The organism is Kaistella flava (ex Peng et al. 2021) (assembly GCF_015191005.1).
Taxonomy (GTDB): domain Bacteria; phylum Bacteroidota; class Bacteroidia; order Flavobacteriales; family Weeksellaceae; genus Kaistella; species Kaistella flava.
The window spans coordinates 1383698-1441368 of record NZ_CP040442.1 but is presented as its reverse complement, the minus strand read 5'-3'; the positions used below and the strand labels follow the sequence as shown (position 1 = coordinate 1441368).

Sequence of the window (57671 nt, the reverse complement as noted above, 5' to 3'; positions counted from 1 at the left end):
AAATGGATTAAAATAAGGGTAACTTGGTGGTTTGATAAGCCAGGTTTTCGTAGAAACTATTTCGCCATTTTCAACCACACAGATTCCCATTTCACAAGCGGAATTTCTATCAGATGTTGCAGTTTCAAAATCGATGGCGCAGAAATTAATCATTGGAATTTATCATTATTTTTTAAGACATCAATAGTACAATTTATTTTAGAATTTTTTTGAGTTCCTCTACAAATTCTTTGTAATTAATTAAATCATCGTGATTCGCTCCAGAAATCTCAATAAATTTTTTTTCAATTTTTGGCTGAGCTTTTTCAAACACTTCAAATAATTTCTTACCAGATTTTAGAGGCACAACAGTGTCTTTAGTTCCATGAAAATGATAGAGTGGGACGGTAACTTTAGTAATGTTTTCATTCGATAAAAAATGATAAGTCATGGTTGGTGAAACTCGATCTGTGACTTGTTTAGGCAACCAGCGATTCACAATATCCTGAAGGTTATAGAAAGTAGCTTCTAAAATAACCGCTTTCGGATGATTATCGGCTGCAACTTTTATAGCAAATGCTCCGCCTAAACTTCTTCCATAAACGACCGTTTTATTTTCACCATAATGTTTTTTTGCAAAATCATAGCAAAATTGTGCATCTGAATAAAGAAACTCTTCATTTCGCGGACCTGAGCTTTTTCCATAACCACGATAATCCATAATTAAAACATCATATCCAAATTGGGTATATTCATTGGCAACTTTCCCCCACCGATGAAGGTTAGCCGTATTTCCATGAAAATAAACGATAATACCTTTTGGATTTTTTATTTTAAAATGAAGCGCATTGATCTTTCCTTCAAATGGAGTTTCCCACAAATATTCTTCAAATTCTACCTCGAAGTCAAATTCATGATCTTTTTGTAAAACGATAGGCAAGAAAACTACTTTTTCCTGCAAGTATTGAAGCAATCTACTCATTGAATGTTATGGAAAAGTTAGTGTCTGGAAATCAGTATTTTATCAACTCGCTGTCTGTCCTTGTCGATAATTTCTAACTCTAGATTTTCTATTGTTATTTTGTCTCCAACTTCGGTGGAGCCATTGTGTGCATTAAGAAAAAAACCAACCAACGTGGTATAGTTATCCTTATTTTCAAACTCGTAATCCAAGTCAAAATATTTAATAAACTCCACAATTGGAAACTGTGCGTCTGCGAGCCAGGTATTTTCACTTCGTTGGGTAATTCGGTAGTCAAAATTTTCATTAGTGGCAGTGTTTCCTACCAGTGCGTCTAAAACATCGTGCATGGTGATGATACCAACCGTATTCCCATATTCATCGATGACGATTCCGTAATGATTTTTCTCCTTCTTGAAAATCTCCAAAACTTTATAAGCGTAGTAATTTTCATTAAGAAAAATAGGTTGTCTTAAGTGTTTTTTAAGGTCAAAATTTAAAGGATCATCAATAGGGAAAATATCTTTCAGCATCACAATTCCGATAATATCATCTAAGTTATTTCCAGAGGTAATCGGATAGGCATTATGCTTTTCACTCTTTATTTTCTTTAAAATATTATCTAGGCCTTCATTGATATTAAAAAAGGTAATGGCAGTTCTGTGGGTTAATAGGGTGTTGATTTTTCGGTCTCCTAACTCAAAAACACGTTCTACAATATTGTGTTCAATTTGTTCAATTTGTCCTTCCTGCGCGCTTTCTCTAACCATTGATTTTATTTCATCTTCGGTTATAATGCTGTCTGACTTATTTTTTATTCCTAATAATTTCAGTAATAAATTATTGGATGTAGTAAGTAATAGAACAAATGGTGAAGTAACTTTGGATAGAATATCCATCGGTTTTGCTAGCAATGTAATAATTCGCTCAGGAAAAGTCATGGCAATTCTTTTCGGCAGCAATTCACCCAATAAGATGGAGAGATACGTAATGAAAATAACAATCCCGATCGTTGCCAAAGGTTTGGAATAAGGCTGAATAACCGCAAATTGATCTAGAAAATTTTTGAAATCATTTGTAAGGTTTTCACCAGAATATACTCCAAGCAAAATTCCGATTAGCGTAATTCCGATTTGTACCGTAGATAAAAATTTTGTTGGATTTTCTGAAAGTTCAACTGCTTTCTTCGCGGACATACTTCCTTTTCTGGCAGCGTTTTCTAATTTAAATTTACGGGAAGAAACAAGCGACATTTCCGACATTGCAAAAACTCCGTTAAGGAGTACCAGTAAAATAATGATCAATAATTCCATTAAAAATTTTTAATTATTACAAAGATAATTTTTTTGAGGTTATCATTGTTATTCCTACTTTCGATGAGAATATCCAAGACTTGTTTGATCTGTATCAATGAATACTTTTCGCTCTTCGAAGATTTCCTCCATGACTCGATGGTATTCTTCAAACTGATGAATATTAATATGTCCCGCGCCTAGGATGATATAAAGCCTGGTCAAATTAGGATTTATTTCGGACAAATCCACCGCCGTTTTTATCGGAACCAATCGATCGTCGCTACCATGAATAATCTTAATTGGACAACGGACATTTTTTAAATATTGAAAAGTCGGAATGTTATAACGAAGAAAAGGTTTCGCAGGCATAAAGGGCAGATACCGATGAATCGTTCTCAACAATGAATAGATTGGTGAAGTCAGAATTAATAAATGTGGATTATTTTTAGAAGCCAGTCTCGCTGCAAATCCAGAACCTAGCGAACGACCGTAAACGATAATTTTATCTTCGCTGAATTCTTTTTTAACAATATCATAAATAAATTGCGAATCTCTTTTCATGGCTTCAACCGTTCTTTTACCGGTGCTTTTACCGAAACCACGATAATCCATCATCACAACTTCATAACCAAGTCTTGTAAAATCGATGGCAAATTTCCCCCAGCCTTTAATACTTTTTGTATTTCCTTTTAGATAAATGACGACACCTTTTGGATCGTCAACTTGAAAATGCAGATAACTGATGTGAGCGCCTTTTTCTGTTTCCACAAATTTCTCCTCCGCTTTTAGATTATCGTAAGCAAACTTGAAATCTCCAGGAAGTTTTTCCGGCTGAAAGAAAAATTTATGTTGAAAAAAATAAATAAAAATACCAAGAACGAGAATAACCACCACAATGATGGTAGCGATTAAGTAGATATCTAATTTTATATTCATAACATAAAAGTAGATAAATTTAATTCAAGAATATCGAAATCAACTGAATAAATTATAGAAAGCTTTTAAAAACCAGCCATTTTGCCTGATAGAAATCTTTGATTTGACGTTTCTGACGAAGTTTTACTGTTTGTGGAATCTGAGCGTAAAAGGAAAAGTGTGCTCGGATTACTGCCCAGAAATGCGAGATTCCATTTTTGTAACCAAAGTAAATTCCGGCAAAACCATCTAATACCAGACGAAATGGAATAAGCCAAAGTAAGGTAGAAAGGGGAGTATTCTTTAAAATCATCGAAAAATTATTTCGAATATTAAGAAAAGTTTTCTGCGGACTTTGTTTATTTAATGTTCCGCCACCGACATGATAAACCGTCGATTTGCCGGTATAGTAAATTTTCTTACCGTCATTTTTTAAACGCCAGCATAAATCAATTTCTTCCTGATGCGCAAAGAATCGTGCATCAAAACCATTTTCTGCCCAAAAATCTTTAGACCGAATAAAAAAGCAACATCCGGAAGCCCAAAAAATTTCGACTTCATCATTATATTGTCCATTGTCTTCTTCAATCTTTTCAAAAACTCTGCCTCTGCAATAAGGATAACCGAGATTATCGATTAATCCTCCACCAGCTCCTGCAAACTCAAAAAAATGCCTTCTATTAAAATCGAGTATTTTAGGTTGAATTGCGGCGATAGTTGAATCGCTTTCGAATAGATTTAAAATAGGCGTAATCCAATTATCAGTAACTTCTACATCAGAATTTAAAAGACAATAAAATTCGTGGTTAATCTGTTTTAGACCTTCATTATAACCGCCGGCAAAACCATGGTTTTTTTCGTTCTCAACTACTTTAACATTTGGAAAAGTTTCCTTTAAATAAGAAACAGAGTCATCAGTTGAGGCATTGTCGATGACATAAATAACTGCATTTTCGGAATGTTGAATCACGTTGGGAAGAAATTTTTCTAACCAATTTTTTCCATTCCAGTTGAGTATGACGATTGCTAAATCCAATGTTGTAGTTGCTAAATATTAAAAAAATAAATTTGAAATTTATTCTCCCATCACTTTAATGGCGTGCTGGTATTTCCATCTTCTGTGTGACCAAAGATAATTATCTGGTCTTTTATTAATGGTGTTTTCAAGCAAATGATGGAACTTTTTTACGACTTCATGTTCTACGAATTTTTCTCCGTCAGGATAAATTCTGTAATAGTTGATCTGATAGTAGCCGCGTTTTACTTTTTTCATTTCACAAAAAACAAACGCTAAATCCATTCTCGTAGAAAGTTTATCATAGCCTACAAAAACCGGAGTTCTCTGATTCATGAAATTTAAGCCATAAGTCACTTCTGAAACGTGTGGCGTTTGGTCGGCAACAAACATATAAACTGAATTGCCATCATTTGGATTTCTAAAAATATGACGAATAACTTCTTTCGCTTCCAAAGGTTGATTTCCGAATCGGTTTCGAAGTCCTTTTATTTTTTCTTCCCAAAAACCACTCTGAACTTTTCTATAAACAGGAAAACTATTTTCTTGCGGAATTATTGTTGCCAGGACATTGAACCATTCCCAGTTAAAAATATGGCCAGCCAAAAGAATGACGTTTTTGTTTTCAGATTTTGCTTCATGAAAAACATCTTGGTTAAGATGTTGAACCCGAACGCGTAATTCATTTGATGAAATGGTAAAAGATTTAAAAGTTTCTACGATGTAATCACAGAAATTGACATAGAATTTTTTCTCTATTTTTTTAAGTTCTTCCGGTGATTTGTTAGGAAAAGAATTTTGTAAATTTTCAAGAACTACTTTTCTACGGTAGCCAACGAGGTCGTAGATTACAAAATAGATGAAATCTGAAATTATATAAAAAACCCGTAATGGGAGTTTTGAAAATAGGAGTATAAATTTAAATATAAAGTTCATATATATGTCGCAAATTTAGCAATATAAACTTTACCATTGGCTCTATTTTTGTTAATTTGCAAAGATTAATTTGATAATGAAAATAATGAAAAATACTCAATTAAGAATTTTCGCTTTCTCTTCTTTACTGATAACCAGTTTAGCATGTTCGCAGAAATCAGATGTGAAAATTGCAGAGAAAACGACCGAAAATGCAACGATGACGGTAGAAAGTGACAGCACAGCAGTTTTGGAAGCTAAGAAAAAAGCAGCAGCAGAAGAAAAAGCAAAACTTCCGAAACCTTATAATGATAAGGAAAATGCAGAAGCGAAGATTGCCGAATTGGTAAAACAGGCGCAAAAAGAAAATAAGAATATTATTCTACAAGCTGGTGGAAACTGGTGTATTTGGTGTTTAAGGTTTAATGAGTTTGTGCAAACTACACCAGAATTGAAAAATGTAGTTGATGAAAATTATCTTTATTATCATTTGAACTACTCGCCAGAAAATAAAAATGAAAAGGTTTTTGCAAAATATGATAATCCGGGTGCAAAGTTCGGTTATCCGGTTTTTGTCGTTTTAGATAAAAATGGAAAAATGATTCATACGCAAGACAGTTCGGTTTTAGAAGAAGGAAAAGGGTATAGCAAAGAAAAGGTAAAAGCATTCTTTAGGGAATGGGCGCCGAAATCATAAATTAAAAAGTCTCGTCAAAATAATGACGAGACTTTTTTTATAGAAGTTTCTTAATCCAATTCAGTTTTTTCTCGGTGTATGGCGGATATTTCAAATCTGGTTCGCCCCAGGTTGCACGATCCAAAATTGCTTTCTGATGAGAAAATGCTTCGAAGCCATATTTACCGTGATAATGTCCAATTCCGGAATTTCCAACACCACCAAACGGTAGATAGTCGTTGCTTAAATGCATCACGACATCATTGATACAACCGCCTCCGAAAGATATTTTTGAAATAAAGTTTTCTTTTTCCTCAGAATTGTCAGTAAACAAATAGGCAGAAAGTGGTTTTTCGTATGCTGCGATTTGAAGTAAGGCTTCATTAAAATTTTTGAAAGTCAAAACCGGTAAAATCGGTCCGAAAATTTCTTCCTTCATTACCGCGTCGTTCCAAGTTATATTTTGAAGGATTGTTGGTTCAATATATCTTTTTGAAGGATCAGTTTTTCCGCCGAAGAATACTTTCTCTTCATCAATTAATTTCGTCAATCGGTTGAAATTTCTATCATTAATAATTCTCGTGTAATGTTCAGAATCTGGTTGATAATTAAATTTTTGAATGTATGATTTTAAAGAGTCCATGAAACTGTCTTTAACTTTTTCATCGACTAAAATATAGTCTGGCGCGACGCAGGTTTGTCCGGCATTTACGAATTTCCCCCAAACAATTCTTTTGGCAGCAACTTCAAAATTAGCAGAAGAGGTTACAATCGCTGGGCTTTTTCCTCCTAATTCTAATGTTACAGGAGTTAAATGTTTAGCAGCTGCTTCATAAACTATTTGCCCAACTTTAGGACTTCCCGTAAAAAATATTTTGTCGAATTTTAGTTTTAAAATTTCTGTGATTTCTTCTACACCTCCTTCAGCCACGTATAAATATTCTTTCGGGAAATTTTCATTAATGATTTTTGCCATTGCCTTCATTGAATTCTCAGCGACTTCACTAGGTTTTAAAATACAAGTATTTCCGGCCGCCAAAGCTGCAACCATTGGTGAAAGTGAAAGTTGGTACGGATAATTCCAAGCTCCAATAACCAAAGTACAACCAAGAGGTTCTGGATGAATTTTGCTGGAACCTAATTGATTAGCGAGATTCGTGCGAACTCTTTTTGGCTTTTCTAAAAAATTCATGTTTTTTAAATAATAATCAATGTCTTTAATAACAAATGAAATCTCAGTAGTTAAAGTGTCAAATTTTGATTTTCCGAAATCCAGATAAATAGCCGAATATAATAAGTCCTCATTTTTCAAAAGAACTTCTTTCAGTTTTTCCAAATACATTTTTCGGAATTTCAGATTTTTTGTTTTCTGACTATTAAAGAAAGTTCTTTGTTCGGTTAAAATATCTTGAAAATTCATTACTTTTATTTTTTATAATTGTTGATCTAATATGCATTACATCTAGAAACTTGAGGTTTTTGTGCTGAAGGCATAACAACTTTTAATCCAAACAAATTTACCTTAAAAATAATTTACATCTTTGTAATATGGATTTTAAAAATAAAATAGTACTCATCACAGGAGGTTGTTCCGGAATTGGAAAAATTATGGGGCGTAAATCTCTGGAAAGAGGTTGCTCTAAATTAATAATCTGGGATATCAACGAAGATGGTTTAGCCAAAACCAAAGAAGAATTCTCAAAACTGGATGGCGAAATTTTCACTTATAAAGTTGATGTCTCCAATCTTGATGAGATTAAAATCAATGCGCAACGAGTAAGAAACGAAGTCGGTTCAGTTGATATTCTTATCAATAATGCCGGAATTGTAGTTGGAAAATATTTCCATGAACATACGCATGAGCAGATTGAAAAAAGCATGCTGATCAATTCTAATGCACCAATGCACCTTACATTGGAGTTCTTACCCGCAATGATTGCGAAGAATTCTGGAGCAATTTGTAATATTGCTTCCTCCGCAGGCCTGATTTCCAATCCAAAAATGTCGGTTTATGTAGCATCAAAATGGGCGGCAATCGGTTGGGGTGATAGCGTTCGTTTGGAAATGAAACAGTTAAAGAAAAATATTTCGGTAACCACGATTATGCCGTTCTTTATTAATACAGGAATGTTTGATGGCGTGAAGTCTAAAGTACTTCCGATTTTAGAACCAGAAAGAACTTCAGAGCGAATTATTAAAGCCATTGAAAAGCAAACTAAAATGTTGGCAATGCCTCTTCCTTATTGGTTTATTCGCTTTTCTCAAGGGATTTTACCAATTCCTGCTTTTGATTGGGTGATGGAAAATGTTTTTGGAATTTATGACACGATGAAGGAATTTACAGGACGAAAATAAGTTTTATTGCTGAAATATTTTCCTTAAATTTGTGCAAGTAAAAAGTAAAAGAAAGAATGAATTCCTACAAAAACCCTCTTGAAGAACGCTATTCAAGTGAGGAAATGCTCTATAATTTCTCGCCCAACAATAAGTTTAGAAACTGGCGAAAATTATGGATTGCTCTGGCCGAAATCGAAAAAGATTTAGGGCTTGACATTTCCGACGAGCAAATCGCTCAGCTTAAAGAACACTCCGAAACAATAGATTACGAAAAAGCAGCCGTGTACGAGAAAAAATTCCGTCACGACGTGATGGCGCATGTTCACACGTATGGCGACGCTGCTCCTTTGGCAAAAGGAATTATTCACCTTGGAGCCACTTCGGCTTTTGTTGGTGATAATACTGATTTGATTCAGATGCGCGACGGTCTTTTGTTGATCAGAAAACAATTGGTCAATGTGATGAAAAATCTGGCTGATTTCGCTCTTCAATACAAAGATTTGCCGACTTTAGGTTTTACCCATTATCAACCGGCACAGTTAACAACCGTAGGAAAACGGGCAACTTTATGGTTGCAGTCTTTAGTTTTAGATTTTGAAGAATTAGAATTTTTCATTGAAACTTTACGATTTAGAGGTGTAAAAGGAACGACCGGGACAGCCGCAAGTTTTTTAGAATTGTTTGATGGCGATTATACCAAAGTAAAACATTTAGATAAAGAACTTTCAAAGCGTTTTGGTTTTGATAAAGTATTTGGAGTTTCAGGTCAAACTTATGATCGAAAAATCGATGCGAAAGTTGTTGCTTTACTTTCTAATATTGCGCAATCTGCACATAAATTCACGAACGATTTAAGACTTCTTCAGAATTTAAAAGAAATCGAAGAACCTTTTGAAAAGAATCAAATTGGTTCTTCTGCGATGGCTTACAAACGAAATCCAATGCGTTCGGAAAGAATCGGCGCTTTGGCAAAATTCGTGATGTCACTTTCGACAAGTTCAGCAATGGTCGCTTCTACCCAATGGTTTGAAAGGACTTTGGATGATTCTGCCAACAAGAGATTGACCATTCCACAAGCGTTTCTTTCAATTGATGCGATTCTGATGATTTGGAATAATATTATGAACGGAATCGTGGTTTATGAAAACAGAATTCAGAAACATATCATGGAAGAACTTCCTTTTATGGCAACCGAATATATTATTATGGAAGAAGTGAAAGCCGGCGGTGACCGTCAGGAAATTCACGAAACCATCCGCGTGCATTCCATGGAAGCCTCAAAAAAGGTGAAAGAAGAAGGCAAGGAAAATGACTTACTGGAGAGGATCATGAACGACACCTCCTTAAAACTCGATAAATCGAAATTGATGGAAGTGCTTGACCCGAAAAACTTCATCGGATTCGCGCCGATTCAGACGCAGGAGTTTATTGAAAATGAAGTGAATCCAATTCTGCAAAAGTATGCCGACCTAATCGGGTTAAAAGCCGACCTTAAAGTATAAATAATGAATGCAGTCTTTTTGGCTGCATTTTTTTTATAGTTTTTATCAAGTAAATGAATCTTATAAAGTCCTGAAAGGACGCTTTAACAAAAGATAGGATGAACTCCTATTATAAAAAGTAAAAATGAAAAAAAGAATCTTCGTAGAAAAAAAAGGAATTTTCGATGTTGAAAGTCCTCAGGTTTTTAATGAGATAAAAAATATCGTTCCGACGATTAAAGATGTTAAAGTCTATAATGTGTATGATGTTTTCGGTGTTAATGACAATGAGTTTTCAAAGGTCATCAACAGTACTTTTGTTGATCCGGTGACCGATATTTTGCATGAAGAGAATCCCGCAAAAAACACTCATTTTGCAACCGAATATTTGCCTGGTCAATATGATCAACGCGCAGATTCAGCGCAACAGTGTATTGCATTATTGACTGAAAATGAGAATGGTAAGGTGAGAAGTGGAAAACTAATCGAATTATTCGGAGTTTCTGAATCTGAAGTAGAAGTGATTAAAAATCATTTGATTAACAAAGTGGAATCGCAGGTTAAAGATTTATTGAAGTTGGAAATTCCAGCGGAAGAAACTCCTGATCCGGTTATTGTTCATGAAGGTTTCAATGACTTTTCTGCAGAAGAATTAAAAGCATTTTATGACAATCATGGTTTTGCTTTAGATATTGATGATTTACAATTTATTCAAAATTACTTTAAAGCCGAAAATAGAAATCCAACAGAAACAGAATTGAAAGTTCTCGATACGTATTGGAGTGATCATTGTCGACATACGACTTTCGAAACTGAACTAACTGATATTCAGTTTAATGATTCTTTTAAATCGACTTTAGAAACGATATTTAATGATTATTTAGAGAAGAGAAAATTCTTAGGTAGAGAAGCGAAACCGGTTTCTTTAATGGATTTAGCGACAGTTTGTGCAAGATATTTCCACAAGACAGGTAAATTGGAGAACCTTGTTGTTTCAGATGAAATAAATGCTTGTACGATTGAGATCGAAGCAGAATTTGATGGTAAAAAAGAACCGTGGTATTTGTTATTTAAAAATGAAACGCATAATCACCCAACTGAAATTGAACCTTTTGGTGGTGCATCAACTTGTTTAGGTGGCGCAATTCGTGATCCTTTGTCTGGACGTGCTTTCGTGTATCAAGCGATGAGATTGTCTGGAGCAGCCGATGTTTTAGAGCCTATTTCTGAAACTTTGGCAGGTAAACTTCCGCAACGAACGATTACGAAACAAGCCGCAAATGGTTATTCTTCTTATGGAAATCAAATTGGTTTAGCCACGACTTCAGTCAATGAAATTTACCACGATGGCTACAAAGCAAAACGAATGGAAGTTGGTTTTGTGGTTGGAGCCGTTAAAAAAGATTGGGTTAAAAGAGAGCAACCACAAAATGGTGATCTCGTAATTTTATTAGGTGGCGCAACTGGAAGAGACGGAGTTGGTGGCGCAAGTGGAAGTTCTAAAGTTCAGGATGAAACCTCGATTCATACTTTGTCAACCGAAGTTCAGAAAGGAAATGCAGTTGAAGAACGCAAAATTCAAAGACTCTTTAGAAATCCGGAAGTAACGACTTTAATTAAAAAATCAAACGATTTTGGTGCAGGTGGAGTTTCAGTTGCAATCGGTGAAATTGCTGATTCACTGGAAATTAACCTCGATATATTGCCTTTGAAATATGAAGGTTTAAATGGAACTGAACTTGCGATTTCTGAATCCCAAGAAAGAATGGCAGTTGTTATTGAAGCAAAAGACAAAGAAAAATTCATCAGGTTCTGTGAAAAAGAAAATATAAAAGCCGTAGAAGTTGCTAAAGTAACCGATTCTGGTAGGATGCAAATGTTCTGGCAAGGAAATAAAATCGTTGATTTAAGCCGAGCGTTTTTGGATACCAATGGTTGTGCGAAAACCCAGCATGCTGAAGTGTCACACTTGCAACCTATTGAAAATCAAATTATAAAGTTCAGTGAGGAAGCGTTTTTAAAAATACTTTCCAGTAATAATGTAGCATCTCAAAAAGGTTTGGCGGAAATGTTCGACGCTTCTGTCGGTGGAACTTCAGTAGCGATGCCGTTTGGTGGAAAACATCAGTTAACGGAAATGGAAGGAAGTGTGCAAACGCTGCCTATTTTAAACGCTAAAAATATTGAAACAGTATCTTTGGCAAGTTGGGGATTTGATGCCGATATATCGTCTCAAAACTCTTTAGTTGGCGCTGCGAATGCTGTGGTTGAAAGTATTGCCAAGATTGTTGCGATGGGCGGTGATTATAAAAATATCCGTTTGAGTTTCCAGGAGTATTTTGAGAAGTTAGGAAATCAACCGGAGAAGTGGGGGAAACCGTTGGCTTCTTTGCTTGGAGCGTATGATGCGCAGATGAATTTCGAATTGGCTGCGATTGGCGGTAAAGATTCAATGAGTGGAAGTTTTCAGGATATTCACGTTCCGCCGACGTTGATTTCTTTTGCCTGTGCGAATGGAGAAAAGAAAAATATCATTTCACCTGAGTTCAAAAAGGCCGGAAATAAATTGTACTTATTCAACCATATTTCGCAAGAAAATGGGATGCCGAATTATCAAGATTTGAAACAGATATTTGATTTTATATTTGAGAATATTAAGTCGAAAAAGATTGTTTCAGTGAAGACGATTAAAGAGGGTGGAGTTGCAGTTGCTCTTTCAAAAATGAGTTTTGGTAATCATCTTGGAGCAGAAATTAAAGTAGATGAAGATTTACTTTTAACAAAGAATATTGGAAGTTTAATCATAGAAAGTTCAGAGGATTTAGAAAATGATTTACTTCAAGTTATTGGTGAAGTGTTAAATTCGAATAAATTGAAAATCAGTGGTTTTGAATTCAATATCGAAAAACTACTTGAAATATGGAAAGGAACTTTTGAAGAACTTTTCCCAACCAAAGAAAAAACGAAAATGGTTGTTGAAATTGATTCAAAATTGAATTCTATTCAACCAAGAACGATTCATATTATCAAACATCAATTAGCAAAACCGAAAGTTTTTGCACCGATTTTCCCGGGAACGAATTGTGAATATGAAACTCAAAATGCCTTTAGAAAAGAAGGTGCTGAAGTTTCAGGATTACCCTTAATTAATCTCAATCATCAACTTTTAAATGAAAGTTTGGATGCTTGGATTTCGGAAATTAATCAGTCTCAAATTTTAGTTTTATCGGGTGGTTTTTCTGCCGGAGATGAACCCGACGGTTCTGCAAAATTCATCGTCAATGTTTTAAAAAATGAGAAGATGAAAAATGCAGTTCATCAATTATTGGAACGTGACGGAATGATTCTCGGAATCTGTAATGGATTCCAGGCTTTAGTAAAATCTGGTTTGTTGCCTTATGGTGAGATAAGAGATTTAGATGCAGATTCGCCGACTTTAGCGCATAACGCAATTGGTCGTCATATTTCTCAAATGGTCGATGTGAAAGTCATCAATGACGATTCTCCTTGGTTAAAAGGAATGAAAGATCAGGTCTTCACAATTCCGATTTCGCATGGTGAAGGTCGATTTATGGCTTCTGAAAAGGTGATTCAGGAATTGTATGAAAATGGTCAGATTGCAACTCAGTATATTGATCACGACGGAAAAATTGCGCACGGAATGCCATTCAATCCAAATAACTCACTATTCGGAATTGAAGGAATCACTTCTAAATCCGGTAAAATATTTGGAAGAATGGGGCATCCAGAACGTTTTGCTGAAGGTTTGATGAAAAATATTCCGACTGCGAATTATCATAATATCTTTAAAAACGGAGTTGAGTATTTCAAATAAAGGTCTTAAAATGTAAATTTTTTAACCGCAAAAGAGGCAAAAGATAAATCCAACAAAAAGGATTTTCAAAAGTGTGCAAAAAGTAAGAATAACAATTCATGCACGTTTTGCATTCTTTTGAATGGCTTTTAAAAGAAAACTTTTGTGTCTTTTGCGGTAAATGTTTCGAAAGACTTTAAAATAACTTTAATTATTATTTAAAGGAAATTAGATTTTAATTATAAGTCAATTTGCTTATATTCATCATATATTAGTGAATTGACTTATAATTTGGTTTAAATTTTAACAAAACATTATAAGGTGTTTGCCTTATATTTTTAATTTATAAGGATTATTGCTTATATTTGTAACATGATTGCGATTATCACTGGAGATATTATTAATTCTCAAAAATCAGATGTTGAAACATGGCTTCCAAAATTGAAAGATTTAATGGGAACGTGGTCAACGACGCCCCAAAATTGGGAAGTATACAGAGGCGATGAGTTTCAATTAAAATGCAGTGTAGATCAAGTGTTCCATAGAGCGCTTCTTTTAAAATCGCTCATCAGGAGTTTTGAAAATCTGGATGTTCGTCTTGCGATCGGGATTGGAAATGAAGTATTTCAATCTGAAAAAATTACCGAATCAAACGGCTCTGCTTATGTGAATTCTGGAAGATTATTGACCGACATCAAATCTCAGGGAAGAACATTAGCAATTCAAACTGAAAATGAAAAAGTAAATCGAGATCTGAATATCCTTTTCAAATGGGCTTCCATTGATTTTGATAATTGGACCGTTGCAACTGCCGAAATTATTCATCAGTTATTATGCAATTCAGAATTGACGCAGGACGACCTTGCAAAAGAATTGAATATTACTCAATCTTCAGTTAGTCAAAGGCTTAAACGAGCAAACTTCGACTTGATTCACGAAACTGATCAGTTTTTCAGGAAAAAAATATCAGAATTATAAATGATTTTTATTCCTCTCATATTGGCACATTTATTAGGAGATTTTATTCTTCAGCCTAATTCTTGGGTGGCCGATAAAGAGAAGAAAAAGGGCGGGAGTATCTATTTATACATTCATATTTTGTTGCATACGGTGCTTGCATTCGTGTTTTTATGGAATTTGAAATTGTGGTGGATTGCTGTAATTATCGGACTTACTCATTTTTTAATCGATTGGGCAAAACTGAATTTTCAAACTGCAAAGACCAAAAGAACTTGGTTTTTTATCGATCAAATCGCGCATATTTCAGTGATTGGAGCAGTATCGATTTTCTATTTTCCCTATTTCAGATGGGACGATTTCTTTCATCTTCGAAATTTAGAATTGATCACCGCAATCGTTTTTTTAACGGTTCCATCTTCAATACTAATAAAAACAGTTATTTCAATCTGGACGCCGGTTACCATTGAACACAGTAAAATACAAACAGAATCTCTCGTCAATGCTGGAAAGTATATTGGAATTTTAGAAAGACTTTTAGTCTTCGTTTTTATTTTGGTTGATCATTGGGAAGGAGTAGGATTTATGATTGCCGCAAAATCGGTTTTCAGATTTAGTGATCTAGCAGAAGCAAAACAAAGGAAACTTACAGAGTATGTCTTAATAGGAACTTTGCTAAGTTTTGGCATCGCAGTTCTTACGGGGATTTTAGTGAAAATTTAATTCCATAAGTCACAAAGTGGGATTTAAAAAAGAATAGGATTTTGGCCCTATTATAAAAATTAGAAAGTAAAAATTAAATAAAAAGTAAAAATGACAAAAGGAGCAATGCTTTATGAAGGAAAGGCAAAGCAAGTTTTCGAAACTGATAATCCCAATGAAGTGATTGTCCGTTTTAAAGATGACGCAACCGCTTTCAATGCACAAAAAAAAGGAAATTTCGATTTAAAAGGGGAAATGAATAATGCCATTACCACCTTGATTTTCGAATATTTGAACACTAAAGGAATTCCAACGCACTTCATCAAAAAGTTAGACGAAAGAGAACAATTGGTGAAAAGAGTACACATCATTCCATTGGAAATGGTGGTTCGTAATTACGTTGCTGGTAGTATGGCGCAAAGATTAGGAGTGGAAGAAGGAATTAAATCTCCCGTTACTATTTTTGATCTATGTTATAAAAGAGATGATCTTGGAGATCCGCTAATCAACGATCACCACGCAGTTTTTCTTGGTGCTGCAACTTACGAGGAATTGGATGAAATGTATGAATTGACTTCTGATATCAACGATATTCTAATCGATCTTTTTGATAAAATGAATATTATTTTGGTTGATTTCAAAATTGAATTGGGTAAAGATTCAGAAGGTAAAATTATCTTGGCTGATGAAATATCACCAGATACTTGCAGACTTTGGGATAAAGATACGATGATGAAACTCGACAAAGACCGTTTCAGACGTGATTTAGGTGGAGTGACCGAAGCGTATGTAGAAATTTATGAACGATTGAAAAAAGTTCTTCAAAAATAATTTTTGGGAAAACTAAAAATGAAAGATTTACAACAACACAGAGAAGATTATTTAAACCAGTTTAAGGAAAATACGTACGGTCGAAATCTTCTCAAAACAGATGATCCGTTTGATGCGCCTTCTGAGGAATGTGGGATTTTCGGACTCTATTCTGATAACGATGTCGATACGTTTTCGATGTCGCAATTTGGACTTTTTGCTTTGCAGCATCGTGGTCAGGAAGCCTGTGGGATTTCTGTAATGAAACAGGGTAAAATCTTTAATATTAAAGATGAAGGTTTGGTACTCGATGTTTTCAAAGAAATCCGGGAGCCAGAAACCTTTATGGGAAATTCTGCGATTGGACACACAAGATATACGACGGCTGGCGATAAGAAGAAATATAATTTTCAGCCATTTTTTGCCAAGAATGAATATGATCAAACGATTCTTACAATCGCACACAACGGAAATTTAACCAATGCTGCAGAATTAAAAAGAGAATTGGAAGCAGAAGGAGTAGTTTTTAGAGCAACTTCTGACTCTGAAGTGATTCTGAGATTAATTCAAAAGCATTTGGATTTAGGTTTGCGTGCGGCGATTAAAACCACCATGGAAAAAATTCAAGGTGCTTATTCTGTAGTTGGAATGACCAGAAATAAGTTCTTTGCCTTCCGTGATTTTCATGGGATTCGTCCGTTGGTTTTAGGAGCGATTGATGAGAAGACTTATGTTGTGGCTTCAGAATCTGTAGCGTTGGACGCTGTTGGAGCACAATACGTTCGTGATATTTTACCTGGAGAAATTATTTATACCAATGAAAATGAAACTGGTTTACAAAGTTTCATGGCCAAAGAAAACTGCGAGAAAAGAACTTGCGCTTTCGAATATATTTATTTCGCCAGACCAGATTCCATTATGGAAGGACTTAATGTTCACGAAATTCGGGAGAAATCTGGAATGAAAATTTGGGAGCAAGCGCCTGTAGAAGCAGATATCGTCATCGGAGTTCCTGATTCTGGAGTTCCGGCTGCAATTGGTTTTTCGATTGCTTCTGGTATTCCATTTCGTCCTGTTTTAATTAAGAACAGATATATTGGTAGAAGTTTCATCGTTCCGACTCAGGAAATGCGGGAGCGAATTGTGAATCTTAAATTGAATCCAATTATTTCTGAAATTAAAGGAAAGAGAGTAGTGATCATCGATGATTCTATTGTTCGTGGTACCACTTCTAAACGTTTGGTGAAAATTCTAAAAGATGCAGGAGTTAAGGAAATTCACTTCAGAAGTGTTTCTCCGCCCATTATTGCGCCGTGTTATCTAGGAATTGATACACCAACAAAAGACGATTTGATTTCTGCGAATATGAGTGTTGAAGAACTTAGACAATACTTGGGAGTTGATTCTCTGGAGTTTTTAAGTATGGATAATCTTAAAAATATTCTCGGAAGTTCAAACCATTGCTTTGGTTGCTTTACGGAAGAGTATCCCGTTCCGGCAGGACCAAATCCTGATTTTAAAGATGAATAAAAACAAAAGGTTGGGAATTAATTCCCAACCTTTTTTAATATATATGATTTGTGTTTTAGAATTTGTAAGCCAAACCAACTTGGAATAAGTTGTTTCTTACAGCGTCAGATCCACTTGGTCTGTCCTTTGCGATGTCAGTTAAACCAGCAACATATCTTGCAGTTAAACCTACATTTGGAGTGAAATAATATCCTGCTCCTAAACCTAAACCAAAGTTAAATCCGTTTAAATCGTCTTTGTAATTTGAACTTTCAGAAACGGTATTACCAGTTGATTCATTTTTCAATTTGTTTTTAGCACTTACCAATAGTCCGAATTCTGGACCTGCTTCTAAATAAAATGAAGGTGTAGCGTTATATTGGAACATAACTGGTACGGTAACGTAATCTAGGTTTCTTGCAGAAGAATATTCTGTACCAAGAACTGTTGCAGTACCTTTATCACCCATTTGAGAATACATAATTTCTGGTTGAATACTGAAGTTTGTTGCTAATGGAGCGTTCATAAATAAACCTGCATTGAAACCGATTTTCGATTTTTGGTCGCTTAATGATGCATCACTTGATAAAGAAGATACATTCATTCCTGCTTTGATCCCGAATTGTTGTGCGAATGACAATGAACTTACTGCGATTGCTGCACCTAATACTAACTTTTTCATAATCTTTAAATTTTCTAATTAATTTTTACGTTTTTAATAATTGAATTGTTTTGATTTTAATAATTGAAATTTCTAAATTTCTAAAATCATTCAATCCTCATTATCATTACATTTTTAAATTTGTTTTACGCTTGGAGTACTTTCAAATGGTGTGCCAAAATAATATATTGACATATGAAATTAAACAATGGTTTAAATAGTATTTTATTTATTTAACTATAAATCAGTCAGTTATCAAAAATAGAAAATTCCTACACAATAATTGTATAGGAATGTAGTTCAGCAGTTTAGTTACTTTTTACGGTAAATTTTGATAATATAGCAATGAGTTTTTAATGTTCTCAAGACTAACAGAACAATTAAAAGTTGAACTTCCTATTCCGGTTAATAAAGAGAAATTAATATTCCCCGCAGAGTTCTTTTTGTCGTTCTTCATTAAATTGACGATTTCCTCTAATGAAAACTCGCTAATATTTAATTGAGGGTAAAACTTTCGAATGTTGAAAACAATGTCATTTGCAGTTTCTTCTGAAATTAAATCCTGCAAAAATGAAATTCTCGTTTCGCAAATCATTCCCAACGCAACGGCTTCACCATGCATAATTGGTTTTCCTTTTAATAGAAATAAACTTTCTAAAGCATGACCAATCGTATGACCAAAATTCAAAGTTTTACGAATGTTTTGTTCCGTAAAATCTTGTTCAACGACATTTTGTTTAATCTTCATCGATCTTTCGATGAAAGGGAAAATGTTTTCTGGTGTTAATTCTTTAATGGAAATTAAATCATTCCAATGCTTTTCATCCGTAATTAAACCGTGTTTCAACATTTCGGCAAATCCACTTCTTAATTCCTCAAAAGGTAAAGTATACAAGAATTCAGGAAATACAAAAATCTGTTCCGGATGGGCAAAAGTCCCAATAATGTTCTTTAAAAATTGATGATCAATTCCCGTTTTACCTCCAATAGAAGCATCACACATTCCTAAAAGACTCGTCGGAATATTAGTGAACGAAATTCCTCTTTTGTAAGTCGACGCGATAAATCCGCCCATATCAGTGATGACGCCGCCACCCAAATTAATCATTAAGGCTTTTCGGTCGGTTTCAAATTCGGTTAAGATTTCCCAAAGTTGCGCCGCCGTTTCCAAAGTTTTCAATTCTTCGCCGGCTTCAATTTCGATGATTTCAAAAGGGATCTCGGTTTCTAAATTCCCTAGAAGCGTGGGAAGACAATGTTCGTGAGTGTTTTCATCAACTAAAATTAAAAGTTGAGTTGGGTTTAAATCTTTTATAAAATTGTTGAGTTGCGAGAAGTGCTCATCTAATATTGAAATCATGAATACTGAAATTTATCACAAAATTAAACTTTAATTTAGTCTTATCAATTCATTCAGTATTATTAAATTTGCTCAACTTTAATAATTATCATGAGTATTTTCAATAACACCCAGATTGCCTTTGCAGACAAAACCGATTCGCAACTTAAAAAAGCGTATTGGATGTTCAAAGCCATTGAGCAGCCTTTGATTACTAATGTTGGAATTTCAGCGCTTAACTTTACGGTAAAGAATGATTTTCCCTTTGTAACCAATATCGTGAAGCAAACTTTATTCGAACAGTTTTGTGGTGGTGAAACGCATGAAGAAAGTATGAAAGTCGTGAAGCAAATGTTTAAGCATCACGTCGGGAGTATTTTCGATTACGCAATTGAAGGGAAAGCAGAAGAAAAAGTTTTTGATGATACCTGTACTGAAATCAAGCAGAACATCAAATTTGCTGAAGGAAATCCAGCGATTCCTTTTGTGGTTTTTAAACCAACCGCTTTTGGACGAATTGAAATTTATGAAGAAGTTGGTAAAAAAGTAGAATTAACTACTTCGCAAAAAGAAGAATGGGCGAGAGTTGTAAAAAGATTTGAGGACGTTTGTCAAATGGCTTTTGACCGAAATGTAGTCTTGATGGTTGATGCAGAAGATAGTTGGATGCAAGACGCAACCGATGATCTGGTCAATGTCATGATGGAAAGATTCAATAAAGAAAAAGCCATTATTTGGAATACGATTCAAATGTACAGAACTGGAAGATTGGAATATTTGGCAAAAGATCTAGAAAGAGCCAAAGAGAAAAATTATTTCCTTGGTTACAAATTCGTGCGTGGCGCTTACATGGAAAAAGAAAGAGCGCGTGCTGCAGAAATGAAATATCCAGATCCAATTCAGCCGACCAAACAAGCGTCTGATGATAATTATAACGGTGCCATTGATTTTGTCTTAAATAACTTAGATAAAGTTTCTGCCTTTTTCGGAACACACAATGAGAAATCGACAGAACTTGTGATGGATAAAATGAAAGCGATGGGCTTGCCTCACGATCATCCACAAATTTATTTCGGACAGTTATACGGAATGAGTGACAATATCACTTATTATTTAGGTGCTGAAAAATATAATGTTTGCAAATATCTTCCGTACGGACCAGTGAAAGATGTTGTTCCATATTTGACGAGAAGAGCGCAGGAAAATACTTCTGTAGCCGGACAAACAGGACGTGAACTAGGTTTGATTCAAAAAGAATTAAACAGAAGAAAAGGAAAATAATTTTGAAATAAATTTTTTATTTTGAATTTTCAAAATAATCATTATCAATAGAAACGGGCATTAGCCCGTTTTTTATTTCCAAAAATGCAATTGGCTTTAGCCGAAATTTATTTCTAAATTTGTAAACCATTAATAACAATGGTACATCATCAAATCAACATATTTACGCATTGAGTTTCGCCCAAGTCATTCTTCCCTTAAATTTAAAAGGAACTTTCACCTACAAAGTTCCCGCTGAACTTTCGTCTTCCATTCAAGTTGGAATGAGGGTTTTGGTGGCTTTTGGTGGAAAAAAGATTTATACCGGAATTGTTTTCGATCTTCATGATCAAGAACCAGAAACCTTTGTACCGAAAGATATTATCAATATTTTAGATGATTTTCCGATTTTGCCCAAAGAACAAATTCAATTTTGGAACTGGCTTTCAGATTATTATATCTGTAACTTGGGTGAGATTTATCGTTTTTCATTTCCAGGTTCTTTAAAATTAGAAAGTGAAACGTATCTAAAATTAAGATCAAATATTGTTATTGATTTCGAGAATTTAGATGTCAATGAAATGTATTTGATACAAGCCTTGGAAGTTCGACAACTCATTAATTTAACGGAGATTGAAGCATTTATTCCTAAAAGAGATATTGTAAAAACTATTAAATCATTAATCGATTTACAATACATTGAAATTGATGAGAAAATCGCTGAAAAGTACAAAGCCAAAGAAGTTGCTTATTTAAAGATTAATAATGAAACCGTAAAGAATTCTCATTTACCTGAAATTCTTTTATCATTAAAACGTTCGCCGAAACAACAGGAATTATTTCTTTTATTATTAGAGAAACAAACCGAACATCCTGAAAAATTAATCAAAAAGTCAGATGTTTTTCATGAAGGAAATTACGTTCAAGCGCAATTAAAATCATTAATTGAAAAAGATTTGGTTCAGGAATATTATCTTCAAAAAGACAGATTAGAAAGTTATGAAGGCGAAACTGAAGAATTAGAAAAACTGAGTGATATTCAACTTCAAGCAAAAATTGAAATTGATGAAGCCTTTGAACAAGGAAAAAATGTGTTGCTTCACGGCGTTACTTCTTCCGGGAAAACCCACGTTTATTTAGAAAAGATTGAAGAAACTGTTGCTGATGGAAAAAACGTTTTATTTCTGCTTCCTGAGATTGCGATCACCAAACAGATCGTTCAGCGTTTAGAAAAAAAATACGGCAAACAATTGGGCTTTTATCATCAAAAATTAACTGATTTCGAAAAGGTAGAAGTTTGGAGAAGAATTAAAAATAACGATATCAAAATCCTTATTGGTACCAGGAATGCGTTGTTTTTACCTTATGAGAATTTAGGGTTAATCGTTGTTGATGAAGAACACGATTCCAGTTATAAACCGCGGGAAATTTCTCCGTTTTTTAATGCTAAAGATGCCGCGCAGGTTTTAGCGAAATTCTATAAAGCCAATGTTATTCTGGGTTCTGCGACTCCCTCGGTAGAATCTTATTACGCTGCAAAAAAGGAAAAACTGAAATACGTTTTCTTGGGCGAACGTTTTGGAAATGTAAATATTCCACAGTTTGAATTGATTAATTTTAAAGAAGCACAAGATTCTAAAAAATTGGTTGGTAGTTTTTCTTTGCAGTTAATTGACGAAATTAGAAAAGAACTCGATCAGAAAAAGCAAACCATGATTCTTCATAATCGCCGTGGTTACGCCAATGTTGTGGAATGTGAAACTTGTGGTTATGTAAATTACTGTTCGAATTGTGATGTGGTGATGACGTACCACAAGTATAATAATGAAATGAAATGTCATTATTGTGGGCAAAAAGCAGCAAAACCGAAAGCCTGTCCGAAATGTCATTCTGAAAAATTGAATGTAAGAGGAGTTGGTGTAGAGCAGATTCACGAAGAAGTTTGTAAAATTTTCCCTGAGTCAGAAGTCGACCGAATGGATGTTGATTCCATGCGCAAGAAATTTGCCTACGAGAAATTATATGAGAAAATAGAAGAAGGCGAGACGGATATTATTGTTGGAACTCAAATGATTTCCAAAGGATTAGATTTTGATAATATTGAATTGGTCGCAATTCCAAAAGCGGACTCCTTATTATATGTACAGGATTTTCGTGCTGAAGAAAGAGCGTTTCAATTAATCACTCAAGTTTCGGGTAGAGCCGGTAGAATGTCTGGAAATGGGAAGGTTTTAATTCAAACTTATAATCCGCAACATTCCATTTTTCAAATGCTTAAGGATCATGATACGCCAATGATTTACGAACATTTATTAACGGAGAGAAAGAAATTCCTTTATCCGCCTTTCGTAAAATTGATTATGATTGAATTAAAGCATCGTAGAGAAGATAAAGTAAATCGTGCTTCACAGTTTTTAGGTTCAATTCTTAGAAAATATTTACCCGAAGAATGTATTCTTGGTCCAGAAAAATCTCCAATCGGAAAGTTGAATTTAATGTATCAATACCAACTTTTACTCAAATTACCACGAGGTAAAAAGTATGCAGATTATAAAAATTTAGTTACCAAAAGTTTGACCGAGTTTGATGAGATTACAGCTTACCATTCTATAAAAAAGGTGATTTATGTTGACTTTTAACAAAGTTTAACAGTAATTACCATGGTTTTAGCACCGTTAAAACACTGTGCTTCAACAATATTTTATACTTTTGAGCGTTAAAAAGATGTTTTATATGAGAATCGTATTCTTTTAACAAAGCATTCACTAGATAATCAAATAATAAAATTAAATGATTAACATCAAAAAAATTCTGGTTTCCTCTGCAATAGCAGTTTCTGCATTTGCATTTGGGCAGGGAACCTTCGCTTCTACCAATTATCCTCAATCTTACGACAATCAAAATTCCAATACTTCTAAAGAGTCCGCTGAAAAACTTCTAAGCGCGAAAGAACTCGTAGATATCAAATTGAATTCTATGATGAACGATCCTGTTTTGCGAAATGCAAACTGGGGTTTCGTAGTTTATGATCCGAAAACCAAAAAGGTGATTAGTTCTTATAATGAGAATGCATCGTTGATTCCGGCTTCTACGACGAAGTTATTAACCACAGAAACTGCCATGAACCTTTTGGGAGAACAGTTTAAATGGGTTACTCAGTTAGAGTATTCAGGCACTATTGAAGATGGTGTTCTTAATGGAAATTTGTATATCGTGGGAAGTGGTGATCCTTCACTGGGTACCAATAAAGCAGGCGCAAGTTCTTACAGCAGCATAATTTCCGATTTTAAAGCAGCCATTTCCGAGAAAGGAATTAAAAAAGTAAATGGAGATATTATTATTCAAAACGGTGTTTTTAAATTAAATAAAAGCCAGTTATTACCGGAAAGTATCGTTTGGCTTGAAAATGGAAATTATTATTTACCCGTTGGAACGACTAAAGAAATCAATCCTCAAAATGAAAAACTGATTGCTAAGAAAGCAAATCCGTTTTCTGAGAATAAAAACTATTACTATATCTCGCCTTATATTGGTCAAATGGTATATGCTGATAAATTTGACGGTGGTAATTTAACAACGAAACTTCCGGATGCTCCAGCTTATTTAGCCAATAATTTACGTGCAGCAATGCTTAAAAGCGGTTTACCGGTAGTAGGAAAAGTCGTAGCGAAAATGACCGATCCTAATCCTGAGAAAAGAGAAGTTATCACTTCATACCAGTCTCCAACTTTAGCAGAGATCATTATGTATACCAATCAACACAGCGATAATGCTTTGGCAGAAGCAACGTTGAGAATGGTAGGTTTTCAAAAGTTAGGTGATCAAACTTTAGAAGCAGGAAGAATCGTGGTAAATGATCACTTAAAATCAGTAGGTTTTGAAACTGAAGGTCTAAATTACTTCGACGGAAGTGGACTTTCAAGAGCTAATGTGGTCACTCCAATTTCTCAAGTGAAGTTTTTAGCGCATTTGATGGATGAAAAATATTATACTACTTTTCAGGAAACTTTGCCAATTGGTGGACAAACAGGAACATTAAAAAGAATGTTTAACACGACCGGAAACGGACAGGTTTTCGCAAAAACAGGAACTTTAAATAAAGTGAAAACTTTAGCCGGATATATGAAAACAAATTCTGGTAAAACTTTGGTGTTTTCACTACTCATTAATAATTACGCAGGATCTGTAGATCAAGTTAAAAGCCGAATGGAGCAAATCCTGGAGCCGACTCTGAATCTGTAATTGTTTATTTCATTAAAATATTTACCTTTCAATAATTATTGAAAGGTTTTTTTTATCTTTAACGGTAAATAATTTAATCAATGAAACAATTTTATGTACTTGTAATAATGTTCGCTTTCGTTCAGGTTTTTGGACAAAACGAAGAGGCCGAAAGAAAAAGTATGATCAGAAATGAGGCTCGGCGATATACGAAAATGATTAACTACAACGTGAATCCAAACACTTTGAATTATGATTTGAGATATCAAAGATTGGACTTGAATCTAGATCCAGCACAATATTTTGTGAGTGGAACAGTAACGAGCCATTTCGTTCCGAATCAAAATATTTCCAGTATCTATTTTGACTTTTCTAATGTGCTGACGGTTTCCGAAGTGAAATACCATGGTACGAATTTATCATTCACGCAATTACCAACGAAGGAAATAAAAATCGACTTTCCAACGTCGCTCGCGTCGGCAACTTTAGATTCACTTACGATTAAATATTCTGGTGCACCTGATACTTCTGGTAGTGCGGGAGATGCTTTCACCACTTCAACTCAGGGAGGAAAGCCTGTTCTATTTACCCTTTCAGAACCTTACGGTGCGCAGGAATGGTTTCCGACCAAACAGAGTATGAATGATAAAATTGAAAAACTTGATATTAAGATTACTACTCCAAATCAATATAATGTAGCTTCTAATGGAAAGTTATTTTCTGAAACAATGTTGCCAGGAAATAAAAAATTGACTTTTTGGCAAACCAATTATCCGATTCCCGCTTATTTAGTGGCTTTGGGAATTACGAATTATACGAAGTTTAATGATGTGATGGGAACGCCACCTTTTCCGTTTGTGAATTATGTTTATCCTTCTACAGCAAACAATTCTTCAACGATGGCGAATATCAATTGGACCAAAGATATTATGAATGTTTTCGAAGAAAATTTTGGCCCATATCCTTACCGAAATGAAAAATACGGTCACATGGAATTTGGCTGGGGCGGTGGAATGGAGCATTCAACCATGTCGTCAATGGGCGGCTTTAGTAAAAGTCTTATTGCACATGAACTTGCCCATCAATGGTTTGGCGACAAAGTGACTACTGGAGCATGGAATGACATTTGGCTTAATGAAGGTTTCGCAACTTTCGGAGCGCATCTTGCCAATGAAAAGTTATTAATGACTAACAGTCAGTTTATGTCTTTTCTTTCGGATGAAATGAATTTTGTTACAAGTTCTGCTGGCGGGAGTGTTTACGTTAACGATGCTAATTTAGGAAGCACCAATGCCGTTTTTGACAGCAGATTAACTTATTCGAAAGGTGGTTATGTCGTTCGAATGCTTAAATGGATTTTAGGTGATGCCGTTTTTTATCAAGCTTTAAAAGAGTATCATTCCCGTCCAAATCTTGCCTATAATTATGTGCGAACAGATGATTTAAAGAATTCATTATTACAATCTACAGGAAAAGATTTTACCGAATTTTTCAACGACTGGATTTACGGTCAGGGATATCCGACTTATCAAATAAAATGGAATCAAACTACAGATAAAGTTTTGAGATTTAAAGTGGGTCAAACTCAAAGCCATCCTTCTGTTAGTTTCTTTAAAATGCCTTTACCCATTAAAGTAAACGGAACTGCCGGGCAAGTTGCTTATTTAGTTTTAAACAATAATTCAAATAATCAAAATTTTGCCGAAGCTTTGACTTTCACGGTGGCTTCAGTTCAGTTTAATTATGAAAATCAGATTATTACCAAAGGTTCAACAGTAACGAAAGATACTTCGATTCTCGCGGTAAATGATGCTTCTAAAAATGAAATCAGAATTTATCCAAATCCAGTGAAGGACCAACTTTCTGTAGATGGAATTACTAAAGATGAGTCGTATGAGATTTTCAGTATTGATGGTAAGTTGGTGAAGTCAGGAACGATTTCGTGTAAAAATTCAATCGGTGTAAATACGCTTCCAAAAGGAGTTTATCTGTTAAAAATTGCAGAAAAGAATTTGAAATTTATTAAAGAATAAAAGCGTTGAATTTAACCTTATGTTATTAATAACAAAATTAGAAAAGCACTTGAAAGAGTGCTTTTTTTCGTATTTTAGCGATTCAAAATAATTAAATATGATTTCTAAAAATTATCTGGAAAATTTACAGAACGAACTTCAAAATATTAAAAACGACGGCTTGTTCAAAAACGAGCGAATCATCACTTCACAGCAATCTGCGGTGATTGAAGCCAACGGAAAAACACTTTTAAATTTCTGTGCCAATAACTATTTGGGATTGTCTAATAATAAAGAAGTGATGAAAGCATCGCAAGATATGATCGAAAGCCACGGCTACGGAATGTCTTCGGTACGTTTCATCTGCGGAACTCAGGATATTCATAAAGAACTGGAAGCGAAGATTTCTAATTTCCTCGGTTTAGAAGACACGATTTTATATGCTGCATGTTTTGATGCAAATGGTGGAGTTTTCGAGCCATTGTTTACCGATCAGGATGCAATTATTTCTGATGAATTAAACCACGCTTCAATTATTGATGGTGTTCGTTTGTGTAAAGCTGCGAGATACCGTTTTAAAAATAATAATATGGCAGATTTGGAAGAGCAGTTAATTGAAGCTTCCAAAAAAGACCACCGTTTTAAAATCATCGTTACAGACGGTGTTTTCTCAATGGACGGAATTGTTGCTGATTTGAAAGGACTTTGTGATTTAGCAGATAAATACGACTGTTTGGTAATGGTTGACGATTCTCACGCTACAGGATTCATCGGTAAAACCGGTCGTGGAACTCATGAAGCAAACGATGTAATGGGTAGAGTAGATATCATTACTTCAACCTTAGGAAAAGCATTAGGCGGCGCGCTTGGCGGATTTACTTCCGGTAAAAAAGAAATCATCGATATGTTGAGACAGCGTTCCAGACCTTATTTATTCTCGAATTCTTTGGCTCCTGGAATCGTTGGTGCAGCGATTAAAGTGTTGGACATGATTTCCGACGACACAACTTTGAGAGATCAGGTAATGGAAAACGCAGAATACTTTAGAAAAGAAATGAAAGCCAAAGGTTTTGACATTCCTGACGGTGATGCAGCGATTGTTCCGGTAATGTTGTACGACGCACCTTTAGCCCAAAAAATGGCGGAACATTTAATGGAAGAAGGAATTTACGTTATCGGATTTTTCTTCCCGGTTGTACCAAAAGGAAAAGCGAGAATCAGAGTTCAACTTTCTGCATCTCATACCAGAGAACACTTAGACAAAGCAATTGAAGCTTTCGAAAAAGTAGGAAAGGATTTAGGAGTTATTTAATTCTATGAATCTAAAATGTTTTCTTTTAATTATAATGGTGTCCGTGGTATCTTGTGGTCCTGCGAGAATTAATCAATATGTAAAGGAAGACAAGATTCAAAAAAGAAATGGCAAATGGATAGAAACTAATTCTACCGAGCAGGGAGATTTTGTTTCAAAAGGAAAATATAGAAAGGGTAATAAAGTTGGTGTTTGGTTTACGTCGATTGATAATACGAATTATCAAAAAGACGTTTATAGGAAAGATATCATCAAGACAAGAATTTTTCATCCTAACGGAAAAACGAAGATAAAAGGACAATCGACAACTGAAGTTACCGATGATTTTATCCACTGGTTTTATTCTGGCGATTGGAAACACTATAATGAAAAAGGGAAATTGATTTATATAAAAAAATATAACCGAGGGAAACCTTTAGACAGTATTTCTTATCATTATTAAATCAATTTAAATGAAGTCTGTTTTTATTTAAATTATAGTCCTAGAAATTCGCAATAAGTTAATTGTTGCAAAATATATTTAAAAACCTTCTGTAATGGAAGGTTTTTTTATTTTAACCGCAAAAGAAGCAAAAGGCAATTGAAAAAAAATAGTACAAAAGAATGTAAATAATTAAGAGCGTTATTCCATGTATCTTTTGCAACCTTTTGAATGTCCTGATAAATAAACCTTTTGGATCTTTTGCGGTTAAAAATTTTCAAGAAATATTTTATGAACTTTTCATCAGCATTATTTTAAACTTCAGAAATCAAAAACTTTTGTGACTTTTGTGGTTAAAAAAAAAATTACTCTAACTCAACGATTTTACAATCGAAATAACACTCAAAGTAATTATAAGAATACCAATAACCACAAACATTTTCTTAATCGGAATTCTGCTCGTAAGCATTGCTGCAAAAGGTGCCGTAACGATTCCACCAATCAAAAGTCCGAGAACAATATTCCAATGCTGAATACCAATCGTTATTACAAAAGTGATTGCGCTGGTAATGGTCAAAATAAATTTTGATAGCGTAGAACTCCCAATCACGTATCTTGGCGTTCGTCCGTCTTTTAATAAAGTTCCGGTAACCATCGGTCCCCAACCGCCGCCGGTAAACGAATCGATAAAACCGCCAAACAATCCTAAAATTTTGATGTTTCGTCCGGATTTCTGAATTCGTTTTTCCTTTCTATTATTTTTAAAAGCGTTTCGTAAAATGTTAATTCCGAGATATAAAGTATAACAGGAAATAATTGGTTTTACAATAGGAGCATAATGTTGCCCGAAATAAGTAAGTGATAATGCGCCGATAATCGCACCAATAATTGCTGGAATCGCTAAGGCTTTTACCAACTTCATATTCACATTCTTTAATCGGAAATGGCTGATGCTTCCTGCTGCAGACGTAAATGTTTCTGCCGAGTGAATACTTGCACTAATGATTGGCGGCGCAATATTCAGCATCAAAAGAATCGTGGTACAAATAATTCCATAACCCATTCCCGTACTCCCGACAACCAATTCTGCGACGAAACCAACCGCCAACATTTTATAGAAAATATGATTGTCAGCATTTAGAAATGCATTAATGTCTGGGAATAATTGAAATTCAAAAAGAATATAAGAAAGAACACCAATTAAAACCATGACGCCGATAATACCAAGATAGATATTAGAACGACGGCGAACCGCTTTCGTTATTTTTTCTAAATTTTCGAATTCTGAATTGGCAAGAGGACGTTTTTGTTTCTGATCAAGATAATCAGCCGTAATCGTATCGAGCGATTTCAGTTCATCATCTCGGTTCATTAAAGGGTTTTTGTAGGCGAATTTCAATTTTTCAATAAACTCCTCAAGATCAGATGGAATGCTGTGTTCGATAATTCGGTTGATTCTTTCCTGAACTTCTGGTGAATAATCATTTGAAGAAATTCCCAATTTTATATTTTCCTTTTTAATAACAGAAACCAAAGAGAAATCACTGATTTGTGGTTTCTCGATGACGTTGATGAGGATATTTTTATTTTGAGAAAGTTGAAGAAGGTGTTCTTCGTATTCATGATCTTCAGTAGAAATTATTAATAAGGCAAAATTCTGAAAATCATCTTCTTCCATTTTTCGATGGTAAAGAATGATATTGGATTTGTCCGAAGAAAATTGAATGATTTCTTCTGAAATATTTTCGTCAAAAATTTTGATTTTACAATGGATGGAATTTCGACAGATTTGTTTTACTGCCTTTAAAATCAATTCATCATGTCCAACCAATAATACGGGAATCCTTTCCAAATTAAGGAATATCGGATGCATATTATTAGGTTGAACTTCGGTCATGGATTATAGAATCATTACCGCGCCAACAGTTGAATTGCTGGTTTCATCAACCAAAATGGCACTTCCTGTTCCTTTATTTTTTTCAAAAGAATCGAAAACCAACGGACTCGCGGTTTTTATAGTAACTCGTACAACTTCATTCAGTTTTACGGAGTCAGTTGGAGTTTTCTCTAAAGAATTCACATCTAATTTATAATCGATTTCTTTGATAATGGTTTTAATCAATTTGCTTCTATGTTGGAGAAAGTATTTATTTCCGGGAACTAATTCTTTATGATCCATCCAACAAACCAACGCTTCGAATTCATTAGCCACGTTTGGAATTTGATCTGCATGAACAAAATAATCACCACGCGAAATATCGATATCATCTTCAATATGAATCACGGCAGGTTGTGGCGCAAAAACTTCATCGACTTCTTTTCCGCCAGTTTCAACTTTAGAAATAGTGGTTTCTATATTTTGCGGAAGCACTTTTATGCGATCTCCTTTTTTATAAATTCCACTTACGATTTCTCCTGCGTAACCTCGATAATCATGGAATTCTTCGGTTTGCGGACGAATGACAAACTGTACTTGAAAGCGAGTATCTTCCAGATTAATTTCTTTATTGATTTCAATTTGCTCCAAATATTCTAATAAAGAATTTTCTTTAAACCAAGGCATTTTGGTAGAGCGGTCGACAATATTATCTCCATCTAAAGCAGAAATCGGGAAAAACTGAATATTGCTGAGGTTCAGTTTTTTAGCAATTTCCAGATAATCTGTTTTAATATTTTCAAAAACTTCTTCTGAATAATTAACCAAATCCATTTTATTCACCGCGATGACGACGTGCTTAATTTTCAAAAGAGAAGCGATGATACTGTGTCTTCTGGTTTGCTCAATAACGCCTTGTCGTGCATCGATAAGGATAATCATCAAATCAGAATTCGACGCGCCGGTAATCATGTTACGCGTGTATTGAACGTGACCGGGAGCATCTGCAATAATAAATTTCCGATTCGGTGTCGAGAAATATCGGTACGCCACATCGATGGTGATTCCCTGTTCTCGTTCGGCACGCAAACCGTCGGTAAGAATCGCTAAATCGATTCCGTCTGAATTTTTATTTTTAGACTGTTTTTCCAAGGCTTCCAGTTGATCGACCAGAATACTTTTGCTGTCGTATAAAAGGCGGCCAATTAAGGTGCTTTTACCATCATCAACACTTCCAGCAGTCATTAATCTTAATATATCCATGTTTTCTTATTTATTAGCAATGAGTAATTGGTATTGAGTAATAATTGAGTTCCTTATTACCAATTGCTCATTATTCATTACTGATTGCTCATTAAAAATAGCCTCTTTTTTTTCGGTCTTCCATTGCGGCTTCGGTTACTTTATCATCGATTCTGGTTTCACCTCTTTCCGAAATTCTTGACGCGGTAATTTCCTGAACAACTTCATCTAAAGTCGCTGCATTACTTTCTACCGCTGCCGTACAGGTCATATCACCAACAGTTCTGTATCGAACGGTTTTGGTAGAGATAACATCGTCTTCATCAATTTGAATAAAATCTGAAACGGCAATGAGTTGACCTTCATATTCCAAAACTTCTCTCTCGTGTGAAAAGTAGATTGATGGTAACTGAATCTTTTCTTTTTTAATATAGTTCCAGACATCAAGTTCCGTCCAGTTTGAAATTGGGAAGACCCGAACATTTTCACCTTTGTGAATTCGTCCGTTATAGATTTTCCATAATTCTGGTCTTTGAAGTTTTGGATCCCATTGTCCGAAATCGTCCCGAACAGAGAAAAATCATTCTTTGGCTCTGGCTTTTTCTTCATCACGTCTTGCGCCACCAATACAGGCATCGAATTGAAATTCTTCAATCGTTTCTAATAAAGTATGCGTTTGCAACCAATTTCGGGAAGCGAATTTTCCTTTAGGTTCTGTCAGTTTTTGTTTGTGAATCGTATCTTCAACTTTTCTAACAATTAATTCTGCTCCGATTTCTTTGGCTAAAAAATATCGGTAAGCCAAGGCTTCCGGGAAATTATGACCTGTATCAATATGAACTAATGGAAAAGGAATTTTCATCGGTGCAAAGGCTTTCATCGCCAAATGAACCAACAAAATAGAATCTTTTCCACCGCTGAATAATAACGCTGGTTTTTCAAATTGAGCCGCAACTTCCCGCATGATATAAATGCTTTCCGCTTCTAATTGCTCCAGATCATTTAAATGATATTTTGACATAATCGAGTTTTAGAATTTTTATTTTTCTGAATGAAGACCGCATTCTTTCTGAGATTCTTCCCACCACCATCTTCCAGCGCGTGGATTTTCACCGGGTTCGATTGCTCTAGTACACGGTTTGCAACCAACGCTGATGAAGCCTTTTTTATGAAGAGGTAAATCCATAATTTGATGTTCATCAATATATTTTAAAACCTCATCGTAAGTCCAGTGGAGTAGTGGATTGAATTTATAAAGTTGTCTGGTTTCGTCCAATTCCAGCATTTTTAAAGAATGTCGGTTTTCAGATTGTTCACTTCGTAGTCCGGTAATCCAAATTTTCGCACCTTTCAAAGCACGATTGAGGGGTTTTACTTTTCGGATATAGCAGCATTCTTTTCTGTTTTCTACAGAATGGAAAAAACCGTTAATTCCTTTTTCATTGACAAACTTTTCAACATCATCTGCTTCCGGAAAATAGACTTCTGTTTTGATTTTGTATTTGGAATTGTTGTTGGAAAGAAGCTCGTAATGTTCATAAAATAATCTTCCCGTATCCAATGTAAATACTTTTATGGGTAATTTATTTTTAAAAATAACATCGGTAATGATTTGGTCTTCTTGACCTAAAGAAGTTGAAAAGACAATTCCGTCTGGAATCATCTCGCACAATTTAGAAAGACTTTGCTCGAGGGAAAGGGTTTCTATTTGCTGAATTTCTTCTGTTGAGAACATTATTTCTTTATTTAATGTCAGCAAATTTGCAATAAATTTATTATCCTACCAAATTAGTGGACTAATAAATCAAATAAAAAGATATCGAATTAATCTGCAATATCCAGCAAAGTTTTCTTTTCTAAAATCGCTAAAGAGGCGTCACGAACTTCGATAAGAACATCATGTAAACTGCAATGTTCGTGATTGCAATTCAGACATTGTTCATGAAAATTAAGACTCACACACGGAATCATCGCGATAGGCCCATTCACCAAACGAATAATCGTGGCAAGCGTAACATCAGCCGGATTGGCATTGAAAAAATAACCACCGCCTTTTCCTTTTTTGCTGTCGAGGATTTCGGCTTTTTTCAGTTCAAGCAGAATATTTTCTAAAAACTTTAAAGGGATTTTTTTCTCAGCTGCAATATCTGAAATCAAAACTGGACCTTCATTCTTTTTCCCAACGAGATAGGAAAGGGCTCTGAGTGCGTACTGGGATTTTTTGGATAGCATAAAGCAAAATTAAGTAAAAGATTTTAGAAGACAGAAAAAGTATCAAAGCAAACATATTGAATTTCTTAACCATCCCGAAGTTTCGGGACATGAATTTTTAGTTAGTAAAAATGAGCTGATCCTATTTTTTTTAAAATAGAAAAATCCGTGTAAATCAGTGTGCTCAAAAAAATAATGCGTTAAGACTTCATAAAATATGATATTTTGACTAAGTTCGCACTTCGTAAATTTATTTGAATGTTTAGCAAAGAAGAAGCACAACAAGTTAGAAAAGAATTCTGGATCGCCTTTGGAAAAAGTTTTCCCAGAAAGTGGATTTTATACCATACCAAGGTTAAAGATTTCGCCTTTAAATTTAATGCTGATGCTAAAAAAGCAGAAGTTTCACTAGATATAGAAATTAACGATGAAATTTTTCGCAATGCTTATTTCGAAAAAATGTGGTCGCTTGAATCTATTTTAGAAGAAGAATTAGGCGAAATTCACAAGGATGAATTCTACACTTTAGAAAACGGAAAAGTCATTTCCCGATTTTGGATTACCAAAGAAAATGTTTCCATTTATAATAAAAATACATGGCAAGAAATCTTCGAGTTTTTTGTTGAAAAAATGGACGGATTTGAAAGAGTCTTTTATGAATATGAGGATTTTATAAAAGATGTTTAATTCCATTTCTCTTTCTCATTTTTAACAAAAAAGACCTTCAAGACTGTCCTTGAAGGTCTTTTTAATTACTCAAATTTTCTCTTTCGCCACCAATAAAACAATCCGCCCAATAATCCAATAATTCCTAAAGGAAGCAGTAAATTCAACCATTGCCAATCGGTTTTTTCTTCGTCAATTCTTTGTCGGTCGAGTAATCTTGCTTCGATATTTCTGTTTCTAAGTTCCATTAAATTAGAATCATCTAAAAGAAAATCGAGTGCGTTTCTTAAGAATTGTTCGTTGCCGTAAGATTGTTTGGTTAATAAATCTTCGCCGAGTGGGAGAGGGTTTCCTTTGTAAATTTGATTTCGAGCAACATCACCATCAGCGATAATAATCATTTTGTTCTCCGGACTTTGTGCTTTGAAATTGGGATAGATTTTCCGTTCGCTTCTGGTTGCATAAGCAGAATTAAATTTCCCTTCTAAACTTACTGCATAAATCTTTGGTTGAGTTGGTTTATCAAGTTCACTCAAGGAATCAGTTCGAACGATTTCTGCCAGAGCCACGTAATTAGGAACTTGTTTGATATTCGTTCTTTCGCTCGATTCAAACAAAACTTTGGTCTTAATGTTTTTTCTTCCTAAAGTATCAATTGAAGTAGGAAATTCAAATTTAACAGGATTGATATTTTTCGTAATCGGATTTTTATTTTCAGCAATTCCCAAAGGAAAATAAGGCCACAGAAAACTGCTGTATTGTGGATTGCCAGCAACTTCACCAGATACAATTCTGATGAGCGCAGATTTCTTCATATCCTTTACCAAACCAGCATTTAATCGAATTCCATAATTAAAAAAGAAATCGGTTAAATTAACATCCATCGGATAAGCCATTATTTTTTTAGAATGAAAAAGCGTATCCATTTCAGCATTCACGGCATCGATCATCCACAAGGTTTTTCCACCGTTCATGATATATTGATCCAGAATCACCTTTTCATTTTCAGTAAAAGCCTTTCTCGGTTTTGCGATGACCAAAGCATCCATGTGCTGAAGTTGCGGAACATCTTCGTAAGTTAGTTCCGTTTGGTTTTTTGGAATAATCGGTCCGGCGTTATAATTTTCCAAAGCCATTTCCATAAATCCCCGGAATTCATCTGGACGAAGTTCATCTTGATTAATGAGGATTCCGATATTTTTTTTGCGTTCTGCCGTTATCGATTTAATGCTGGACACAAAATTATACTCCAAATTTTCAATCGATTTGCTCAATTGTTCGGAAGCATTAATTCCACTTAAATTAACGATTAACGGAATCGAAGTTGTATGCAAACCGTATTTAATTGCAGCATACGGAAACATCACGATTTCAGAGATTTTACCTTCTTTCATATCAGGTAAAATCGACGGTTGCATTCCCATCGCGGCTAAGGTATCTTTCGACATTTTCGTCTTAATCGGATCGATGAATTTATAATCGATTTTTGGATTGACTTTTCGGAATTCTTCTAACATGAATTTCGTTTCGTTTTGCAACTGACGGAAACTTGCAGGGAAATCACCTTCAAGATAAACATTGAAAGTCAATGGTTTTTTAACCGATTCCAAAACTTTAATGGTAGAAGCAGAAAGCGTATATCTTTTCTCTTGTGTTAAATCGAAACGTTTCGAGAAAATACCGAAAGTTCCCAGTAATAAAACGAGAGCAAGAATACTATAGATGAGGTTTTTTTTGTTCATTTTTAAAAGCGATAAAAAATTGAATTATTTTTTCTTTTCTACAAAGATTTTGGCCAGGAATAAACAAATTCCAATCACTAAAAGGAAATAGAAGATATCTCGAGTATCGATTAATCCTCTTGTAAATGCTAGAAAATGTTGATAAAACCCAATATTTGAAAGAATATAATCTGCGCCGCCTAATAATTTATAACTTGCCAATTGTTCAATTCCGAAATACAAAAAGAAAGAGATGAATACGCCGAGCAAATAAGCCATGATTTGGTTTTGGGAAAGAGATGAAGCTAGAATTCCGACTGCAGAAAAAGCGGCAATGAGAATGACTAAACCAAAATAACTTCCGAAGGTTGCGCCTAGATCGATATTTCCTTCCGGAACGCCTAAAACATAAATGGTGTATAGATAAACGAGCGAAGGCAACAAACATAAAATTCCAACCAACCAAACTGATAAGAATTTACCAATGATGATTTCTGATATTTTAATAGGTTGCGAAAATAACCAGTTCAATGTTCCTGATTGTTGTTCTTCCGCTAAAGTCTTCATTGAAATTGCTGGAATAATAAACATCAAAAGCCACGGAACAAGCACAAAATAACTCTGCAAAGTTGCCGATCCAATGTCGAAAATATTAGAATCATTTTCAAAGAAAAATAAGAAAAGCGTTCCTATTAAACTAAATGCACCGATGATTAACCAAGCGCTCCAGTTTCCGAAATAAGTCCAAAGTTCTTTTTTAAATATTGCAAACATATATTAGGTTGAGTTTGAGGTTCGAGATGCGAGGTTAAAGGTGTAAAAATGCACCATTCACTATTGACCATTCACAATTACTCATTTCTTATTACCAATTACTTATTCTTCTTCTTATTCACCAACTTCACCGTGGTCATAATCAAAAGTACCAAAACGATAAATCCGACGATTAATTGCCACCAATATTCGATAACCATCGATTTTAATATCACAGTGAAGACCACCAGAAATAAAATAAAAGTCGCTATTTCATTGGCTTGACGAAGTTTGATGTTTTCAATAGGCAGAATATTTCCGTGAAGATTTTTGATCTGTAAAACTTTTTTCCAACACCAGTAATGGTAAATGGCAAGTCCGACCAGGAAGGTTAATTTCAAATGAAACCAAGGAGTTTTCATTAAACCAAAATTAAGGGAAATCATTGTTAAACCAGTAACCAACATAATTACGCCAGCAGGAACGGTAATGATATTCCATAATCTTCTCGCCATAAAAACATATTGTTCTCGAAGAATCATTTTTTTTTGCTCCTCGAATTCATCGGTATCTTTATAGTATACAAAAATCCGCGCGAGGTAAAAAATACCTGCGAAATAACTGACCATGAAAATGATGTGAACGGCTTTGATAATGGTATAAAGCATCTGAAAAATTTAGGTGCAAAGATAATAGATTTATCTCATAATTTGGGATTTTGCTTTTTGTAGCTTTTTAATTATGTTAAATTTTTCATATTTAAAGGTAATCCCGATTTTTTTTGGTTTTTTTGTAAAATATTAAAATAAATAATGAACATTATGAAAAAAGTTTTCCAATTGTGTTTCAGTTTGGCATTCTTTGCTTTTGGGTTTTCACAAGAATTAAAGCCCGTTGCGCAAAAAGTTAAAGACTCCAAACTTGCAAACAAATCATTTGTTAAATATGACTTATTTACGGTCGATCAATCTGCGCAGAAACAAGCTTTATATAAAGCAGCTGCAGAAGATATTACCGTAATGAAATTAAATAAATCTGAAATCAACAGAATTACTTCTGAAAGACCAGAAGCTTTAGAAATGACGTTCCCTTTTGAAGGAAAAACTATTTCTGTAGAATTGGTTAAGAATAATTTCTTAACTCATGATTTTAAAGTTAATACAGATAAAGGATACACAACTTATACGCCTGGTGTTTACTACCACGGAATTGTAAAAGGGGATAATGAATCATTAGTTGCCATCAGTTTCTTTAATAATGATGTGGTAGGTGTGACTTCCATTAAAAATGTAGGAAATGTGGTGATTGGAAAAGCTAGAAATTCTGAAAATTTTGTTTCCTATAATGATGCGAAATTGAAAGGGGCGAATCCTTTTTCATGTTCTACGGATGAATTAGTAGAGAATCAGAAGCTTTCAACTCCCTATGATCCGGCAACAATGACGGCGAAAAAAACGTCGAACTGTGTCAGAATTTATTATGAGGCAGGTTACGGACCTTATACTCAAAATGGTTCTAATGTTACTACGACAACCAATTGGGTTACTGCAATGCATAATAACATTTCAACATTGTATGATAATGACGGAATTACGGTTGCATTAAGTGAAGTATTTGTTTGGACAACTACCGATCCTTATACTGGACAGCCAGATGTAATTTTAGGTAAATTCAGAGCAGGGCGTCCTTCTTTTAATGGCGATGTTGCTCAATTAATTAGAAATCCTGCAACCACAAGTATTGCTTATTTAGATGTATTGTGCTCATCCAATACTTATTCTTATTCAGGAGTAAACTTTAGTTATAATGAAGTTCCTACTTATTCTTGGAATATCGAAGCGATGACTCATGAGATTGGCCATAACTTAGGTTCGCCTCACACGCATGATTGTTCATGGAATGGTAATAGTACAAGAATAGACGGTTGTGGACCAGCTTCGGGAAATGCAGGAAATGGAACTTGTGCAAGTGGACCGTTACCAGGTGATGGCGGAACAATTATGAGTTACTGTCATTTGGTAAGCAGTGTCGGAATTAACTTTGCTAATGGATTTGGAGAACAACCAGGTGCTTTAATCAGAAGCAGAATTAATTCAAAAGGATGTTTAGGAACAGATTGTATCGCTTCTTGTGTCAGTACGATCTCTGGCTTGGCAGTAAGTGAACCGACTAAAAATTCTTTTTCTGCAACGATTACTGATAATACAGGAGCAGGTTGGAAGTATAGACTTTCTAAACCTGATGGAACAATAGTGCAATCAGGAGTTAGCGATAATAAAGTACTTAATTTTACTAATTTAGAAGAAGCCTCTTTCTATCTCATTGCTGTCGGAGCTGACTGTACTGGGCCGGAAGCTTTTGCTAGTGAAAAACTTTTGATGACCGATGCAGACTGGTGTTCTGGTAAAAAATTCACAGATACTGGTGGTGAAAATGATAATTATTTAGACAACCAGCCATTTGTAAAGACCTTTTATCCAACAAATCCTACAGACAAGTTAAAGATTACTTTCAGTAAGTTTGCGACAGATCAAGGTGATAATGTAATTGTTTATGATGGCCCAAATATCGCTTCACCTAGATTCCCGGGAGGAACCAATATCAGTGGTACTGTTATTCCTGGTCCATTTGAATCAACCCATGCTACTGGTGCGATAACGTTTAGATTTATACCAAATGGAAATAATACTACAGCTGCAGGTTGGGTTGCAAGTTTTGAATGTAAATCTTTGGCGACAAGTGAGAATTCACGTGTGAATGCAGTATCTATTTCGCCAACTACTACCAAAGGAATCTTTACTATTACTTCTAAAGATCAAATCCTGTCTTATCAAGTGTTTGATGCCTCAGGTAAATTAGTAAAAACGGTAAGTAGATCTTCTGGACTACAGGAAAAATTAGATCTTTCTACGATGTCTGCCGGAACTTATATGGTGAGTATTGTAACCACAAAAGAAACAGTAATTAAGAAAATAATTAAACCTTAAAAGGAATTTATAGTACAAGCAAAATAGCCGGCGTTTTAAATGCCGGCTATTTTTATTTTTAATTTTTTTTATTGGAATTCGATATAGATACTTTCGCCTACTTGCAAGCCAAAAAGAGTTCTGGCGCCGCTGTCGCAATTCCCTTTATAGATCGTCAGTTCCAATAAGCCTGCGTCGTTAAATACCGCAGCGGCTTTTCCATGAAATTCTTGTTCCTTCGTCCAGTCATGAACCAAATCCGTATACTGATTGTGAATTCTAGTCAATGCTAAATTTCTAAATTTTAAGATGTAATTTTCAAAACCAACATTGCTTTTTTCAAAGTTTTTCCTTGAGATATTTGAAACTACATTTCCAAAATTATCGATATACATAATTTCACCAATCAGCATTTTTTCACTTTCATTAAATACTGCGCGCGGAAAAGAAAGTTGCTTTGGAGTTTTGTACGGTCGGCCAATAACTTCTGGCAAACCACCGTTTTGAAGATGTACCGCAACTGGTGCAAAAATATCGGTAGAGGTAAATGAGACTTCATCGTCAAAACGATTATTAAAGGTAATCTCATATACCGCTTCAGGTTTAATATCATAGAATATCAAACTTAAAACTCCGTTATCCGCAGCGATGAAATAATGATCGTCTGCTTTATAGAGGATGCATTTTCTTTCTTTCGTGTAAAAACTGTCTACGGATATAATATGAACGGTCCCTTTTGGAAAATAAGAATAGGCATTTCTCACAATATAAGCGGTCTGCAAAAGATTGTAGGCTTGTATTTGATGCGTAATATCAACGATGGTAACTTCTTCCTTTAAATTTAAAATAGCACCTTTCACAGCAGCAACTCTGTGATCGACCAATCCGTAATCTGAAGTGAAGGTTATAACTGACATGTTTAATTTTAGGAAAGCACAAATTTAGCTTAAATAAAATATTTTAAGCATCATTGTGGAAAAGTTAGCCTGATATTTGAAATATAATTGATACTTTTAATAAAAATAAAAATTAAAACCACTGCTAAATGTTTGAACTAAAATACGAAATTGAAGGCATCGATGCCAAAACTTTTTATGGTGTCAATAACCAATATTTTAATTTACTAAAATCAAAATTCCCTACGCTGAAAATTACAGGAAGAGATCATTTCGTCTTTGCCTTAGGAACTCAGGAAGCTTTAGATATCTTAAAAAATAAATTGAATGATGTCGTGAGTTTTATTTCAAAATACAATTCAATTACATTAAAAGATTACGAAAGCATTTTAAACCTGAAAGATGAAGCCGAAAAACAAATGGTTTTCGATCAGGATATTATTGTGAAAGGAGTTAATGGTAAAATCATTAAAGCCAAAACTACTAATCTGAAAAAGTTGGTAAAAGCGTGTGATACGAAAGATATGGTATTTGCGGTTGGGCCCGCCGGTACAGGAAAAACTTATACGAGCGTTGCTTTGGCAGTAAGAGCTTTAAGAGATAAAGAAGTGAAGAGAATTATTCTGACAAGACCCGCCGTAGAAGCGGGGGAGAGTTTAGGTTTTCTACCAGGCGATTTAAAAGAAAAATTAGATCCTTATTTACAGCCACTTTATGACGCACTTCGCGATATGATTCCGCATGAAAAACTAGAGGGGTTAATAGAAAAAAATGTGATTGAAGTAGCGCCACTTGCTTTTATGAGAGGACGAACCTTAGATGAAGCTTTCGTTATTTTGGATGAAGCACAGAATACGACACACTCTCAGATGAAAATGTTCCTGACCAGAATGGGGATGAATGCAAAGTTTATTATCACGGGAGATCCAACTCAGGTTGATTTACCGATGCGTCAAAAATCGGGTTTGAAAGAATCGATGCGTATTTTAAAAGACGTAGATGAGATTGGTTTTGTGCATCTTACAGAAGAAGATGTAGTTCGTCATCCTGTCGTTAGAAAAATTATTAATGCCTACGGAAAGGAAGAGAAAAGACAGCGTGAAGAATAATACTTCTTTTTGCTTTTGATTTATGTTTTTAGTGATATGTGATCCGAGCTTTCAATAATTCAGATCGATAGTAATTGAAGCTGATTAATCAATTGTTATTCTTATATTAATGGAATAATGATTCCTTTAAGGTAATGGGTTTTTTATTATAGATGTGAAATTATTTTAATCAAAATATGATTTATAGTATAAAATATTTGCTAATGTATTGTTAATATGAGAAATAGTTTTACATTTACAGTACAATTTTAAACTTATAATCATGAAAAAAGTATTGTTAGTAGGTGCTATTGCACTTTTTGGAGCAGTAAATGCTCAAACAGCAGGAAATTTTAAATTAGGCGCTCATATTGGTTTACCAGTTGGAGATTCCAGTGATTTTAGTGGTTTTCTGGCTGGAGTAGATGTGGCCTATATGTGGCCAATTTCTGCAGACTTTAATTTAGGACTTACCACGGGTTATTCCGCTTGGTTTGGGAAGAGTGGTGCTGAAACAGTGAGCATGATTCCTATTGCAGCTGCCGCAGAATATAAATTTACGCCTCAATTTAGTTTAGGCGTTGATTTAGGATACGGATTGGTTTTTGCAAGTGGAGCAAGTGACGGCGGGTTTTATTATCAACCAAAAGTAGCATACCATTTTGGTCCTGGGGAAGTATATCTAGGGTATTTGGGATTGTCTAATAATGGTGCTAACACAAGTGCAATCACTTTAGGATATGCCTATTCGTTTGGAAAATAATTTATTTTAAATGATAGAATAAGCCACTCTTTTAGGGTGGCTTTTTTGTGATATCAATCATCTTTACTTTAAATTGATAATATTGTACTTTTGGCGGTCAATTTTTAAAAAATAAATTATGAAAAAATTATTGGTAGCAGGTGCTGTAGCACTTTTTGGAGCAGTAAGTGCACAAACTCAAAACCCTGCATTATCAAAAGGAAAATGGTTAGTAGAAGCAAATACTAATTTTGGAGTATTAAGCCCTTCAAATACGTCAATTGGTTTTTACACTAATGACGGAAATTCATTATTCAAAATTGGTGGTGAAGGTGGATATTTCGTTGCAGACAACTTAGCTTTAAAAATAGGTTTGGGAGTAACTTCGTTGACGACTGATTCATATTACGGTGGTGGTTCGATAACTTCTACTGCATTTAATTATAAAATTGGAGCCAAGTATTATATTCTAAGCATGTTCCCAGTGCAGGTTGATTTTAACGGAATTAGCGGTGAAGGAGATTCTGTAAATGCTATTGGTTTTCAAGGTGGTTATGCTTGGTTTGTAGCACCAAACATTTCTATTGAACCAGGATTAAGATATGATCTAGGAACTGCTGCTGGTTCAACTGGTATCTTTTCAGGAAATGTAGGTTTCGCAATTCATTTCTAATAAGAATTTTATCAAACTAAATCCCGATTACAATTTTATGTGGTCGGGATTTTTTTTTTATCATTTAGTTTTTAAGTCTTGCATTTTTCGTTTCGAAATTGAAATGCATAGTAATCAATATTAAACTATTTTAAATTATCAATTTTTACTCGTTACAAAAATTACTTTTGAGATAAGCGGAGCAATAAGGTTTTATGAAATAGTAGAGAAAATAGTTATGTGATTCGTAATAATAGGCTCGGTTTTTGCATAATAATTAACGTAACCATAATTTCTGTTAAGGAAATTGAAATCATTAAAAAAATTATTATGAAAAAATTATTAATCACTGGAGCTTTTGCTCTATTAGGAATCACCGCTTCTGCTCAATTACAACAAGGCAACTGGATGGTTGGTGGTGAATTAGCAGCCGCTAATTTTGGACTTAATAAAGGAGCTGGATATAATTTCGAAGTGACTCCACAAGCTGCTTTTTTTGTACAAGACAATTGGGCTGTAGGTCCATACGTTAGATTAGGGTTTTCTGGAGCAAAATCTTCGCCAACAACGTTCACTTATGGCGTAGGAGCTTTGTCTAGATATTACCTGTCTCCTGGACAAGAAGGTGTTGACAGTTTGTTGAAACATGGCAGATGGTTCGTTGAAGGTAATGCTGGAATTGGAGGTACTACCATTTCTAACGGCGGAGCTTCTGCGAACGGTTTAGATTTAGGGATTGGACCTGGTTATACTTATTTTGTTACCCAAAATATAGGCCTTGACGCTTCTTTAAAATTAAATGGAAATCTAGGTTTTGGAAATAAAGGAACTACCTCTAATATAGGTTTCAGATTAGGGCTAAACATCTTTTTGCCGTCAAGCAAAGCGATGAAAAACATGAAATCTGAATGATAAAATTACTTAAATATAGAGAAAACTGTTTTGCTTTTGTGAAACAGTTTTTTTATTTCAGTAATTTGTGATGTTGGCGACCAATTTACTTTTTAGAAGAATAAATATTTTAGTAACATAATATACAATTAAAACTTTTGGAATAAGTCCAAACTTTTTTAAAATAATTAAATTGGAAAAAACGAATTTAAAAACCTGATTAGGTTGAATCAGTATTTTTCTTTGCCAAATTAAATTATTGCTTATTTCGAAAACCCCCTTTAAAACTAGGAAAATGATAAGGGTGAATTTTTTATCTAGGATTTAAATGATATTTTTGTAAAAAGTTAAAATTTTATGAAAAGAATAGTACTCGCTCTAGCAATTTCGTTTTTTGGAACGGTTAATGCGCAGATTAAGTTTGGTATTAATGGTGGTTTTTCTTCGGCTGTGGTTTCCAGTAAATTCGATAATTTAACGCAAGGTTATTATGCTGGTGTGTTTTCAGAAATAGGAATTCCAGGTTTTGCTACATTGCAGCCCGCTTTAAATTATGTGAAAATTGACAAAGATTCCTATTTTCAGGTTCCGGTAATGATGAAGTTTTATTTTGTTCCGAAGGTGAATGTTCAGGTTGGTCCTCAGTTCGCTTTTCGAATGAATGATAGTGCGTCTAGTAATAAGACTAATTTCGGAGCTGCTTTTGGATTAGGAGCAGATTTGTTTTCTGGCTTACTAATCGAAGCGAGATATGCGTTTCAGTTAAATGAAGCTTTTAAAAGTCCAGCTGGTGAGAAATTACCTTTTAATATATTTAATGTAGGTTTAGGAATAAGATTTTAATTCGATCATATAATTTCAAAAAAAAATCCCGTCTCGTTATAAACGAGACGGGATTTTTACTTTTTATAATAAGGTGATTTTATCTTCCAAATAAGTTACCACCAGGCATTCCTGCTCCTTTAGGCATTCCTTTACTCATCATTTCCATCATCTGTTTTCCTTGTGGTCCTTGCATCATCTTCATCATTTTGCCCATTTGATCGAATTGTTTCATCAAAGCATTTACATCTTCAATTTTTCTTCCGGCACCTTTTGCAATTCTGTTTTTTCTCTGAGTATTAATGATAGAAGGTCTTCTTCTTTCTTCCGGCGTCATCGAATGAATAATCGCTTCGATGTGTTTGAAAGCGTCATCTTGAATATCTACATCTTTAATCGCTTTGCCAACTCCTGGAATCATTCCCATCAAATCTTTCATATTACCCATCTTTTTGATCTGATTGATTTGTTTTAAGAAATCATCAAAACCAAATTCATTTTTGGCAATTTTTTTATGAAGTTTTTTAGCTTCTTCTTCGTCAAATTGCTCCTGCGCTCTTTCTACTAAGGAAACAACATCACCCATTCCAAGAATACGATCCGCCATCCTTTCCGGATAGAAAACATCAAGTGCTTCCATTTTTTCACCGGTAGAAATAAACTTAATTGGTTTTTCTACTACCGAACGAATTGTTAATGCTGCTCCACCTCGCGTATCACCATCTAATTTCGTAAGAACAACTCCGTCGAAATTCAGGGCATCGTTAAAGGCCTTAGCAGTATTCACGGCATCTTGTCCCGTCATTGAATCCACTACGAAAAGCGTTTCTTCTGGTTTGATGAAATAATGAATCGATTTAATCTCGTTCATCATCGCTTCATCAACAGCCAAACGTCCTGCAGTATCCACGATCACAACATCGTGACCATTCTCTTTCGCAAATTTTACTGCATTTTCTGCAATAGATGAAGGATTTAAGGCGCCTTCTTCAGTATAAACAGGAATTCCTGTTTGTGATCCCAATACTTTCAACTGCTCAATTGCAGCTGGTCTGTAAACGTCACACGCCACCAAAAGTGGTTTTTTATTTCTTTTTTGTTTTAAATAGTTCGCTAATTTTCCAGAAAAAGTTGTTTTACCAGAACCTTGTAAACCTGCAATTAAGATTACACTTGGTTTGCCAGAAAGATTAATTCCTTCATGCGTGCTTCCCATTAATTCTACCAATTCGTCGTGGACGATTTTGGTCATTAACTGTCCCGGCGTTAAACTGGTCAATACATTTTGACCGAGTGCTTTGTCCTGAACACGCTTGGTGAGGTCTTTCGCTACTTTGTAATTAACGTCGGCATCAACCAACGCACGGCGAATTTCCTTTACCGTTTCTGCAACGTTGATTTCTGAAATTTTCCCGCGTCCTGAAATATTCTGAAGCGCTTTGTCTAATTTATCCTGTAAGCTATTGAACATAATTTATCTTTAAGATTTGCAAAAATACGGAAATATTTGCGGATTTAAAATTGAAATTTTGGTAAAGAGAAGTAGATAGTTACCAAAATTTCACACAATGCAAATCAATTGGGATTATTGATTGAATTAAAGTGTCATTTTTTGCACAATTCTTACTGTTATTTCGGACGGGTCACTGAAAAAAATCGTCAGAAGATCCTTCCCGGATACTCCATAGTTCCCCCTAGGATACTTCATGGATAGTTCATGAGGAGTTCATGACAATGAAATTACAGAAATCAAGCGAAATACGGATTTTACCCACCGAAAAAAAACGTTTTAAAAATTGTGTTTGTCAACTCTAAATTATTTTTTTCACTCCTCGAAGAATCCTTTTAGAAATCTGAAATTGCACATCATCGCTACTTGTTTTTTATTTTTGAAAATTCATCGGATCTCAAAAATTTCAATTCTTATCGCAAACAGAGATTTTACCAATAAAAAAAGTCCCACCGAAGCAGGACTAAAGATTTTCATCTACGGCATATAGCCTTATTGTGATAAGATTAAAGATTAGAATAAAATTATCTTGAGACAAATATATAAAATATTTTTTGAATGAATTATTAAAATTCAATCTAGATTTTTCTTATTTTTAGAATTATTAAAAAACAAAGTGGTCATGGCAAAAATTTTAGGATTAGATTTAGGAACAAACTCGATTGGTTGGGCGATAGTGGATGATTTGGAGAATGAAATTCTAGATGTAGGAGTAAGGATATTTCCAGAGGGAGTTATTTCGAAAACTATTGGCTATGGAGATAAAGAAGAAAGTAAGAATGCGAAAAGAAGAAATAGCAGACAACTTAGGAAGCAATATTATAGGAAGAGAATAAGAAAAATAAAATTATTAAGAACTCTTATTAATTTCGAAATGTGTCCTTTGGAGCATAATGAGCTTGATGTTTGGAGTAAATGGGATAAGCAAAAAAAGAAAGAAGGCAGAATGGCTCCTGAATTATTTCTTCCTAAAAGTCATTCTTATAATCTATGGTTAAAGCAAGATCCGTATAAGCTACGTAATAGGGCTTTACGTGAGGATTTAACATTGTTGGAATTTGGTAGAGTTTTATATCATTTGATTCAGCGAAGGGGATTTTTAAGTAATAGGAAAGGTAAAGATGATGGTGCAATTTATAAAGGAAAAGAGAACGTAAAAGGAATTGATGCTACTCTTAAAGAGTTGCAGGATTCTACTTTAGGCAATTATTTGTTCCATATTTTACCAAAAGATGGAGAACCTTATAAAATTATTCAAGATGAAGATGGTAATGAGCTAAGAGTTAGATCTAGATATACATTGAGAGATATGTATGTTGCAGAGTTTGAAGCAATTTGGAATCGGCAATCAAAACACCTAGGATTGGAAACAGTTGAATGTCTGAGCGAGAAGACAAGATTTCTTAATGGTAGTATCGAAAATAAAAGGAATGCTAAAAAGATCGAACATCTTCAATTAACAAAAGGAACTGAAAATGTAGAAATTAAATATATAAGTGATGAACTTTCAAAAGATGATAAGAAAAAAATATTATTAAAGGTGACAACTAAATTACCATTAAAAGAATTTTTGGCTGGTAAAATAGAAAAAGATGAAGAAGAAAATCTAAAATTTAAGAGTAATGAGAGTGTTTTGTTTTGGCAAAGACCTTTGAAATCTCAAAAAAAATTATTAGCTAAATGTAGATTCGAGCCAGATTTGAAAGATGAGTTTGGAAAATTTATTCAAAAAGGTAAAACACCTTGCCACTTATCGCATCCATTATTTGAACAATTTAGAGCATATAAGTTTATAAATAATATAGAATATGGTAAAAAACAACGTCTTGAAGAATCTCAAAGGTTAGAAGTTTTAGAGTTGATTAATTCAAAAGATACTAATTTCAAGTTTTCTGAAATTCAAAAAAAATTGAAATTAGAATACGAAACATTTAACTATGACAAAGATTCCTCAGTAAGTGGAAGCTACACAACCAAAAATTTAAATTCAGTATTTCCTAAATCAATACTTGAAAAAGAATTTGTAGTAAAGGTCAATGGAGAAGATGTTATAGAATATGGTATAGATCGTATTTGGCATTTATTTCATTATTGTGAAGACAATGATATTTTAATTAAAATATTGCAAAACGACTACAATTTAGAAGAGGATAAAATAGATAAAATAGCCAAAATTAATTTAAAAGAGGGATATTCAAGTTTTTCATTGAAAGCGATTAAGAATATTTTACCATATTTAAAAGAAGGTAAAAGAGAAAGTGATGCTGTTATTCTTGGAGGTGTACGAAATGCTTTTGGGAAAAGATGGAAATATTTTGCTAATGAGTATGAAGAATTAAAAAATAATATTTTAAAAATTAATTACGATAAAACGAATAAAGAAGGAGACTCAATTGAAAAGATTAAAAGGTATTTGATTGATAAAAAATATGGATTTGTAGAAAGCGATATTTCATTTAAAAAATTGTACCACCACAGTCAAGAAGTTGAAATAAAGAAACAGTTCAACAAAATTGGAGATATTGAAAATTTAAGAAATCCAATTGTGCAGCAAGGCGTGAATGAAGTGAAAAGAATTGTTAATGAATTAATTGTTCAGCATGGTAAATTTGATCAAATAAGAGTTGAGTTAGGTAGAGATTTAAAAAATGGTAAAACAAAACGACAAGAATTAACGAATAGGATTTCTCAAAATACGACAAAGAATGAAAATGCAAAACAATTACTAACGGAATACGGTCTAAGCCACGGAAGAGAAAATATTCAAAAAGTTCTATTGTATCAGGAATTGCAAGAAAAAGGAATTCTCCCAGTTTGTCCTTATACAAATAAAACAATCAATATTTCAGATGTTTTAGGTAGAGGAAATAAAATTCAAATAGAACATATTATTCCCAGAAGTGTCTCATTGGATGATAGTTTTGCAAACAAAACGTTGTGTGATTCAAAATTTAATGGTTTAAAAGGAGAGAGAACACCTTATGAATTTTATCAACTCAACAAAGATGTCAATTTATGGGGCGGAGCAAAAAGTTGGGAAGAAATTGAAAGAAGAGCGTTTAAAGTTTTGCCTTATCAAAAAGCAAAAAGATTTGTTTCTCAGACAAAATTTGATAAAAACACTTTTATCGAAAGACAATTAAATGACACTCGTTATATAAGTAAAAAAACAGCAGGAATATTAAGTCAAGTTTGTGATGATGTTCGAGTTATGCCAGGGAGCTTAACGGCTGAATTGCGAAGATTGTGGGGTTTAAACAATATACTTCAACCTGCTTTTACAATTGATATTCCAAATTTATATATTGATGCAGAAAGACATATTCCACATTATGTTGTTTTTGATAAAGATAAAAATCCAATTAGTTCACAAAGAATTTTTAATGCAAAACCAGATTTATTACAAAATGAAACAACTCTTTTTGGTAATGTAGATAAAGGACTTTTTAAGTCTAAAGAACAATACGTGAAATTTCAGATTGAAACCCCAGATTTACTACATGGAGAGTATTGGACAAAATTGAAATTATCAAATCCTAAAAATATTGTTCGAGTGTTTAAGGAAAAACCCGAAACATCAGAAAAGGAAATAGTCGTTAGAGGGAAAATAGAAAAAGAAAAATTTAAGACTGAAGGGCTTAATATGATAAATGCAGTTGGTAATGAAAATGGAACCTATTGGGCTAAACTCACTATACTTAATAAAACATTTAAGAAACCAACAAAAGAAGACCAACCTAAAAAAAATGGAAAACAAATACTCTTATATGGGGAAGTAAAAGAAAAAGTTTTTTCTTCCTATGTATATCAATGTGACACAAATCAAGAAGATGGAAAATATTGGTTAATAATTGATATTGATGTTGAAAATGTGCTTTTTGACAAAGCCATGAATGAAAAACCATTAGCAAATGACTATCAAATTGTTATTCAAGGAACAACAAACAATGAAAATGTTTTTGTTTCAGATATGGACAGTCAACACCATTTTAATATGGATGAAGGTCAAGGGAAGTATTATGTTTTGTTTGATATTATTTCGAAAGTTGAAGGCTTTTATCCAGTTAAAACACAAGAGCAGAAATTAGAAGATGGACAAACGCTTGTTGAAGGTACGGTTTGGGTTGATAAATACACAGGAGAAATTAAATTTGATCCAAAGAAAAACCGTGAAGATCATCGACATCACGCTATTGACGCTATAGTAATTGCATTGACCAAAGAAAAATATTTTCAAGAACTAAGTAAACACAATGCATCATCTGAAAATAAAAAAAGAGGAAATGAGTATGAAAAAGAACATTTAAACTTTATAGAGCCTTGGACTGGTTTTCATACCGACGCTCAAAAAGTAGTAAACGGTATTCTAATTTCATTTAAGCAAAACAAGAATATTTTAACAGAAGTTAGAAAAAAGATCGTAAAAAATGGAAAGACCTATTTAAGTGTGGGAGATTCCGTCCGCGGTCAATTGCATATGGAGAATGTTTATGGTAAAAGAACACCACCGGAGGGTAAAGAGGGGTTTCATAGAAGAGAGTCTGTTGAAAGTTTAGTTTCTGAAAAACAGATAAATAAGATTGTGGATACTACAATCAGGAAAATAATAATTAATGCAAGAAAAGAAGAAATCCCGATATATAAGGAAATTGAAAGTTTAGCTAAACAATTGAAATCATCTAAATTAAATGATTTTGAAGAGGTTTCTTTAAACGAAAAAATTATAGAGTTGCGTTTGCAAATTAAACAACTTTACACGTTGCCAAATAAAAAAGGAGAACCTGTTCCTATAAAAAAAGTTAGAGTTTCTCAAGAAATTGGAAATGCCCAACAGCTAAAACCTACTATTAAGCAATATGTAAATCCAAGAAAAAATCATCATATTGTTATTTATAAAGATGAAAATGGCGAATTGAAAGATAGTATTACAAATTTTTGGAATGTTGTTGAAAGAGTTAAACATAAAGACAAAATATATAAACTACCTGAAGATAAATATGTAGAACCAGAACTGAAAGAGTTAGTTTTAACATTACAAGAAAATGATATGTTTTTGTTAGGACTTTCAAACGAAGAGTATAATGATAATTTTGAGAATAGTTCTTTCTTGAGTAGTTATTTATATAGAGTTCAAAAAATATCTGACGGGGATTTTTCTTTTAGACATCACTTAGCATCTACAGTAACAAATAAAAATGAAGAAATTAGGGTTGCTAGTATGAAAAAGTATCAGGAAATTAATCCAATAAAAGTTAAAATTGACTTGCAAGGTAAAATCCAAATAACTGGTAAGGATTAACTCAACTCTTCAGTTGTGTTGTTGTGGTTTGATTGAAGATTAGAAAGAACGATATTTGGATCAGTGGTGAGTTTGAACCTGCAGCAGTTGTGGTTTGATTAAAGATTAGAAAGAACGATATTTTTTAAACCAAGCGGGTTCGAACTGAATTAGTTGTGGTTTGATTAAAGATTAGAAAGAACGATATTTTGAAGATGCTACGTTAGCAAAACAAAATAGTTGTGGTTTGATTAAAGATTAGAAAGAACGATATTGAATTCGTTGTAATTGGTCCTATCTGAAAAGTTGTGGTTTGATTAAAGATTAGAAAGAACGATATTCCAACTTTACATTTCCTTTCCCTAAATTAGTTGTGGTTTGATTAAAGATTAGAAAGAACGATATTCTCAAATATGACCAACTTGGAAGACTTGGTGTTGTGGTTTGATTAAAGATTAGAAAGAACGATATTAATCCACCGATATAAGAAATGAACTCTACGGTTGTGGTTTGATTAAAGATTAGAAAGAACGATATTCTCAGAGTCGCTAGTTTCGTACTTAATTACGTTGTGGTTTGATTAAAGATTAGAAAGAACGATATTTCAACTCCTTCAACTACGTGAAAGACTTCTGTTGTGGTTTGATTAAAGATTAGAAAGAACGATATTTTGCAAGTCGTAGAGCAAAAGACACGGGTCGTTGTGGTTTGATTAAAGATTAGAAAGAACGATATTATGGAAAGATTTATTTTATCATAGTTTTCCGTTGTGGTTTGATTAAAGATTAGAAAGAACGATATTCAAGAGTACGTTATTGATTTAAATGCTACTGTTGTGGTTTGATTAAAGATTAGAAAGAACGATATTTAAATGAATTAGCACCAACAGCAGCATAGGTTGTGGTTTGATTAAAGATTAGAAAGAACGATATTCTTGAACTAAAGCAGCCAAAGCATTAGACCGTTGTGGTTTGATTAAAGATTAGAAAGAACGATATTACAGATTTCGGAGGATATGAAGAACAAAGAGTTGTGGTTTGATTAAAGATTAGAAAGAACGATATTCCCTGAATAACTTCAAACTCATCTAAACCTGTTGTGGTTTGATTAAAGATTAGAAAGAACGATATTTTGGATTTAATGGATATCTATGCTTGTGTGTTGTGGTTTGATTAAAGATTAGAAAGAACGATATTTTTCTCCCAATACATGAGATTTCATTTCCTGTTGTGGTTTGATTAAAGATTAGAAAGAACGATATTTTCGCACTTCATGTCAGTTGGAAATTATCCGTTGTGGTTTGATTAAAGATTAGAAAGAACGATATTTAATATTTAAACGAACCAATGAGTAATTTAGTTGTGGTTTGATTAAAGATTAGAAAGAACGATATTGCTTGTATTCTGTGTTACTTTCTGTTGAGAGTTGTGGTTTGATTAAAGATTAGAAAGAACGATATTGAGTTGAAAAATAAAAGTTTTGACACTGAGTTGTGGTTTGATTAAAGATTAGAAAGAACGATATTTATGGATGGAAATTAGGATACTATTCGCCTGTTGTGGTTTGATTAAAGATTAGAAAGAACGATATTGCAGGACTTATTGGGTCAATCAGTTAATGGGTTGTGGTTTGATTAAAGATTAGAAAGAACGATATTTCATTGTTCGTTTTGTTGATGTCTTTATAAGTTGTGGTTTGATTAAAGATTAGAAAGAACGATATTTGTGAATAATAAATCCAATTATATTTACTGGTTGTGGTTTGATTAAAGATTAGAAAGAACGATATTTCAAGGTTGACCAATCAACTTCACCGGAAGGTTGTGGTTTGATTAAAGATTAGAAAGAACGATATTATACATCTAATTTACTTGCGATGCTTTTTAGTTGTGGTTTGATTAAAGATTAGAAAGAACGATATTAATATTGTTGTACATTTGTAATTGCGGATTGTTGTGGTTTGATTAAAGATTAGAAAGAACGATATTAAACATTCAATGACAATTGAGCAGTTTAGAGTTGTGGTTTGATTAAAGATTAGAAAGAACGATATTCCGCCAATATCACCAATTACCACTTCAACAGTTGTGGTTTGATTAAAGATTAGAAAGAACGATATTAAATGCCAAATCATATTAAAAACAGAATTAGTTGTGGTTTGATTAAAGATTAGAAAGAACGATATTTAACTCGCATTTTAAAAAGGTAACGTCTCAGTTGTGGTTTGATTAAAGATTAGAAAGAACGATATTTGTTTGGTTTAAACCAATCCATTAATCCCAGTTGTGGTTTGATTAAAGATTAGAAAGAACGATATTTCTTTAATAAAGAGGTTAAAACATCTTCAGTTGTGGTTTGATTAAAGATTAGAAAGAACGATATTAAGATTTTGAAACATCGAATGAGATTTTAAGTTGTGGTTTGATTAAAGATTAGAAAGAACGATATTTCGTAACGTTTATTCCATATTCAGGATCAAGTTGTGGTTTGATTAAAGATTAGAAAGAACGATATTCGTTCTTTTATTATTTGTTCTTCTGCTTTAGTTGTGGTTTGATTAAAGATTAGAAAGAACGATATTCCGCCAGTTACAGCTCCGGGCAGTACGGGAGTTGTGGTTTGATTAAAGATTAGAAAGAACGATATTGATTCATTTACTTGCCAATACTGTGGCAGAGTTGTGGTTTGATTAAAGATTAGAAAGAACGATATTGAGCCATTATGGTCTAATATGCATAATGAAGTTGTGGTTTGATTAAAGATTAGAAAGAACGATATTTAATCAGTAGTCATTTGATACTGCGCTTCAGTTGTGGTTTGATTAAAGATTAGAAAGAACGATATTCGGCCCACACCATGCCGTCGCAAAGCGCCAGTTGTGGTTTGATTAAAGATTAGAAAGAACGATATTAAAGCGGGTGCGTCGTTATTTGGTGAGTGAGTTGTGGTTTGATTAAAGATTAGAAAGAACGATATTTGATATAATGAACCGCTCTCATCTCTGCAAGTTGTGGTTTGATTAAAGATTAGAAAGAACGATATTTCAACTCCTTCAACTACGTGAAAGACTTCGGTTGTGGTTTGATTAAAGATTAGAAAGAACGATATTTTTTCATCCATTAAGCCTAATCCCTCTGCTGTTGTGGTTTGATTAAAGATTAGAAAGAACGATATTTTTCTTTGTCTTCTCCCACCAGTAATTCAAGTTGTGGTTTGATTAAAGATTAGAAAGAACGATATTACAATCGAGAAAAAGCACTAAAAGACTTCGTTGTGGTTTGATTAAAGATTAGAAAGAACGATATTTAACGGATATGATTTGTATCTGCGTTTTCTGTTGTGGTTTGATTAAAGATTAGAAAGAACGATATTTGGGTGGAGTCGGGAATCGGCAAGCTAGCAGTTGTGGTTTGATTAAAGATTAGAAAGAACGATATTATAGGAACATCGGTATTTAGCACAATTACTGTTGTGGTTTGATTAAAGATTAGAAAGAACGATATTACAATATCGGTATCAAATGCCGACGAAAATGTTGTGGTTTGATTAAAGATTAGAAAGAACGATATTTGTCTATAACGTAAATATCTTTGTCGTTTGGTTGTGGTTTGATTAAAGATTAGAAAGAACGATATTATGTCTTTATCGTTAGGGATTGTTTTCGTAGTTGTGGTTTGATTAAAGATTAGAAAGAACGATATTCTTGCTTTTGAGTTTTAGCAGTATTCGTTTGTTGTGGTTTGATTAAAGATTAGAAAGAACGATATTAAAGTTTATTTGATCGCGCAGTAATTGGTAGTTGTGGTTTGATTAAAGATTAGAAAGAACGATATTTAACATCATCTCGAAGTTTGTACTTCTTTTGTTGTGGTTTGATTAAAGATTAGAAAGAACGATATTAACTGGAGTCGAACCAGTCTTAACAAAGATGTTGTGGTTTGATTAAAGATTAGAAAGAACGATATTTGCACCGCCTTTATCTTGGTTACCTAATTTGTTGTGGTTTGATTAAAGATTAGAAAGAACGATATTTTAACTTTTTCTAAAACTACGGCTTCGTTTGTTGTGGTTTGATTAAAGATTAGAAAGAACGATATTTGCTAAACTGTTGCATCAACTGAACTTGATGTTGTGGTTTGATTAAAGATTAGAAAGAACGATATTGCATCTAAATCACCTTCAACTACTTGACCTGTTGTGGTTTGATTAAAGATTAGAAAGAACGATATTGGTAAAATGATTGCAGGATCGTTCGTAAAGGTTGTGGTTTGATTAAAGATTAGAAAGAACGATATTAGTTGGCTCGCTACCTTCTGGTAATCAAAGAATTAAAAGTAAATATCGTTAAAAAAAACGCTTCTTTTTTGCACTGATAAAGCAAGATTGAAGCATTTTTTTATTCCTAAAATAATTCTAATTGCACCGGGCCTGGCGGTTTGGGAACTTCTGCTTTCCCCCAAAAATTCATAATATTTCCAAATTGTTTATCTGTTATTCGTAAAACACTCACTTTACCAAATGGTGGAAGTAATAGTTGAACCCGCTTTTCGTGCACATCTGCACTTTCACTGCTTGCACAATGTCGCATGTAAACAGAATATTGCATCATATTAAAACCATCTTTCAATAAATTGGTTCTAAATTTCGACGCATTATGTCGGTCTTTTTTAGTTTCTGTCGGTAAATCAAAAAAAACAAAAATCCACATAATTCGGTAGCCGTTTAGATCCATAATTTTGGATAATTAATTTTTTTCTTTTCTCCCGTAAAACATTGCTGCAAAGAAGTTGCGCTTCTTTGCAAACCAATCATAAGTGGACTTTTCTCTTCGTTGAAGTACACGGTTTGTGTCAGGATTTTTAGAAACTCAGCCTTTATTGAGGTAGTAAGTTCTTGCTCCTCACTCATTGCAATTAATTCGAAAACTTTTTCATCAACCATCGGTCGGTAAGGTTCCATCATATCATCTGCCAACGCATAAGCATTGTATTTGTTTCTATGATGAATTCCTAAAGTATTGAGAAGTCCGCTTCCAGAAAGAGATCTTGCTGTTGCAGCTCGCAGAATAGCATAACCATAATTCAAGAAATTATTAGGAAAATTTCCAAAACGTTCTCTTTTGACTTTAATATCACAATGTTCAAAGAATGTTTTCCAGTAAAGATTGGCGGCAACACCTTCCATATTAGAGGTGTCACCACTCAAAACCTTGGACATTAAAAATTCAAAACTGTTCTTTTCGCCTGTTATTCGTTCTAATAATTGTCCCTGATTTCTAATTTTTTCCATAGCAGTTTGTTGCCATAGTTGCTTTTTCAAAGGTAAACTCGCTTCCATTTGGTTTCGGAAAACCTCCTGTTGAATGTGATGGCTGTTGAGGTTTAGAAACATTCCGTTCGGTAAATGATTGTTTCCACAAACAACAATTGCCGCATTATTTTCTATCAATAAATTCATTGCAGGAATGCTCACAAAAACTTGTGGATGATCGATGACCAAGTAACCAATATCTTCCGCAGGAATCGTACTTTCTCGCAATTCTGTTTGAATTACTATTTGCAAATTTTTCGTACTTACCGACGTTTTGTTTTCTAATAAGATGGTTCTCTTTAACATATTCAAGATTTTAGTTTATGATAAATAAAAATTTAAACAACTAAAATAATGAATATTACATCTAAATATAGTAATTAAAGTACTTTTCGTGAAAAAACACTACTGAATCCGGCGTTTTGTTTTATTAAAGAAATTAAAATAAGAGTATCT

General features: G+C 33.9%; 42 protein-coding genes, 1 pseudogene and 1 CRISPR repeat array (1 of these 44 cut by a window edge). Of the genes and pseudogenes, 22 read left to right on the top strand and 21 right to left on the bottom strand.

Annotated elements, in window-relative coordinates; translation table 11 throughout:
• The 6 genes in view from Q73A0000_RS06570 to Q73A0000_RS06545 are tightly spaced (at most 54 nt apart) and all read right to left on the bottom strand, a layout consistent with a single transcriptional unit that may run on beyond the window.
• Positions 1 to 153, bottom strand: the start of a protein-coding gene (locus tag Q73A0000_RS06570; protein WP_244140830.1) for a 3'-5' exonuclease. 405 nt of this gene lie to the left of the window's left edge; only the first 153 of its 558 coding nucleotides appear in the window; the start codon lies at positions 151 to 153; the stop codon falls past the left edge of the window.
• A 40-nt stretch (positions 154 to 193) separates the two neighbouring features.
• Positions 194 to 961: an alpha/beta hydrolase gene (locus tag Q73A0000_RS06565; RefSeq protein ID WP_193813274.1), complete on the bottom strand. Its 768-nt coding sequence runs from the start codon at positions 959 to 961 to the stop codon at positions 194 to 196.
• Between the two features lie 17 nt (positions 962 to 978).
• A complete protein-coding gene (locus Q73A0000_RS06560) occupies positions 979 to 2253 on the bottom strand; it encodes a hemolysin family protein (RefSeq protein WP_193813273.1) in 1275 nt (424 codons plus the stop codon).
• Positions 2254 to 2307: 54 nt separating this feature from the next.
• Positions 2308 to 3171: an alpha/beta hydrolase gene (locus Q73A0000_RS06555; RefSeq protein WP_244140829.1), complete on the bottom strand. Its 864-nt coding sequence runs from the start codon at positions 3169 to 3171 to the stop codon at positions 2308 to 2310.
• Positions 3172 to 3223: 52 nt separating this feature from the next.
• Positions 3224 to 4186 (bottom strand): glycosyltransferase family 2 protein, encoded by a 963-nt coding sequence (locus Q73A0000_RS06550; RefSeq protein ID WP_193813272.1) that lies wholly within the window; start codon positions 4184 to 4186, stop codon positions 3224 to 3226.
• 39 nt (positions 4187 to 4225) lie between these two features.
• Complete coding sequence (locus Q73A0000_RS06545; protein WP_193813271.1) at positions 4226 to 5101, bottom strand: lysophospholipid acyltransferase family protein; 876 nt, start codon at positions 5099 to 5101, stop codon at positions 4226 to 4228.
• Positions 5102 to 5186: 85 nt separating this feature from the next.
• Between Q73A0000_RS06545 and Q73A0000_RS06540 the strand changes: the two genes are divergently transcribed.
• On the top strand, positions 5187 to 5777 hold the full coding sequence (locus Q73A0000_RS06540; RefSeq protein ID WP_193813270.1) for a thioredoxin family protein: 591 nt from the start codon (positions 5187 to 5189) through the stop codon (positions 5775 to 5777).
• A gap of 37 nt (positions 5778 to 5814) precedes the next feature.
• Here the strand turns inward: Q73A0000_RS06540 and Q73A0000_RS06535 are convergent, their stop codons facing one another.
• Positions 5815 to 7176: an aldehyde dehydrogenase gene (locus tag Q73A0000_RS06535; RefSeq protein WP_193813269.1), complete on the bottom strand. Its 1362-nt coding sequence runs from the start codon at positions 7174 to 7176 to the stop codon at positions 5815 to 5817.
• Positions 7177 to 7304: 128 nt separating this feature from the next.
• Here Q73A0000_RS06535 and Q73A0000_RS06530 point away from each other — a divergent pair, with 128 nt between their 5' ends.
• The 7 genes from Q73A0000_RS06530 (at position 7305) to purF (ending at position 17387) form a co-directional block, all read left to right on the top strand.
• Positions 7305 to 8111: an SDR family oxidoreductase gene (locus Q73A0000_RS06530; protein WP_193813268.1), complete on the top strand. Its 807-nt coding sequence runs from the start codon at positions 7305 to 7307 to the stop codon at positions 8109 to 8111.
• Between the two features lie 56 nt (positions 8112 to 8167).
• Complete coding sequence (gene purB / locus Q73A0000_RS06525) at positions 8168 to 9595, top strand: adenylosuccinate lyase (RefSeq protein WP_193813267.1); 1428 nt, start codon at positions 8168 to 8170, stop codon at positions 9593 to 9595.
• A gap of 124 nt (positions 9596 to 9719) precedes the next feature.
• Positions 9720 to 13409: a phosphoribosylformylglycinamidine synthase gene (locus Q73A0000_RS06520; RefSeq protein WP_193813266.1), complete on the top strand. Its 3690-nt coding sequence runs from the start codon at positions 9720 to 9722 to the stop codon at positions 13407 to 13409.
• A gap of 351 nt (positions 13410 to 13760) precedes the next feature.
• Positions 13761 to 14366, top strand: coding sequence for a SatD family protein (locus tag Q73A0000_RS06515; protein WP_193813265.1), 606 nt, complete (start codon positions 13761 to 13763; stop codon positions 14364 to 14366).
• Positions 14367 to 15068: a DUF3307 domain-containing protein gene (locus Q73A0000_RS06510; protein WP_193813264.1), complete on the top strand. Its 702-nt coding sequence runs from the start codon at positions 14367 to 14369 to the stop codon at positions 15066 to 15068.
• 90 nt (positions 15069 to 15158) lie between these two features.
• Entirely contained in the window at positions 15159 to 15878 is a 720-nt protein-coding gene (gene purC / locus Q73A0000_RS06505) for a phosphoribosylaminoimidazolesuccinocarboxamide synthase (RefSeq protein WP_193813263.1), read from the top strand.
• Positions 15879 to 15896: 18 nt separating this feature from the next.
• A complete protein-coding gene (gene purF / locus Q73A0000_RS06500) occupies positions 15897 to 17387 on the top strand; it encodes an amidophosphoribosyltransferase (protein WP_193813262.1) in 1491 nt (496 codons plus the stop codon).
• Positions 17388 to 17442: 55 nt separating this feature from the next.
• On the opposite strand, the gene Q73A0000_RS06495 is transcribed toward purF, so the two are convergent.
• Together Q73A0000_RS06495 and aroB are read right to left on the bottom strand one after the other, a co-directional pair.
• On the bottom strand, positions 17443 to 18048 hold the full coding sequence (locus Q73A0000_RS06495) for a porin family protein (protein ID WP_193813261.1): 606 nt from the start codon (positions 18046 to 18048) through the stop codon (positions 17443 to 17445).
• A gap of 298 nt (positions 18049 to 18346) precedes the next feature.
• Positions 18347 to 19387, bottom strand: a complete 1041-nt coding sequence (aroB, locus tag Q73A0000_RS06490; RefSeq protein WP_193813260.1) for a 3-dehydroquinate synthase — start codon at positions 19385 to 19387, stop codon at positions 18347 to 18349.
• Positions 19388 to 19477: 90 nt separating this feature from the next.
• On the opposite strand from aroB, the gene Q73A0000_RS06485 reads away from it, so the two are divergent.
• The 6 genes from Q73A0000_RS06485 (at position 19478) to Q73A0000_RS06460 (ending at position 28613) form a co-directional block, all read left to right on the top strand.
• Positions 19478 to 20647: a proline dehydrogenase family protein gene (locus Q73A0000_RS06485; protein WP_193813259.1), complete on the top strand. Its 1170-nt coding sequence runs from the start codon at positions 19478 to 19480 to the stop codon at positions 20645 to 20647.
• A 170-nt stretch (positions 20648 to 20817) separates the two neighbouring features.
• Positions 20818 to 23265: a primosomal protein N' gene (priA, locus tag Q73A0000_RS06480; RefSeq protein WP_193813258.1), complete on the top strand. Its 2448-nt coding sequence runs from the start codon at positions 20818 to 20820 to the stop codon at positions 23263 to 23265.
• A gap of 151 nt (positions 23266 to 23416) precedes the next feature.
• Positions 23417 to 24868 carry a D-alanyl-D-alanine carboxypeptidase/D-alanyl-D-alanine-endopeptidase gene (dacB, locus tag Q73A0000_RS06475; protein ID WP_193813257.1) on the top strand — a complete coding sequence of 484 codons (1452 nt, stop codon included), beginning with the start codon at positions 23417 to 23419 and terminating at the stop codon, positions 24866 to 24868.
• A gap of 80 nt (positions 24869 to 24948) precedes the next feature.
• Complete coding sequence (locus tag Q73A0000_RS06470; protein WP_193813256.1) at positions 24949 to 26880, top strand: M1 family aminopeptidase; 1932 nt, start codon at positions 24949 to 24951, stop codon at positions 26878 to 26880.
• A 97-nt stretch (positions 26881 to 26977) separates the two neighbouring features.
• The gene (kbl, locus tag Q73A0000_RS06465; protein ID WP_193813255.1) at positions 26978 to 28171 is read left to right on the top strand and encodes a glycine C-acetyltransferase; all 1194 of its coding nucleotides are present in this window, start codon (positions 26978 to 26980) and stop codon (positions 28169 to 28171) included.
• A gap of 34 nt (positions 28172 to 28205) precedes the next feature.
• Positions 28206 to 28613, top strand: coding sequence for a hypothetical protein (locus Q73A0000_RS06460; RefSeq protein WP_193813254.1), 408 nt, complete (start codon positions 28206 to 28208; stop codon positions 28611 to 28613).
• A gap of 349 nt (positions 28614 to 28962) precedes the next feature.
• Here the strand turns inward: Q73A0000_RS06460 and Q73A0000_RS06455 are convergent, their stop codons facing one another.
• The 5 genes and pseudogenes from Q73A0000_RS06455 to Q73A0000_RS06435 form a co-directional block, all read right to left on the bottom strand.
• Positions 28963 to 30489 carry a TSUP family transporter gene (locus tag Q73A0000_RS06455; protein ID WP_244140828.1) on the bottom strand — a complete coding sequence of 509 codons (1527 nt, stop codon included), beginning with the start codon at positions 30487 to 30489 and terminating at the stop codon, positions 28963 to 28965.
• Between the two features lie 3 nt (positions 30490 to 30492).
• The gene (locus tag Q73A0000_RS06450; RefSeq protein WP_193813253.1) at positions 30493 to 31731 is read right to left on the bottom strand and encodes a sulfate adenylyltransferase subunit 1; all 1239 of its coding nucleotides are present in this window, start codon (positions 31729 to 31731) and stop codon (positions 30493 to 30495) included.
• Between the two features lie 91 nt (positions 31732 to 31822).
• Positions 31823 to 32731: pseudogene (cysD, locus tag Q73A0000_RS06445) on the bottom strand (sulfate adenylyltransferase subunit CysD).
• Positions 32732 to 32749: 18 nt separating this feature from the next.
• Positions 32750 to 33445, bottom strand: a complete 696-nt coding sequence (locus Q73A0000_RS06440; protein WP_193813252.1) for a phosphoadenylyl-sulfate reductase — start codon at positions 33443 to 33445, stop codon at positions 32750 to 32752.
• 89 nt (positions 33446 to 33534) lie between these two features.
• Positions 33535 to 33942, bottom strand: coding sequence for an RrF2 family transcriptional regulator (locus tag Q73A0000_RS06435; protein ID WP_193813251.1), 408 nt, complete (start codon positions 33940 to 33942; stop codon positions 33535 to 33537).
• Between the two features lie 237 nt (positions 33943 to 34179).
• Here Q73A0000_RS06435 and Q73A0000_RS06430 point away from each other — a divergent pair, with 237 nt between their 5' ends.
• The gene (locus Q73A0000_RS06430) at positions 34180 to 34608 is read left to right on the top strand and encodes a DUF4268 domain-containing protein (RefSeq protein ID WP_193813250.1); all 429 of its coding nucleotides are present in this window, start codon (positions 34180 to 34182) and stop codon (positions 34606 to 34608) included.
• Between the two features lie 65 nt (positions 34609 to 34673).
• Here the strand turns inward: Q73A0000_RS06430 and gldG are convergent, their stop codons facing one another.
• From gldG to Q73A0000_RS06415, 3 genes are all read right to left on the bottom strand, one after another.
• Positions 34674 to 36329 (bottom strand): gliding motility-associated ABC transporter substrate-binding protein GldG, encoded by a 1656-nt coding sequence (gene gldG, locus Q73A0000_RS06425; protein WP_193813249.1) that lies wholly within the window; start codon positions 36327 to 36329, stop codon positions 34674 to 34676.
• Positions 36330 to 36353: 24 nt separating this feature from the next.
• Entirely contained in the window at positions 36354 to 37082 is a 729-nt protein-coding gene (locus tag Q73A0000_RS06420) for an ABC transporter permease subunit (RefSeq protein ID WP_193813248.1), read from the bottom strand.
• A gap of 98 nt (positions 37083 to 37180) precedes the next feature.
• Positions 37181 to 37729: a CopD family protein gene (locus Q73A0000_RS06415; RefSeq protein ID WP_193813247.1), complete on the bottom strand. Its 549-nt coding sequence runs from the start codon at positions 37727 to 37729 to the stop codon at positions 37181 to 37183.
• Between the two features lie 153 nt (positions 37730 to 37882).
• On the opposite strand from Q73A0000_RS06415, the gene Q73A0000_RS06410 reads away from it, so the two are divergent.
• Positions 37883 to 40048, top strand: coding sequence for a zinc-dependent metalloprotease (locus tag Q73A0000_RS06410; RefSeq protein WP_193813246.1), 2166 nt, complete (start codon positions 37883 to 37885; stop codon positions 40046 to 40048).
• A gap of 68 nt (positions 40049 to 40116) precedes the next feature.
• Here the strand turns inward: Q73A0000_RS06410 and Q73A0000_RS06405 are convergent, their stop codons facing one another.
• Entirely contained in the window at positions 40117 to 40944 is an 828-nt protein-coding gene (locus Q73A0000_RS06405; protein ID WP_193813245.1) for an S-adenosyl-l-methionine hydroxide adenosyltransferase family protein, read from the bottom strand.
• Positions 40945 to 41072: 128 nt separating this feature from the next.
• On the opposite strand from Q73A0000_RS06405, the gene Q73A0000_RS06400 reads away from it, so the two are divergent.
• The 5 genes from Q73A0000_RS06400 (at position 41073) to Q73A0000_RS06380 (ending at position 45139) form a co-directional block, all read left to right on the top strand.
• On the top strand, positions 41073 to 42032 hold the full coding sequence (locus tag Q73A0000_RS06400) for a PhoH family protein (protein ID WP_193813244.1): 960 nt from the start codon (positions 41073 to 41075) through the stop codon (positions 42030 to 42032).
• A 262-nt stretch (positions 42033 to 42294) separates the two neighbouring features.
• Entirely contained in the window at positions 42295 to 42774 is a 480-nt protein-coding gene (locus Q73A0000_RS06395; RefSeq protein ID WP_193813243.1) for a hypothetical protein, read from the top strand.
• Positions 42775 to 42892: 118 nt separating this feature from the next.
• Complete coding sequence (locus tag Q73A0000_RS06390) at positions 42893 to 43426, top strand: hypothetical protein (protein ID WP_193813242.1); 534 nt, start codon at positions 42893 to 42895, stop codon at positions 43424 to 43426.
• A gap of 309 nt (positions 43427 to 43735) precedes the next feature.
• Positions 43736 to 44317: a hypothetical protein gene (locus Q73A0000_RS06385; RefSeq protein WP_193813241.1), complete on the top strand. Its 582-nt coding sequence runs from the start codon at positions 43736 to 43738 to the stop codon at positions 44315 to 44317.
• Between the two features lie 336 nt (positions 44318 to 44653).
• Positions 44654 to 45139 carry an outer membrane beta-barrel protein gene (locus Q73A0000_RS06380; RefSeq protein WP_193813240.1) on the top strand — a complete coding sequence of 162 codons (486 nt, stop codon included), beginning with the start codon at positions 44654 to 44656 and terminating at the stop codon, positions 45137 to 45139.
• 79 nt (positions 45140 to 45218) lie between these two features.
• Here Q73A0000_RS06380 and ffh read toward each other — a convergent pair whose 3' ends face one another.
• Positions 45219 to 46589 carry a signal recognition particle protein gene (gene ffh / locus Q73A0000_RS06375; RefSeq protein WP_193813239.1) on the bottom strand — a complete coding sequence of 457 codons (1371 nt, stop codon included), beginning with the start codon at positions 46587 to 46589 and terminating at the stop codon, positions 45219 to 45221.
• A gap of 661 nt (positions 46590 to 47250) precedes the next feature.
• Here ffh and cas9 point away from each other — a divergent pair.
• Positions 47251 to 51927: a type II CRISPR RNA-guided endonuclease Cas9 gene (gene cas9, locus Q73A0000_RS06370; RefSeq protein ID WP_193813238.1), complete on the top strand. Its 4677-nt coding sequence runs from the start codon at positions 47251 to 47253 to the stop codon at positions 51925 to 51927.
• A gap of 20 nt (positions 51928 to 51947) precedes the next feature.
• Positions 51948 to 56201: a CRISPR direct-repeat array (repeat unit 36 nt; unit sequence GTTGTGGTTTGATTAAAGATTAGAAAGAACGATATT).
• A gap of 106 nt (positions 56202 to 56307) precedes the next feature.
• Here the strand turns inward: cas9 and cas2 are convergent.
• Together cas2 and cas1 are read right to left on the bottom strand one after the other, a co-directional pair.
• Positions 56308 to 56637 (bottom strand): CRISPR-associated endonuclease Cas2, encoded by a 330-nt coding sequence (gene cas2, locus Q73A0000_RS06365; RefSeq protein WP_193813237.1) that lies wholly within the window; start codon positions 56635 to 56637, stop codon positions 56308 to 56310.
• Positions 56628 to 57521: a type II CRISPR-associated endonuclease Cas1 gene (gene cas1, locus Q73A0000_RS06360; RefSeq protein ID WP_193813236.1), complete on the bottom strand. Its 894-nt coding sequence runs from the start codon at positions 57519 to 57521 to the stop codon at positions 56628 to 56630. The genes cas2 and cas1 overlap by 10 nt, the downstream gene beginning before the upstream one ends.
• Between the last annotated feature and the right edge of the window lie 150 nt (positions 57522 to 57671).

What these genes read in the sequence shown, in the direction of transcription:
- Q73A0000_RS06420 (WP_193813248.1), bottom strand. Translation starts at nt 37,082, where the DNA reads ATGTTTGCAATATTTAAAAAAGAACTTTGGACTTATTTCGGAAACTGG.
- Q73A0000_RS06400 (WP_193813244.1), top strand. Translation starts at nt 41,073, where the DNA reads ATGTTTGAACTAAAATACGAAATTGAAGGCATCGATGCCAAAACTTTT.
- aroB (WP_193813260.1), bottom strand. Translation starts at nt 19,387, where the DNA reads ATGATTTCAATATTAGATGAGCACTTCTCGCAACTCAACAATTTTATA.
- Q73A0000_RS06535 (WP_193813269.1), bottom strand. Translation starts at nt 7,176, where the DNA reads ATGAATTTTCAAGATATTTTAACCGAACAAAGAACTTTCTTTAATAGT.
- Q73A0000_RS06390 (WP_193813242.1), top strand. Translation starts at nt 42,893, where the DNA reads ATGAAAAAATTATTGGTAGCAGGTGCTGTAGCACTTTTTGGAGCAGTA.
- Q73A0000_RS06410 (WP_193813246.1), top strand. Translation starts at nt 37,883, where the DNA reads ATGAAAAAAGTTTTCCAATTGTGTTTCAGTTTGGCATTCTTTGCTTTT.
- kbl (WP_193813255.1), top strand. Translation starts at nt 26,978, where the DNA reads ATGATTTCTAAAAATTATCTGGAAAATTTACAGAACGAACTTCAAAAT.
- cas9 (WP_193813238.1), top strand. Translation starts at nt 47,251, where the DNA reads ATGGCAAAAATTTTAGGATTAGATTTAGGAACAAACTCGATTGGTTGG.
- Q73A0000_RS06555 (WP_244140829.1), bottom strand. Translation starts at nt 3,171, where the DNA reads ATGAATATAAAATTAGATATCTACTTAATCGCTACCATCATTGTGGTG.
- dacB (WP_193813257.1), top strand. Translation starts at nt 23,417, where the DNA reads ATGATTAACATCAAAAAAATTCTGGTTTCCTCTGCAATAGCAGTTTCT.
- Q73A0000_RS06460 (WP_193813254.1), top strand. Translation starts at nt 28,206, where the DNA reads ATGGTGTCCGTGGTATCTTGTGGTCCTGCGAGAATTAATCAATATGTA.
- ffh (WP_193813239.1), bottom strand. Translation starts at nt 46,589, where the DNA reads ATGTTCAATAGCTTACAGGATAAATTAGACAAAGCGCTTCAGAATATT.
- Q73A0000_RS06380 (WP_193813240.1), top strand. Translation starts at nt 44,654, where the DNA reads ATGAAAAGAATAGTACTCGCTCTAGCAATTTCGTTTTTTGGAACGGTT.
- Q73A0000_RS06450 (WP_193813253.1), bottom strand. Translation starts at nt 31,731, where the DNA reads ATGGATATATTAAGATTAATGACTGCTGGAAGTGTTGATGATGGTAAA.
- cas1 (WP_193813236.1), bottom strand. Translation starts at nt 57,521, where the DNA reads ATGTTAAAGAGAACCATCTTATTAGAAAACAAAACGTCGGTAAGTACG.
- Q73A0000_RS06560 (WP_193813273.1), bottom strand. Translation starts at nt 2,253, where the DNA reads ATGGAATTATTGATCATTATTTTACTGGTACTCCTTAACGGAGTTTTT.
- Q73A0000_RS06435 (WP_193813251.1), bottom strand. Translation starts at nt 33,942, where the DNA reads ATGCTATCCAAAAAATCCCAGTACGCACTCAGAGCCCTTTCCTATCTC.
- Q73A0000_RS06530 (WP_193813268.1), top strand. Translation starts at nt 7,305, where the DNA reads ATGGATTTTAAAAATAAAATAGTACTCATCACAGGAGGTTGTTCCGGA.
- purF (WP_193813262.1), top strand. Translation starts at nt 15,897, where the DNA reads ATGAAAGATTTACAACAACACAGAGAAGATTATTTAAACCAGTTTAAG.
- Q73A0000_RS06405 (WP_193813245.1), bottom strand. Translation starts at nt 40,944, where the DNA reads ATGTCAGTTATAACCTTCACTTCAGATTACGGATTGGTCGATCACAGA.
- Q73A0000_RS06520 (WP_193813266.1), top strand. Translation starts at nt 9,720, where the DNA reads ATGAAAAAAAGAATCTTCGTAGAAAAAAAAGGAATTTTCGATGTTGAA.
- purB (WP_193813267.1), top strand. Translation starts at nt 8,168, where the DNA reads ATGAATTCCTACAAAAACCCTCTTGAAGAACGCTATTCAAGTGAGGAA.
- Q73A0000_RS06395 (WP_193813243.1), top strand. Translation starts at nt 42,295, where the DNA reads ATGAAAAAAGTATTGTTAGTAGGTGCTATTGCACTTTTTGGAGCAGTA.
- Q73A0000_RS06385 (WP_193813241.1), top strand. Translation starts at nt 43,736, where the DNA reads ATGAAAAAATTATTAATCACTGGAGCTTTTGCTCTATTAGGAATCACC.
- Q73A0000_RS06565 (WP_193813274.1), bottom strand. Translation starts at nt 961, where the DNA reads ATGAGTAGATTGCTTCAATACTTGCAGGAAAAAGTAGTTTTCTTGCCT.
- Q73A0000_RS06415 (WP_193813247.1), bottom strand. Translation starts at nt 37,729, where the DNA reads ATGCTTTATACCATTATCAAAGCCGTTCACATCATTTTCATGGTCAGT.
- Q73A0000_RS06430 (WP_193813250.1), top strand. Translation starts at nt 34,180, where the DNA reads ATGTTTAGCAAAGAAGAAGCACAACAAGTTAGAAAAGAATTCTGGATC.
- Q73A0000_RS06485 (WP_193813259.1), top strand. Translation starts at nt 19,478, where the DNA reads ATGAGTATTTTCAATAACACCCAGATTGCCTTTGCAGACAAAACCGAT.
- Q73A0000_RS06510 (WP_193813264.1), top strand. Translation starts at nt 14,367, where the DNA reads ATGATTTTTATTCCTCTCATATTGGCACATTTATTAGGAGATTTTATT.
- Q73A0000_RS06440 (WP_193813252.1), bottom strand. Translation starts at nt 33,445, where the DNA reads ATGTTCTCAACAGAAGAAATTCAGCAAATAGAAACCCTTTCCCTCGAG.
- purC (WP_193813263.1), top strand. Translation starts at nt 15,159, where the DNA reads ATGACAAAAGGAGCAATGCTTTATGAAGGAAAGGCAAAGCAAGTTTTC.
- cas2 (WP_193813237.1), bottom strand. Translation starts at nt 56,637, where the DNA reads ATGGATCTAAACGGCTACCGAATTATGTGGATTTTTGTTTTTTTTGAT.
- Q73A0000_RS06515 (WP_193813265.1), top strand. Translation starts at nt 13,761, where the DNA reads ATGATTGCGATTATCACTGGAGATATTATTAATTCTCAAAAATCAGAT.
- Q73A0000_RS06545 (WP_193813271.1), bottom strand. Translation starts at nt 5,101, where the DNA reads ATGAACTTTATATTTAAATTTATACTCCTATTTTCAAAACTCCCATTA.
- gldG (WP_193813249.1), bottom strand. Translation starts at nt 36,329, where the DNA reads ATGAACAAAAAAAACCTCATCTATAGTATTCTTGCTCTCGTTTTATTA.
- Q73A0000_RS06470 (WP_193813256.1), top strand. Translation starts at nt 24,949, where the DNA reads ATGAAACAATTTTATGTACTTGTAATAATGTTCGCTTTCGTTCAGGTT.
- Q73A0000_RS06540 (WP_193813270.1), top strand. Translation starts at nt 5,187, where the DNA reads ATGAAAAATACTCAATTAAGAATTTTCGCTTTCTCTTCTTTACTGATA.
- Q73A0000_RS06495 (WP_193813261.1), bottom strand. Translation starts at nt 18,048, where the DNA reads ATGAAAAAGTTAGTATTAGGTGCAGCAATCGCAGTAAGTTCATTGTCA.
- Q73A0000_RS06455 (WP_244140828.1), bottom strand. Translation starts at nt 30,489, where the DNA reads ATGACCGAAGTTCAACCTAATAATATGCATCCGATATTCCTTAATTTG.